The following is a 56,993-nucleotide window of genomic DNA, read 5'->3' as shown; positions in this document are numbered from 1 at the left end:
CTTGGAGCGGCGGTTGTAGCGCGGCTTGTGCTCGGCGATGAGCCGCAGCTCGCGGACCTCGGCCTCCAGCCCGGTGGCGCACTCGATCGTGCGGACGTTCTCGGCGAGCCCGACCATCTCGCGGACCCGCCACCGCGTCTCGGACCCGGTGAAGTAGCTGCGCACCCGCGAGCGCAGGTCGCCGCTCTTGCCGACGTAGAGGACCTCGCCGGCGTGGTCCTCGAACAGGTAGACGCCCGGGGCTGACGGGACGTTGTCGGCGAGGTGGCGCTTGCGACGCTGCTCCGGCGTGGGGGCCTTCGCGAAGCCGCGCATCTCCTCCAGCGAGGTGACGCCGAACGAGCCGATCCGCTCGATGAGGCCGTGCAGCACCTCCACGGTGGCGCGGGCGTCGGCGAGGGCGCGGTGCGTCGGCTCGTTGGACGTCCGGAAGAAGCGGGCCAGCGTGCCGAGCTTGCAGTTGGGCACCTCGTCGCGCGACAGCACGCGCCGCGCCAGGTCGACCGTGTCGACGACGGGGAACGCGGGCCAGGCGTAGCCGTGCGCGGCGCAGGCGGCCTTGAGGAACCCGATGTCGAACGAGGCGTTGTGCGCGACGAGCACGCAGCCGCGCGCGAACTCCAGGAAGGCCGGCAGCACCGACTCGATCGGCGGGGCGGCCGTCACCATCGCCGTGGTGATGCCGGTCAGCGCGGTGATGAACGGCGGGACGGGCCCGCCCGGGTCGACCAGCGTGCCGAGCTCGCCGAGCTCCTCCCCGCCGCGCACCTTGACCGCGCCGATCTCGGTGATGGCCGAGTCGGCGGCCGAGCCGCCGGTGGTCTCCAGGTCGACCACGACAAAGGTGACCTCGTGCAGCGGGGTGCCGAGGTCGTCCAGGGTGCCCTGTACACCGGCCCCCTGAACGCCGTGCGCAGCCGTCATGAGCGCGACCGTAGAGGACCCCACCGACAGAACCTCGTGCCGCTAGGGTTGAGGTGCGCCGGCGCGTCACGCGTCCGCCCTGGTTAGGGCATTGGGTGCTCGGGAAACAGACAGGCCACCGGCGGCAGCCCGGAAGGAGCGGGATCATCGACAGCGGCCCCGAAGCGACGTCCGGCGGCGAGGTGCCCGCCGAGCCGGCGCGCCGCCCCGGCGGGGAGGCCCCCGAGCCGCCCGGAGACGAGCGGCTGCGCCGGCCGCTGCCCGAGGCCGTGCGGCAGGGCGTGATGGAGGTCGCCGCCGACCTGATCGGGACGCTCCCGCCGGAGGAGGTCCCCGCGCCGCTGCGCCGGTTCGCGCGGTTCGAGCGCCGCAAGCGCGCCAAGCTGGCGGGCCAGCACATCGCCGCGATGCTGGAGAAGGACGCGGGGTTCCGGCGGCGGGTCGCCGCGCCGCTGCGCGAGGCACAGGCCGATCTCGCCGAGGCGGTCGAGACCGGCGACGTGCCCCCGGCCGCCGACCCGGTGCGGGTCGCGGTGCTGGGCTACCTCCTGCGTCCGGCGGGCTGGACCAAGCTCGTGGAGGCCGCGCGCGAGGAGCTGGAGCGGTCCGCCACGGCGTCGGAGGAGGAGGCCGCCGAGCGCCGCGTCGCCGCGCTGAAGCAGGAGCTGGCCGCGGCCCGCGCCGCCCGCGGCGCCGAGCTGGACAAGCTCCGCGGGGAGCTGCGCGAGGTCAAGGCCGAGGTGGCGGAGCTGCGCCGCAAGCTGCACGAGGCGCGCACGCGGTTCCGGTCGGCGGAGGAGCGCGCGGACGCGGTCGCGGCGGAGGCCGGCCGCGAGCTGGCCGCCGCGCGCGAGTCGACCGCCGCGTCCGAGAAGGAGCTGCGCAGGCTGCGCGCCCGGACCGCGCAGGCGGAGGCCGCGGCCGAGGCGGCCAAGCGGGCGGCGCGCGAGGGGCGCAACGTCGACGACATGCGGCTGCGGATGCTCCTCGACGCGCTCGTGGACGCGGCGCAGGGCGTCCGCCGGGAGCTGGCCCTGCCCTCCACGATCGGCCGCCCCGCGGACGCGGTGGGCGGGCTGGAGCCGGACCGCCCGGCGCACCGCGCGCTGCCGGGCCGGGCGCTGTCCGACAACGACCCCCAGCTGCTGGACCGGCTGCTGACGCTGCCGCAGGTGCACCTGGTGGTGGACGGCTACAACGTCACCAAGACCGGGTACGGGGAGCTGCCGCTGTCGGACCAGCGCAGCCGGCTGCTGTCCGGGCTCGGCGGCCTCGCCGCGCAGACCCGGGCCGAGGTGACGTGCGTCTTCGACGGCGCGGAGCTGGACGCGCCGGTGGCGATCGCGGCGCCGCGCGGCGTCCGGGTGCTGTTCAGCCGCCCGGGGCAGACGGCGGACGAGCTGATCGGGGAGCTGGTGCGGGCGGAGCCGCCCGGCCGCTCGGTGGTCGTGGTGTCGTCCGACCGGGAGGTGGCCGACGCGGCGCGGCGCGCGGAGGCGCGGCCGTGCCCGTCCTCGCTGCTGCTGCGCAGGCTGGGCCGGTCATAAGGTCCCCATAAGCCTCTCATAAGGGAAACCTCGCACTAAGTGATCATGACGTCACGAAAAGTGGACAGTCTTCGCAGATGTCAATCAAAGAGTGACGAATCGGTTGTGACGGCTGTTGCCCGTCGCTAATGTCGTCCGCTGACGTCGTCGACGAGAGGGGCGAGACCGACCGTGGCCAATGATCTCATCGGGGTACCAGCGCGCGGGCGTGACCGGAGGGGCGGCCCGGCGATCCGCGGCGCCTCCCGCCGCCTGGCGGCCGTCGCCTGCCTCACCGTGACGGCCTCCCTGACCTTCGCCCCGGTGGTGGCGCACGCGGAACCGAAGCCGACCCGGGCGCAGGTCCAGAAGAAGCTCGACAAGCTCGCCGAGCAGATGGACCACAAGGTCGAGGAGTTCAACCAGCTCAACGAGAAGCTGAAGATCGCCAAGAAGAAGTACGAGAGCGCGAGCAAGGCGAGCAGGCAGGAGCAGGCCGCCTTCGAGGAGCAGCGCTCGGCGATCGCCAAGATGGCCGCCGCCGCGTACAAGAACGGCGACTCCGCGGACGTGACCGGCTTCGTCGGCAGCAACGACCCGCAGGCCATTCTCGACCAGGCGGCCGTCTTCTCGCACCTGTCGCAGGAGCGCAGCTCCCAGCTCACCCAGTTCCTCGCCACCGCCCAGCGGCTGCGCCGCGAGGAGTCGCAGGCCAAGACGGCCTATGACGACGTGAAGGCGAAGACCAAGGAGCTGCGGGAGCAGAAGAAGAAGCTCGACCGGGAGGTCGCGAAGCAGAAGGCGCTGCTGCGGCGGCTCGGCGGCGGAAGCTCCTCGGGCGGCGGTGGCGGCATCGGCGGCACCTACACCGGTCCCGCCAGCGGCTCGGCCCGCACGGCGCTCAACTTCGCCTACGCCCAGCTCGGCAAGCCCTACTCCTACGGGGCCGAGGGGCCGAACTCCTACGACTGCTCCGGCCTGACCATGAAGGCGTGGGGGGCCGCGGGCGTCAGCATCACCCGCACGACCAACTCCCAGTACGCGGCCACCAAGCGGGTCGCCAAGAGCAACCTCCAGCCGGGCGACCTGGTGTTCTTCAGCAGCCTCGGCCACGTCGGGCTGTACGTGGGCGGCGGCAAGATGATCCACGCTCCGCGCACCGGCAAGAACGTCGAGGTCGTGAGCATCACCTCGGGCTACTACCTGAGCAACTACTACGGCGCCGGGCGCCCCTGACCCGCGCCCTCCGGGCCCGCCACGGCGGCGATCCGGAGCCTCCACCGACAACGGACCGGGCTTGACCTGGTCCGTTGTTGATTTTGGGGGGGTTTGCCTTCTGTTGGGGCTTTGGTACCTTGTCACCACTCACGGCGCCCTCCAGGCGCCGTGGCCCCGGGGCGCTCACCAGGCGCTCCCGTCCCACGCGGCGCATCCAGCCGCCGCGTGACGGCGGCGCGAGCCACGCGTCGCTCCCCCCGAGGACGGCGCGCTCCACGCGTCGTCCGGCGGCACCCGAGAGTGCCGCGGCGGTCTCCACGCGAGACCCGGCCGTTCCCGTTCCCCCGTGCGCACGCCCGCAGCGTGCATGGCGCTGAGAGCGCTGCCACGGCGGGTGTCCACGGGCGGCCCCGGACGGCCCCCGGCGACGGGCCGCCGTCCGACGCACAACACAGGCGCCGCGCGTTCGCACGCGGGAGACAGGTCCCGCGCCGGGCCCCATCACGCCCCCAGGATCGCAGCGGCAGCGCCGAGTCCGCCCAGTGCGGAACCGGGGACCCACGCCGGCAGGGTCCGGGAACCGTCCCGGACGACGTCCGGCACCCGGGGTGAATCGGCGAGTCTCCTCCGGCCCCGTTCCGGTGGAGCCCGCCGTAGGGCCACTTCCACGCCCGAACCCGTCAGCTAACCCGGTAGGCGTCTGGAAGAAGCGAAGGAGTGAGTTCCGCAGCGTTACCTGGGCGTGGCCGCCCGTCGTGCGGCCACGCCCCATTTCCCCCTGCTCTCCGCGGGCACCCGCGCCCACGCGCGCGGACCGCGCCCGCAGCCCCCCATCCGAACCGGCGCGCCCGCCCCCGGGCGCGTCACCGCCGAATCCGCTGACCGCCGTGCCCCCATGCGCGGCCGGTGCGGAACCGGGGACCCATCACGTCCTCATCGGGGTGAATCGGCCTGCCCGCGGGCCGTAGGGCGGCTTCCACGCCCGAACCCGTCAGCTAACCCGGTAGGCGGCATGGAAGTCGAGGAGAACCCCCGCGTGCCAGGTGCACACCGCAAGAAGACCCCGGGCAGGCATCGCAAGGCGAGCCCCCTGCCCCTCACCTGGCGGACGACCGGCGGCCTCATCGTCGGCGCCGCCGTGCTCGGCACCGCCGCCGCCACCGCGCAGGCGTCGGTCCTGCCGTTCGGATCCGCCCCCGCCGCGTCCACCGCGGCGCACGCCCCCGGCAAGAAGCCCTCCGGCGGCTCGTCGAAGGACTCGTCCAAGGACGGGGCCCGGAAGGCCGCGAGGAACGACCCGGGGAAGGGCGCGCCGCGGAAGCCGGCCGCGAAGGCGCCCGGGAAGTCCTCCGGCAGGTCGCGGCCGACCGCCGCCGAAGCCATCGAGCTCGCACGCTCCCAGGTGGGCGTCGAGGAGGACGGCGGCGGCGAGACCAAGTTCCAGAAGTGGTACATGCGCACGGCGCGCGCGAAGGAGACGCTCGCGCGCGACGGCGGCTCCCTCTCCGCCTACGGCGACGCGAACTGGTGCGACATGTTCGTCTCCTGGGTGGGCGAGCAGATCGGCTTCCGCGACCAGATCGGCAGCGACGCCTGGACGGTCGCGCACGCCCGCTGGTTCCGGCAGCAGGGCCGCTGGGGCACCGAACCCCGTCCCGGCGCGATCGTCTTCTACGCCTGGGACGGCGGCAAGGACGTCACCGACATCCGGCACGTCGGCATGGTGATCAAGAAGATCGACGACCGGACCATCGAGGCGGTCGAGGGCAACACCGGCAACGCCGTACAGGTCAAGAAGCGGTCGGCCGACGACGTCGTCGGCTACGGCTACCCCGCCTACCGGTCCTGATGGCACGGCCCTGACCACCGGCTGCATAGGATCGCCCGCGTGGAGGAGCGTGCCGTGCGGACCAGGCCCGTGACGCGCCGCAGGGCCCTCGCCCTGGGCGCGAGCGGGGCCGCCGTGATGCTCGCCGGGGGCGCCGGGCTGCTCGTCCCGCCCACCGGCGAGACGAGGCGCGCCGATCCGTCCGGTGCCGGGGCCTCCGGCGCGGCCGCCGCGATCGACCCGGACGCGGCCGCCGCCGTCCTCGCCAACCGCGCCCGGGCCGTGCGCGACGGCGACCGCATGGCCTTCCTCGCCACCGTCGGCGACGCGCCCGCCGAGTTCCAGGCCGCCCAGTCGCGGATGTACGACAACCTCCGGGCGCTTCCGCTGGCGGGATGGCGGGAGCGCGTCGTCGGCACGCAGGCCGTGGACGAGGAGCACGCCGTCGTCCGCGTCGAGGTGCGCTACCGGCTGCGCGGCTTCGACCGCGGCGAGGTGGCCCGCACCCGCTACCTCGCGCTGGCCCCGCGCGGGGGGACGTGGACGATCGCCGGCGACGGGACGTCCCGCGGGCTGACCGACGACGCCGACATCTGGGACGCGGGCCCGCTGGCCGTCGCCCGGGGCCGGGCCGCCCTCGTCATCGGAGACGCCGCCGGCCTGCGCGGCATCGCGGCCCGGCTGGACGCCGCCGTGCCGGACGTCACCGGCGTGGTCGGCATGGGCTGGGCACGGCGGGTGGTCGCGCTCGTCCCCGCCGACCCGGGCCTGGCCTCCGCGCTCGCCGGCCCCGGGCAGAGCCTCGGCCAGATCGCGGCCCTCGCCACCGTCGCCCCGGCGCCCTCGTCCGGGGGCCGCGGCGAGGACCGCATCGTCGTCTCCCCCGCCACCTTCGGCAGGCTCAACGACCTCGGCCGCACGGTCGTCCTGACGCACGAGCTGACCCACGTCGCCACCGGCGGCGCCCGCGACCGCAGCACGCCGCTGTGGCTCATCGAGGGCTTCGCGGACTACGTCGGCTACCGGCAGGTCAAGATCGGCGTCCGCGCGGCGGCCGGCGAGTTGCGCCGCGAGGTCGCCGCCGGGCGGGTGCCCGCCGCCCTGCCCGGGGCCGCCGCCTTCTCCAGCGGGTCCCCGCGCCTCTCCCAGGCCTACCAGGAGGCCTGGCTCGCCTGCCGGATGGTCGCCGGCCGGTACGGTGAGGCGACGCTCGTGCGGCTCTACCGGGCCGCCGGGCGCGCCCCGGAGGCCGCCGCGCTGCGGGACGTGCTCGGCCTCACCCGGGAGCGCTTCACCGGCATGTGGCGCGACTACGTGAAGAAGGAGCTCACGTGAGCGATACGGAGACCGGCGAGGGCGCCGCGCGCGAGAGCCGGGCCGCCGGCACCGGCGTACCGGACGGCTCCCGCCGGCCCCGGATCGCCGCGGCCGTCGCCGGCGGCGTCCTGTTCGCGGCGGTCGCCGCCGTCCTCGCGCTGACGACGCCCTGGAACCCGCTGCCGGGAGAGGTCCCCGGCGGGCACGTCGGGGCCGACCCGGCGCTGGACTTCACCTCCGCCGAGATCGCCCGCTCGAAGGCGTTCGACTCGGCCGTCAACCCGCCCGCCTACGCCGGGCTGGTCACCGGCCTCGCGGTGATCCTCGTCCTCGGCCTCACCCCGCTGGGCGCCCGGTTCATCGGATGGGCCACCTCCCGCACCGGCCGGCGGCCGATGCGCATCATCATCGCCGCCGCCGCGGTCGCCACCCTGCTGCGCGTCGCCGGGCTGCCCTTCGACGTCTGGCGGGAGTCGGTGCTGCGCCGCTACGGGCTGTCCACGCAGAGCTGGCTCGCGTGGCTGGCGGACCAGCTGAAGTCCCTCGGCCTCACCTGGATCATCTACACGGTCGCCCTGCTGCTGCTGTACGCGCTGATCCGCCGCTTCCCGCGCTACTGGTGGACGGGCGCCGCCGCGGGCGGGTTCCTCCTCGTGGTCCTGGTGTCGTTCATCTACCCGGTCGCCGTCGAGCCGGTGTTCAACAAGTTCCACTCGCTGCCGCAGGGGCAACTGCGCACCGAGCTGCTGGCCATGGCCGAGCGGGACGGCGTGCCCGTGAAGGACGTCCTCGTCGCGGACGCCTCCCGCCGGACCACGTCCCTGAACGCCTACGTGTCCGGGTTCGGCTCCACCCGGCGCATCGTCCTGTACGACACGCTGCTGAAGTCGCCGCCCGCGCGGATCGAGTCGATCGTCGGGCACGAGCTGGGCCACGCCAAGCGCGACGACGTCCTGCACGGCACGCTGGTGGGCGCGCTGGGCATCGCCGGGGCGCTGTGCGTCCTGTACCTCCTGATGACCTCTCCGCGCCTCCTGCGGCGCGCCGGACTCGATCCCGGCGGCGAGGCCGGGGCCGCCGGTCCGGGAGACGCGTCCGGCTCCCCCGGCGGGGCGGCGGACCCGAGGTCCATCGCACTGCTCCTCGCCCTCGTGACGGTGGGGACGCACCTCGCCGCCCCCGTCCAGAACCTCGTGAGCCGCCACATCGAGGCGCGGGCCGACGTGCACGCCCTGGACCTCACCCGCGATCCGTCGACGTTCGTGTCGATGCAGCACGAGCTGTCCGTGCGCAACATCTCCGATCTGAGCCCGGACGGCCTGGAGTACCTGCTCTGGCTCACGCACCCCTCCGGCCCCGACCGGATCGCCATGGCGCGGGACTGGTCGCGCATCCACCGCGTCCAGGTCCCGCCGCCCCTGCGTTAGGGAGACACGGCGTTGACGGGACGCCGCGTCAGTCGCCCTCGGCCCGCTGCTTCTCCGGAGCCTGGGCGCCCGCACCCTGCTGCTGCGCGGACAGCGTCGCCGCGTCCTTGTGCGGAGCCGTCGTCACCGACCGCTTCAGCGCGCTGCCCTTCACCCAGTCCTTCCACTTGAGCTGCCAGTAGCCCCAGCCGTTCTCCGGCTCCAGCTGGCGGCTGCTGCCCGTCACCTTCACCGGGTCGCCCCGCTGGGCCAGCCGGTAGAACCACTTCGCGTGGGACGGGCTGATGTTGATGCAGCCGTGGCTCACGTTGGTGTGCCCCTGGGAGCCCACCGACCACGGCGCGCTGTGGACGTACTCGCCGCTGTCGGAGATCCGCACGGCCTTGTAGACGGTGAGGCTGTAGTACCCGGGGCAGCCCGGCCCGCAGCCCTCCCAGTCCGACGACATGATCGTGGGGTCCTCCTTGTCCATGGTGAGGTGGATCCCGTTGGTGGTGGTGTATTTGCGGACGCCGCCGCGTCCCATGCTGGTCGGAATGGTGCGGGCCTTCTTGCCGTTGACCATCACCACCATCTTGTGGCTGTCCTCGCCCGCCGTGGAAATGTGCGAGTCGCCGATCTTGAAGTCGAGGGCGTGGTTCTTTCCGCCGTAGACGTCCCCGCCGGTGCGGACGCCGCTGATGTGCGCCCGGAACGACACCTTCGTGTGCGCCGGCCAGTACGTCTTGGGCCGGAACACGACCTCCTGGTCGCCGAACCAGTGCCAGGCGCCCTCGACGGTCTTGTCGGCCGTGACCTCCAGGCCCCGCTCCACCGCGGCCCGGTCCTTCACCTTCCGGTCGAAATGCATGATGATCGGCATCCCGACGCCGACGGTCTCCTTGTTGTACGGCGCCTCCAGCGTGACGCGGTTCGTCTTCTTCACCCTGGCCGTGGAGAAGGCGCTGCGGACGGTGCGCGTCCGCCCGTCCCTGCCGAGCGCGGTCGCGTCGACGGTGTACGCCGTCCCCGGTTCGAGCGTCCAGCGGGACCGCCACCGCGTCCGCTCCGCGTTCAGGTCGCCCTCGACCGGGCGGCCCTTCGCCGTCACCGTCACGTTCCGGATCGTGCCGCGCTCAGCCTCGACGGCGATGGGACTGTCGGGACGCAGCTTGCCGCCGCCCCCGCCCGGTGACACCGCCAGCCGCACGGCCTCCCCGGCGACCGGCTCACCGCCTCCCGAACACGACGCGGCCCCCGCCGCCAAGCCGGCGCCGATGAGCACGGCGGCGGTGCGCCGTCCCCGGCCGCCCGGTCCTGAGCCACCCACCCGCATGTGGACCCCCCGGTCGTTTCCTGGGCGATCGGTCCGCCTCCCCAGCCCGGTCGCTGGAAACGGCGCCCAGTATTCGAAAGGGCCGGTACCCGCAAAAAAGCGGACACCGGCCCCCGATGGGGTTCTTTTACTGATCAGTGGGCGAAATGACCCCGGTAGTACTCGAAGACCAGACCGATGCACGACAGAATGGCGGCGGCGGCGCCGAGAACGACCAGCCACCAGCCGAACACGATGCCGAGCGCCACGGCCGCGGCCGACAGCCCGATGAAGAGCGGCCACCAGCTGTGCGGGCTGAAGAAGCCCAGCTCGCCCGCCGCGTCCGCGATCTCGCCCTCCGGGTCGTCCTCGTACAGCGGCCCGGCGTTGGCGCGCTCGAGGCGCCGGACGGTGAAGTGGATGTAGAACCCGATGAGCCCGGCCAGGCCGACCGACAGCCCGAGCGCCGTCGTCCCCGTCCAGTCCTCGGACCAGAGCCAGTACACGACGTCGGTGGCGAGGAAGAAGACCGCGCAACCGTAGAACATGAACGCCTGGACGCGCATCGGCTACTCCCCCTTCGCCCCGGCCAGCTCGCCCTTGGCACCCACGTGCGGGTGGTGCAGGTCGAACGCCGGCCGCTCGGAACGGATCTTCGGGATCGAGTTGAAGTTGTGCCGCGGCGGCGGGCAGGACGTCGCCCACTCCAGCGACGAGCCGTAGCCCCACGGGTCGTCGACCTCGACGCGCTTGCCCCGCTTCCACGTGATGTACACGTTGTAGAAGAACGGCAGCATCGAGGCGCCGAGCAGGAACGAGAAGAAGGTGGAGACCTCGTTCATCCCCTGGAACTCGCTGGCGTAGTCGGCGTACCGGCGCGGCATGCCCGCGGCGCCCAGCCAGTGCTGGATCAGGAACGTGCCGTGGAAGCCGATGAACAGCATCCAGAAGTGGATCTTGCCGAGGGTGTCGTTCAGCATCTTGCCGGTCCACTTCGGCCACCAGAAGTAGAACCCGGCGAACATCGCGAACACCACGGTGCCGAACACGACGTAGTGGAAGTGCGCCACCACGAAGTAGGAGTCCGACAGCTGGAAGTCCATCGGCGGCGACGCGAGGATGACGCCGGTGAGGCCGCCGAACAGGAACGTCACCAGGAAGCCCAGCGACCACAGCATCGGCGACTCGAACGTCAGCTGCCCTCGCCAGATCGTCCCCACCCAGTTGAAGAACTTCACCCCCGTGGGCACGGCGATGAGGAACGTCATGAAGGAGAAGAACGGCAGCAGCACCTGGCCGGTGACGAACATGTGGTGCGCCCACACGGTGATGGACAGGCCCGCGATGCTGATCGTCGCGAACACCAGGCCGATGTAGCCGAAGACGGGCTTGCGGCTGAACACCGGGAGGATCTCCGTCACGATACCGAAGAAGGGCAGCGCGATGATGTAGACCTCCGGATGCCCGAAGAACCAGAACAGGTGCTGCCAGAGCAGCGCGCCCCCGTGCGCGGCGTCGAAGATGTGCGCGCCGAGCTTGCGGTCGGCCTCCAGGGCCAGCAGCGCCGCGGCGAGCACCGGGAAGGCCAGCAGCACGAGGATGGACGTCAGCAGGACGTTCCACGTGAAGATCGGCATCCGGAACATCGTCATGCCCGGCGCCCGCATGCACAGGATCGTCGTGATGAAGTTGACCGCGCCCATGATCGTGCCGAAGCCCGACATGGCGAGGCCCATCACCCACATGTCGCCGCCGACGCCCGGCGAGCGCACCGCGTCCGACAGCGGGGCGTAGGCGAACCAGCCGAAGCTCGCCGCGCCGCCCGGGGTCAGGAAGCCCGCGATGACGATCAGGCTGCCGAACAGGAACAGCCAGTACGCCAGCATGTTCATGCGCGGGAACGCCACGTCCGGCGCGCCGATCTGCAGCGGCATCACGACGTTGGCGAAGCCGGCGAACAGCGGCGTCGCGAACATCAGCAGCATGATCGTGCCGTGCATGGTGAACAGCTGGTTGAACTGCTCGTTGCTGACGACCTGCAGGCCGGGCTCGAACAGCTCAGCGCGCATGATCAGCGCGAGCACGCCGCCGAACAGGAACATCACGAACGAGGTGATCAGGTACAGGTAGCCGATCACCTTGTGGTCGGTGGACGACATCCACGAGGCGAGGATGCGCCCCTTGCTCGTCCGCGGCGCGGCGAGCGGCGTGCTCGGAGCGTGACTCGTCGCGGTCACCTGGCACCTCCCGCGGCCAAAGCCTGCTTCGAATCGGCGATGTACTTGTCGAACTCCTGGGGCGTCACGACCTTCAGCTGGAACAGCATCCGGCTGTGGTCGACGCCGCACAGCTCGGCGCAGCGGCCCTCATAGGTGCCGAGCTTGTTCGCCGTGAACTCGAACTCGTTGTCGTAGCCCGGCATGACGTCCTTCTTGTAGATCAGCGCCGGGACCCAGAACGAGTGGATGACGTCGTTGGAGTGCAGCCGCACGCGCACCGTCTCGCCCGAGGGGATCGTCATCACCGGCTTGGCGGGGGCGGGCCCGTTCGGGGCGACGGGCTGGCCGACGACGGAGGCCACCGTCCGCTCCTTGCCCGTGGCGTCCTTCTCCTTGTAGTCGAACTGCCAGCTCCACTGGAACGCCGTCACGTCCACGACCACCTGCGGGTTCTTGGTGGTCTTCTCGACGAAGTTCTCGTCGCGGGCGGTGAAGTAGAACAGGACCGCGATGATGACGAACGGGACCGCCGTGTAGAGGATCTCGATCGGCATGTTGTAGCGGACCTGCGGCGGCAGGTCGTCGGAGCGCTTGCGGTGGAACAGCACCGCCCAGATGATGAGGCCCCAGACGACGGCCCCGACCGCGAACGCCGCGATCCAGGAGCCCTGCCAGAGCTTCAGCATGCGCTCGCCCTGGACGCTGATCGGCTCGGGCATGCCCAGGCGGCTGCCGCTGCACGCGGTGGCGGACAGCGCCAGCAGCGCCAGCACGCCGGCGCTTCTCAATGCGCGGCGACTGCGCACAGGCGTACGCCGCTCCCTAGAGCGGGTCGGACTCACGGAATGCCTTCCCCACGGATGAAAGCCCGGTCGGCCGGGCGGTGAGATCAGTGTTTACACGTGTGGTGGACACCCTAGCGTGAGGGTCGCGCGAACCCCTGATCGGGTGCCCGGTTAGTGTTTCCGCGTGGCCCGACCGAGCACGCCGGGCGGTTACTTCGACGCCGCCTCCACCGAGCCGCCGCACCCGGCGGCCCGGTCCGCGCTGCTGGAGGCGCTGGACGCGGCGTGGGCCGACCCCGCGCGGCTGTACGGCACGGCGCGCGCCACCCGGATGCTGCTCGACCGGGCCCGTGCGCGGGTGGCGGGCGTCCTGGGCTCCCGTCCCGACGAGGTGTCGTTCACCTCCTCGGGCACCCAGGCGGTGCACCTGGCGGTCCTCGGGGGGCTCCAGGCGCGCCGGCGCACCGGACGGCACCTGGTCGTGAGCGCCGTGGAGCACTCCAGCGTGCTCCACGCCGCCGAGCTGCACGAGCGCGACGGCGGTGAGACCACCGTGGTCGGCGTCGACCGGACGGGCCGCGTCGACCCGGCGGAGTTCGCCGCGGCGCTGCGCCCGGACACCGCGCTCGCGTGCCTGCAGTCGGCCAACCACGAGGTCGGCACCCTCCAGCCGGTCGCCGAGGCCGTGCAGGCCTGCCGCGCCGCCGGCGTGCCGCTGTTCGTGGACGCGGCGCAGTCCCTCGGCCGGGCGGACGTGCCGGGCGGCTGGTCGCTCCTCGCCGGAAGCGCCCACAAGTGGGGCGGCCCCGCGGGCGTCGGCGTGCTCGCCGTCCGCAAGGGCACCCGGTGGCGCTCGCCGCTGCCGGCCGACGAGCGGGAGGCGCGCCGCGTCCCCGGGTTCGAGAACGTCCCGGCCGTCGTGGCGGCGGCGGCCGCGCTGGAGGCGTACCGCGCGGACATGGCGGCGGAGGCGCCGCGTGTCTCCGCGCTGGTGGACCGCATCCGGACGGAGGTCCCGCGGGACGTCCCCGACGTCGAGGTGGTCGGCGACCCGGTGCGCCGGCTCCCGCACCTGGTGACGTTCTCGTGCCTGTACGTGGAGGGCGAGGCCCTGCTGACCGAACTGGACCGGCTGGGTTTCGCGGTTTCCTCCGGCAGCTCGTGCACGGCGGATACGCTGCGTCCAAGTCACGTGCTGGAGGCGATGGGAGTGATTACCCATGGGAACGTGCGGGTATCGCTGCCGCTGGGCGTCCGTTCGGAGGACGTCGGCCGGTTCCTCGCCGTGCTGCCCGACACCGTCGCCCGCCTGCGCCGGACGACGATGAACACCTTCGAGACAGGGAGGCGGTCGCGCCCATGAGGTTCCGAGGCCGCGCCAAGGCAGGGCCGCCGCCCGGCGACGCCGCGCCGCCCCCCGCCGCGCCGGAGGGCCCGCCGCCGGTGCTGGTCATCGACGCGCTCGGCCGCAAGTGCCCCATCCCGATCATCATGCTGGCGGAGCGGATCCGCGAGGTGCCCGTCGGGCAGGTCGTGGCCGTCCTCGCCGACGACGCCGCCGCCCGCACCGACGTCCCCGCCTGGTGCCGCATGAAGTCGCAGGACTTCGTCCGGGAGGAGACCCTGCACCAGGGCGGCTGGGGCTTCCACATCCGCCGCACGTACTGAGCGGGCACGCCGGAGGGCCGCGCCGTCGCACGGCGCGGCCCTCCGGCGTTGCGGTCCCTTACGGGACCGGGCAGGACAGGTGGGGCTCGATGTCGGCGGCGGCGGAGGAGCCGTAGACCGCGCCGAAGCGGTCGAGGAACGCCTGGCGGCCGAGGGTGTACTCCTGCGGGCCGGCGGCCTCCAGGGCGTGCGCGGCGATGGCGTTGCCGACCTGGGCGGCGCGCTCCAGCGGCAGCTCCCAGGCGGTCGCCGACAGGAAGCCGGCGCGGAACGCGTCGCCGACGCCGGTCGGGTCGGCGATGTCCTCGACGGGGACGCAGGGGACGTGCACGCCCTCCTCGCCCTTCCGGTCGATCACCACGCCCTTGGCGCCGAGGGTGGTGACGCGGACGCCGACGCGGGACAGGATCTCCTCGCCCGTCCAGCCGGTCTTCTCCTCGGCGAGGGCCTTCTCGTACTCGTTGCTGAACAGGTAGGCGGCGCCGTCGATGAGGCGGCGGACGTCGGCGCCGTCCATGCGGGCGAGCTGCTGGGACGGGTCGGCGGCGAACGGGATGCCGCGGTTGCGGCACTCGTCGGTGTGCCGGAGCATCGCCTCGGGGTCGTTGGGGCTGATCACGACGAGGTCGAGGCCGCCGACGCGGTCGGCGACCGGCTGCAGCTCGATGGAGCGGGCCTCGCTCATGGCGCCGGCGTAGAACGTGGCGATCTGGTTCTGGTCCTGGTCGGTGGTGCACAGGAACCGCGCGGTGTGGTGGATTTCGGAGACGTGCACGGACGCGGTGTCGACCGCGTGCCGCTCGAGCCAGGAGCGGTAGTCGGCGAAGTCGTCGCCCACGGAGCCGACGAGGACGGACTCCTTGCCGAGGCTGCCCATGCCGAAGCAGATGTTGGCGGCGATGCCGCCGCGGCGGATGTCCAGCTCGTCCACCAGGAAGGACAGCGACACCTGGTGCAGCTGGTCGGGCAGGAGCTGGTCGGTGAACCTTCCGGGGAAGGTCATCAGGTGGTCGGTCGCAATGGAACCGGTCACGGCGATGCGCACGGCGTCGCTCTCCTCGTCGTGGTCGTCCGGCTGTTCACCGGCTGTTTCGAACCCGGGAAAGACTACTTGCCCATCGCACCACAGATCGCAACCTCAGCGCAGGCCCGAACGGAAGGGGCGGCGGAGCAGATGCTCCGCCGCCCCTTCTCACGGGCCGGTCTCCGCGGGAGGCCGGGCACCGCGGACGATCAGTTGAAGGAGTCGCCGCAGGCGCAGGAGCCCGAGGCGTTGGGGTTGTCGATCGTGAAGCCCTGCTTCTCGATGCTGTCCACGAAGTCGATGGTGGCGCCGGTGAGGTAGGGCGCGCTCATCCGGTCCACCCGCACCGCGAGGCCGCCGAAGTCCTGGATCTGGTCCCCGTCCATCTCCCGCTCGTCGAAGAAGAGCTGGTAGATCAGGCCGGAGCAACCGCCCGGCTGCACGGCGACACGCAGCGCAAGGTCATCGCGGCCCTCCTGCTCAAGGAGGCCCTTGGCCTTCTCGGCGGCGGCGTCGGTGAGGATGACGCCCTGCTGCGTGGTCTCCTGCGTGGTCTCGCCTGAAACCGTCATGTGTTCAGCTCCCGGGTCTCGCTGCGCCGCGGTGCGGCGGACTGTCGCTTGTCCTGGAGGACGTCGTACGCCTCTTCCCGTAGGACAACGTACCTCGCCACAGGCCCATTCCGCTTATCGGCCATGTTTAACGCCCTGGGACGGTGCGGTCTACGTCACATCACCATCGGGCCCGGGATGTGCCATCATTAGTCGTCAAAGCGACGATAAGTCCCGTCGCGAAGGGAGACACCGCCGTGACCACTCCAGTGCGCGACCTTCCGCTGCTGCTGCTCGGCAGCGGCGCCGACCCCGCGAGCGAACGCGGCGTGGACTGTCCCGGAGAGCTGCCGCCCGCCTCCGACCCCGCCCTGGTCGAGCGGGCCCGCGCGGCCAAGGCGGCGCTCGGCGACCGGGTGTTCGTGCTCGGCCACCACTACCAGCGGGACGAGGTCATCCAGTTCGCCGACGTCACCGGCGACTCGTTCAAGCTGGCCCAGCAGGCGGCGGCGCGCCCCGAGGCGCCCTACGTCGTGTTCTGCGGCGTCCACTTCATGGCGGAGTCGGCCGACATCCTGACGGCCGGCCACCAGCGGGTGATCCTGCCCGACCTCGGCGCCGGCTGCTCCATGGCCGACATGGCGACCTTCGACCAGGTCGAGGAGTGCTGGGACGTCCTGGAGGACGCCGGCGTCGCCGACGACGTCGTCCCCGTCACCTACATGAACTCCTCCGCCGACATCAAGGGCTTCGTCGGGCGGCACGGCGGGGTGGTCTGCACCTCGTCCAACGCCAAGCGGGCCCTGGACTGGGCCTACGGCAAGGGGAAGAAGGTCCTCTTCCTCCCCGACCAGCACCTGGGGCGCAACACCGCCGTCCTGGAGATGGGCTTCTCGCTGGACGACTGCGTCGTCTACAGCCCGCACCGCCGCGAGGGCGGCCTGACCGCGCAGCGGCTCAGAGACGCCAGGATGATCCTCTGGCGCGGCCACTGCTCGGTGCACGGCCGGTTCACCAAGGAGTCGGTGGACGACGTCCGGGCGCGCGTTCCCGGCGTGAACGTCCTCGTGCACCCCGAGTGCCGGCACGAGGTCGTCACGGCCGCAGACCAGATCGGCTCGACCGAGTACATCATCAAGACCATCGAGGCCGCGGAGCCCGGATCGGCCTGGGCCGTCGGGACGGAGCTGAACCTCGTCCGGCGGCTCGCGAACGCCCACCCGGACAAGAACGTCATGTTCCTCGACAAGACCGTCTGCTACTGCTCCACGATGAACCGCATCGACCTGCCGCACCTGGTGCTCTCGCTGGAGTCGCTGGCCGCCGGCCGGGTGGAGAACGTCATCGAGGTGGACGAGGAGACCGCGCACTACGCCCGCGTCGCCCTCGACCAGATGCTCGCCCTTCCGTAGAGCACGCCGCTCAGAGGCCGGGCGCGTCCCAGATGGGGAACCATCGGGCCGTGTCCGGCTCCATGGGCAGCTCGTCCGCGAGCGCGTCCCTGACGTGCCTCTCGACCAGGTTGTTGCGGCGGTTCTCGCCCGGAACGTCCGGGGGCCGGGGCGCGAACGGGTAGAACGTCCCCCGGACCGGCGAATGGACGATGAACAGCCGCTGCGGGCCGTCCCCCCGGCGGAAGCAGACGACCGTGCACAGCAGGTAGGGCCCGTAGCCGGCCGCGTCCAGGGTCGCGTTGACCGTGTGCAGATCGCCGACGAGGCGCTCGAACCGGTCCGGCGGTCCGCTGACGCGGGCCCAGCCCCAGCCGTACGGCCCGGCGCTCATCCCCGCCTCGTGCCCCTCGCCGCGGCCGAGCAGCCGGTGGGCCTCCCGCTGCGCGCGGGCGAACGCGCCGAACGCGCCGCCCTCCACCATGCGGTGGCAGACGCCGCCCGACCCGTCCGGGACGAACCCCGTCCCCGCCGCGAGCGCGGGCGCCGCGGCGGGCAGCGCGAACAGCCGGTCGAGCTCCGGCGCGGCGGGCGCGGGACGGCCGAGCAGCCCGTCCTTGATCCCCACGTCAGCCCCCGCGCGCCAGCCGCCACGAGACGGCCTCCAGCCCCTCGCGGCGCCGCCGCAGCGTCGGGTGCGAGGACAGCATGCCCTCCACGCCGCCGTCCGCGGCCGCCCGGCGCGCCGGGACGACGCAGAGGGCGCTGACGGGGCGCAGCCGCCGCAGGTCGTCCCGGGACGCGTCGCGCACCGCGTCGCTGATCTTGACCAGGGCGGAGGAGAGGTCGCCGGGACGGCCGGTCAGCAGCGCCCCGGTGGTGTCGGCGCACAGCTCGCGGTGCCGCGACAGGGCCAGCCACGTCAGCGTCCCGGCGGCGTACAGCACCGCCGCCGCCACCCCGACGGGGAGCAGGACGATGCCGCACAGCAGGGCCGCGGCGCGCCGTGCCCCGGCCCGGCCCCGGCCGCCGATCAGGCCCGTCCACCAGCCGAGGAGCAGCTCCGCGCACATGCCCGGGAACGACGCGACCGCGCCGACGAGGACGTCCCGGTTGGCGACGTGCGCGGTCTCGTGGGCGAGGACGGCGGCGATCTCGGCCGGTTCGAGCCGGGCGCGCAACCCGTCGGTGACGCACACGACCGCCGAGCCGGGGCCGGAGCCGGCCGCGAAGGCGTTCGGCGCGTCCAGGCCGGAGACGGCGAGCCGCGGCTTCGGCAGCCCGGACGACATGCAGAGCCGGTCCAGGACCGCGTGCAGGTCGGGCTCCTCGTCGGCGGTGACCTGCCGGGCGTCCATCGCGCGCAGCGCCAGCCGGTCCCCCGCGCGCGCCGAGACGACCGCGAAGGCCGCGGCGGCGGCCACCGCGGCCGCGCCCCAGACCGGTCCGGCCAGGAACGCGGGCAGCGCGGCGGCCGCGTAGACGAGCGCGACCAGGATCACCGTGGCGAACATCCGCCAGGTCAGGCCCGGCTCTGGTGCGTCGCGGGAGGGCGCCATGGGATCAAGTTAAAACGGTCCGGAGGGCCTTTCCGCGTCGTGTGGCACAAAGCGGCCGTGCAGCTCGGCCGCGGGGGGTCACAGGCCCGGGGCACCCCAGACCGGGAACCAGCGGCCGAGGTCCTCCTCGAACGGCAGGTCGGCGCCGATCGCGCCGCGCACCTGGAGTTCGAGGGCGTTGTCCCGCCTGGGGGGTGGCGGGGCGTAGCCATGGGGGTGAGACACAGCTCCGGGCAGCGGCGCGAACGGGTAGAACGTGCCGCGCTTGTACAGGTAGACGAGCGCGAGCCGGCGCCCGTCCGGCCCCTGGAAGCCGGCCAGGGAGCACAGCAGGTGCGGCCCGAACCCGCCCGACTCCAGCGTCGCGTTCACCGCGTGCAGGTCGGTGACGAGCTCCGGCAGCTCCTCCGGCGGATGCTTGGCGAGCAGCCACGTGTAGCCGTAGGTGTCGGTGCTGATCTCGACCTTGGGTCCGGCATCGGCGTCCAGGAGTTCCTGGACGTCGGCCTGCAGCCGCGCGAACGCCCCGCCCTCGGCCGCGCGGAAGCACACCGACCCGAGCCCCGTCGGGGTGAAGCCGGTCGCCGCCTCCAGCGTGACCGCCGCCGTCGACAGCCCGAAGATCTGGTCGAGGTCGGGCTTGGCCGGCTTGGACCGGCCGAGGAGGGTGTCGAGGAAACCCACGGTCAGACCCCCCTGCTGAGCTGTGCGGAGATCTTCGAGAGCTGCGCGAGCCGCTTGTCGAGCGGCGGGTGGGTGGAGAACAGCGACGAGACGCTGAAGCCCCTGCCCAGCGCCGGGGTGAAGAAGAACGCGTTGAAGGGCTGCGCGGACCGCAGGTCGTTGGTCGGGATCCGCGCGATCTCGCCGGTGACCTTCGTCAGCGCGCTGGCGAGCGCGGACGGGCGGCCGGTCAGCAGCGCGGCGGCCCGGTCGGCGGACAGCTCGCGGTACCGCGACAGCGCCCGGGTGAGCAGGAAGCTGACCGCGTAGGCGAGCGCGCTGGCCGCGACGACGGCGAGCAGGATCAGCCCGGTGTTCTGGTCGTTGCTGCGGCGCCCGAACCCGCCCCACAGGCCCCACTGCAGCCCGAACCGGGTGACCAGCCCGGCGAGGATGCCGAGGAACGAGGCGATCGTCATGACCGCGACGTCCCGGTGCGCGACGTGCGCCATCTCGTGCGCGAGGACGCCCTCCAGCTCGACCGGGTCGAGCCGGCGCAGCAGGCCGGTCGTCACGCAGACCACGGCCTTCTTCTGGTTGCGACCGGTGGCGAACGCGTTCGGCACGTCGGTGTCGGCGATCGCGACGCGCGGCTTCGGGGCGTCCGACATCGCGCAGATGCGGTCGACGACGCCGTGCAGCTCGGGCGCCTCCTCCGGCGTGACGACGCGGCCGTGCATCGCGAACAGCGTCATCCGGTCGGAGAAGAAGTACTGGGCGATCAGGAAGATCACCGCGACGGCCAGCGCGACGCCCGCCCACTCGGGCACGAAGACGAAGAAGGCCCCCACGAAGACGACGTACACCAGCCCCAGCAGGAACATCGTCACGAGCATCCGCGATGTCAGCCCCCGGTCGGAGGCGTACCGCGTTCTGGCCATGCCACCACCCCCCGGTACATGTTCTATTCAGTTGTAGGAACGCACGAGACCCGGGTTTTGTGCCTGAATGTCCATAACCGACCCGGGGCCTCGTGCGCGTCAGTCGGGAATGAGCCCTTCGTCCCCCAGCATCGAGCGCACCTCGTCGATGTGCGCGTCGGCAGGGGGCAGGATCAGATCGGACGGCTCCAGGCTGTCCGGCGGGAGCGGCCGGCCGACCTTGCGGACGTTGTCGAGCAGGGCGTGCAGGGCGGCGCGGAACGCCGTCTCGTCGCCGGACTCGATCGCCTTCTCCAGCTCGTCGTCGAGGATGTTCAGTGCGGACAGATCGTCCTCGGCCACGTCGAGCTGGCCCTCGCCCATCAGGCGGACGATCACTGGGCACCCCCGGGGTTCTGCGGCCACGGGGCCTGCTGGGGGGTGTCCTGCTGCTGCTGTTGCGGCTGCGCCGTCGGCGTGCCCTGGTTCAGCTCCTTGGGCGCGGGGCCCTGGCCGAGCTCGGCCTTGAGGCGCTCCAGCTCCATGTCGACGCCGGGCCCGGAGCCCATCCGGTCGAGCTCGGCCTGGATGTCGTCCTTCGGACCGGAGAAGTCCTCCAGGGCGCCGGAGGCCAGCAGCTCGTCGATCGCCCCGGCGCGGGCCTTCATGGTGTCGGTCTTCTCCTCGGCGCGCTGGATCGCCAGGCCGACGTCGCCCATCTCCTCGGAGATGCCGGAGAACGCCTCGTTGATCTTGGTCTGCGCCTCGGCGGCGGTGTACGTCGCCTTGATCGTCTCCTTGCGGGTGCGGAAGGAGTCGACCTTGGCCTGCAGGCGCTGGGAGGCGAGCGTGAGCTTCTCCTCCTCGCCCTGCAGCTGCTGGTACTGCCCGCGCAGGTCGTTGAGCTGACCCTCCAGCCCGGCGCGGCGGGTCAGCGCCTCGCGGGCCAGGTCCTCGCGGCCGACCTGCAGCGCCTTCTTGCCCTGGTCGGTCAGCTTGCTCTGCTGCTGTTCCAGCTGGTTGATCTGCAGTTCGAGACGCTTGCGCGAGGTGGCGACGTCGGCGACCCCCCGACGGACCTTCTGCAGCATCTCCAGCTGGCGCTGGTAGGAGTAATCGAGGGTCTCCCGAGGATCTTCCATGCGGTCCAAAGCCTTGTTCGCCTTGGACTTGAAGATCATCGACATTCGCTTCATCACGCTCATCGCGCGGCGCCGGTCCCTTCGTGCTGTCGCCTCAGTCGTGAACTGGGCTCAATGACCACTGCTGGGGTTCTTATCACCCTACGCGTTAACGCGCGAGGCAGCCACGATGTTCGCAGCCGGTAGGCTGATCCCTGTGTTCAAGCGTCGTACCCCGGAGGCCCCGGCGGATCCTCCTCAGGTAGTAAAGCCGGGAGGCAAGGGCCGTCCCACCCCCAAGCGGAGGGACGCCGAGAAGCTCCGCCGGCAGCCCATCACGGCTCCGGCCAGCCGCAAGGAGGCCTACAAGAAGGTCAGGGAGCGGCAGGCGGCCGAGCGCGCCAAGGCGCGCGAGGGCATGGCCAAGGGCGACGAGAGGCATCTGCTCAAGCGCGACCGCGGCCCGGTCCGCCGGCTCGCCCGCAACTACGTCGACTCCCGCCGCACGGTCGGCTCGTACCTGATGTACGCGATGTTCGCGATGGTGCTGCTGAGCATGCTGCCGATCCCGGCCGCGCGGCTGCTGGTGCTGTTCGCGCCGCCGCTGCTGCTCGTCGTGGTGTTCGCCGAGGGCTTCCTGCTCAGCCGCGGCATCAAGCGCCTCGCCGCCGAGCGCTACCCGAGCGAGGACACCAAGGGCATCGGCATGTACGCGGCGATGCGCGCCATGCAGATCCGCCGGCTGCGCATCCCGAACCCCCAGGTGCGGATCGGCGAGAAGGAGAACGTCTGACGGCGGCGTCCGCCCTCCCGGCACAGATCACCGCCCGGCTAGGGTCGGTGCCATGGAGTTCCGAAACCTGGGCCGGAGCGGTCTGAAGATCAGCGAGATCGCGTACGGCAACTGGCTCACCCACGGCTCCCAGGTCGAGGAGGACGCGGCGCGCGCGTGCGTGCGGGCGGCCCTCGACGAGGGGATCACCACCTTCGACACCGCGGACGTCTACGCCGGGACGCGCGCCGAGGAGGTCCTCGGACGCGCGCTCGAGGGGCAGCGCCGCGAGGGGCTGGAGATCTTCACCAAGGTCTACTGGCCCACCGGGCCCGGCGCGAACGACCGGGGCCTGTCGCGCAAGCACATCTTCGAGTCGATCAACGGTTCCCTGCGCCGTCTGCGGACGGACTACGTGGACCTCTACCAGGCCCACCGGTTCGACTACGAGACCCCTCTCGAAGAGACCATGCGCGCGTTCGACGACCTCGTCCGGCAGGGCAAGGTCCTCTACGTCGGCGTCTCGGAGTGGCGGGCCGAGGAGATCGAGCGCGCCCTCAAGATCGCCGACGAGATGGGGTTCGACCGGATCGTCTCCAGCCAGCCGCAGTACTCGATGCTGTGGCGGGTCATCGAGGAGGAGGTCGTGCCGCTGTGCGAGCGCGAGGGCATCGGCCAGATCGTCTGGTCGCCGATCGCTCAGGGGGTGCTGACCGGCAAGTACCTGCCGGGGCGGCCGCTGCCCGAGGGGTCGCGCGCCACCGACGACAAGGGCGGCGCCGACATGATCAAGCGCTACCTGAACGACGACCTGCTGACCCGCGTGCAGAACCTCAAGCCGATCGCGGACGACCTCGGGCTGTCGATGGCGCAGCTGGCGATCGCGTGGACGCTGCAGAACCCGAACGTGTCGGCGGCGATCGTGGGCGCGTCCCGCCCGGAGCAGGTCACCGACAACGTGAAGGCCGCCGGGGTGAAGCTGGAGGCCGACGTGCTGAAGCGGATCGACGACGTGCTGGGCGACGTCGTCATCCGCGACCCGGCCAAGACGGCCAGCCCGCGCCGCCGGCCCTGAGCCGCGTGCACGAGGGCCGCGGAGCGTCGCGCTCCGCGGCCCTTTCGCCTCAGCGGGTCAGGTCACTCCGGGTCGTGCAGGCTCATCCCGTACACGATCGTCTCGCCGTCCAGGAGGGTCACCTTGTCGACCTCCTCGGCGCGCAGTCCCCGCCAGTTCTCCCCCAGCCAGCTCTCCGCGTCCGCCTGGGTGGAGAAGGTCTCCTCCGACATGCCGGCCGCGCTCCCGTCGGCCTTCTCCAAACGCCAGCTCCACGCCATCGCTCGACCTCCCTCGTCGCGGTGAGACTAGCGGGCTTCCCCGCCCGGCCCCGTCAGGACGCGGCCTCGATGGCGCGGCGCAGCTCCTCGGGGCTCCCGGTGTCGGACGAGTCGAGCGTCCGCCCGTTGATCCGCACGCTCGGCGTGCCCCGGACTCCCGAGGATATGTAGCGCCGGCTGACCGTCTTCACGCTGTCGGCGTGGGTCTGCTGCTTCACGCAGGACGTGAAGTCGTCGCCGGTCAGCCCCAGCGGCCTCGCGTAGGAGAGCAGCTCGTCGGTCGTGTAGCCGGTGGTGTTCTCGCTCGCCGGCTGGTGGGCGTAGAGGGCGTCCTGGTACGAGAGCCAGTGCGCGCCGTCGCCGACGCAGCGCAGCGCGGCGGCGGCCCGCAGCGAGTTGTCGTGCGCGGGCTGGACGCTCTCGCCGAAGACCAGCATCGGGTGGAACACGACCTTGGCGCGGCCCGCGACCGCCATCTCCTTCAGCATCGGGTCGTGCTTGCGGTCGAACGCGCCGCAGGGCGGGCAGGCGAAGTCCTCGTAGATGTCGACGACGGGCGAGGTGACGCCCGGCCGGGCCATCTCCAGGCTCCCGTCCGCGAGGGGCCGGGCCTCCGCGCCGCCGGCGATCTTGCCGACCCGCAGCGGCACGTCGCCGCCGCCCCCTGCGTCGTCGCCGCCGCTCTGGGCGACCAGCACGACGACCGCCGCCAGGACCAGCACCAGGACCAGGCCCCCGCCGACCAGCGCGATCACGAGCCCGCCGCCGCCCTTGCGCGGGGGCGGGGGCGGGCCGGGCTGCCAGCCGGGACCGCCCGGCGTTCCGGGTAAGGGCCCGCCCGGCGGGACGGGCGGCGGTCCATAGGGCGGCTGCGGCCCGCCTGGGCCCGGCGGGCCCGGCGGGCCCGGCCAGTGCGGGTTCGGGGGGTTGCCCACCGGCGCTCCTCCTGATGGTGACGCTGTCATCCGTAGGGGTGAGAGTAGCCGTAGAGTTCCGACCGAGATGAACGTCGAGGTCAAGGGAATCGCCTCCGGCCAGGGGTGGCCGGCGCCGGAGTGCCGGTGCGCGTCGTGCGGCCGGCTGCGCGCCGCCGGCGTCCGGCTCGATCCGTTCGAGGCCGTGGTGGACGGGGTGGCGCTGGAGGATCTGCCGCGGACCGACGTGCCCGGCGGGTACGAGGTGCGCGCGCCGGGCGGAGGGCGCGCACTGGTGGCGTCGGGACCGGGCGGCAGGCCGGAGCCGCCGACCGGCGCCGAGTACGAGGCCGTCCTGCTCGACCTGGCGGGCTCCCCCGAACATCTGGGTCTGCTGCGCCGCACCGGGGCCGTGACGCCTGGGACGGAGGTCCTCGCGGTCCACGCCGACCACCGCCTGCCGTCGCCGTCCGAGCTGGAACGGCGCATGGCCTTCTGGAGACGGCCGCAGGAGGGCCCGTTCCGGACGCTGCTCCTCGGCGGGTCGCGGTCGGGCAAGTCGGCCGAGGCGGAGCTGCGGCTGGCGGCGTGCCCCGACGTCCTCTACGTCGCCACGGGCCCGGTGCGGGACGACGACCCGGAATGGACGGCCAGGGTCGCCGCACACCGGCGGCGCCGTCCCGATTGGTGGGGCACCGCTGAGACGACCGACCTCGCGGGCGTGCTCGGGTACGCGACCGGACCTGTCCTGGTGGACGGCATCGGCACGTGGCTGGCCGCCGCCATGGACGAGACCGGCGCCTGGGACGACCCTTCCCGGGTGCGGCCGCGCCTGGACGCCCTCGTCGAGGCCTGGCGCGGCACGCGGGCGCGGGTCGTCGCGGTGAGCGAGGAGGTCGGCCTGTCGCTGGTGCCCGCGACGGCGTCCGGACGGGCGTTCGGCGACGCGCTCGGCCGGCTCAACCAGCGCCTCGCGGCCGAGTCCGAGGAGGCGGCGCTGGTGGTGGCGGGACGCGTCGTGGACCTCCCGTGATCGCGGGGCTGCGGCTGGCGGTCACGCTGCTCACCGTCGTGCCGCTCGGAACCGGCCGGGCCGACCGGGACACCGCGCGGCCGGCCATGCTGCTCGCCCCCGCCGTGGGGCTGATCACCGGCGGCGCCGCCGCCCTGGTGCTGCTCGCCGGCGACCTGCTCGGCCTCTCCCGGCTCCTGGCGGCGGCGCTCGCGGTGGCCGCGACCGCGGCGGCCACCCGCGCCCTGCACCTGGACGGCCTCGCCGACCTCGCGGACGGGCTCGGCAGCGGCCGGCCCGCCGCCGAGGCACTGGCGATCATGAAGCGGTCCGACATCGGCCCGTTCGGCGTCGTCACGCTGCTGCTGACCCTGCTGGTCCAGGTCGCCGCCCTGGCCTCGGCGCCCCAGCCGGCCGTCGCGGTGCTCGTCGCGTCCGTCGCCGGCCGCCTGACCCTCCCCTGGGCCTGCCGGAAGGGCGTCCCGTCCGCGCGGCCCGGCGGCCTCGGCGCGCTGGTCGCGGGTTCGGTCCCGGCGGGCGCGGCGCTGGCCGCCACCGGGACCGTCCTGGTGGCCGCCGCGGGCGCCGGGGCGGCCGCCGGCGGTATCGGCGGCGCGCTGCACGGCGTCGCGGCGGTGGCCGCCGGCCTGGCAGCCGCCGCCCCGGTGCTGCACCGCGCCGTCCGGCGCCTGGGCGGCGTCACCGGCGACGTCTTCGGCGCGCTGGTCGAGGTCGCCACGACGGCCGCCCTGGTGGCTCTCGCCGCGCTCAGCTGAGGGCGTGCCGGGCGTAGGCGCGACCTCGGCGTCCGGGTCGCTCAGCGCCCTGGCGAGGGCGTCCGGGGACGCGGCGGCGAGCCCGCGCGCGGCGCCCGTCCGGACCTGCCAGGCCGGCTCGTGCAGGGCGGCGGCCCTGACCAGGTCGTCGCCGTCCCGGATGAGGCCGCCGAGCGCCGCGGAACGCGGCCCGCGAGCCCAGCCCGAGCGCGCGCAGGACGTCCAGGACGGCGGCCCGCACCAGCGCGTCCCCGCTGCCGAGGGCGAGTGTGAGGCCGTTCCGGACCTCCGCCGTGGCGGGCAGGATCTCGACCAGCTCCCGGAGCGCGGTCGCGGCGGCCCGCCGCACCGACCCGTGCGGGTCGGCGAGGGCCGTCGCGAGGGCTCCGGCGACGCCGTCGGGCGCGACCTCGGTGAGGTCGCGACGGCCGCCCGCCGCACCTTCGGGTCCGGATCGGCGAGGTACGGGGTGATCGCGGCGACGGCGGGCCCGGTCTCGGCGAGCCGCTGGAGTTCGAGCAGCCGCGGCGACCGCCCGATCGCCACGGCCGCGGAGATCATCTCGGCGGAGATCACGCAGATCCACGCCACGGTCGGCGCGCAGCCGCCGCGCCTCCGCCGGCGTCGCCGTGGCGGTGTCTCTCCTGGTCACCGCCGTTAACCTACTAAATCAATCGGAATAGATGAATAGGGCCCCCGATACGTCACCCCGCAGGCCGGGCGCCCCCGCTCCCACCTGCGCGGGGACGCCCGGCGGGCCGAGTTCCGCCACCCCGGCCGGCGGGCGGCCGGGCCGGTCCGGCCGCCCGCGGCGCCCGGCGAGCCCTGCCGGAACGACCCGCCGGGCAGGGCAATGCTTGATCCAAAAGGGCGAAACCGGTCACCGGGAGGACTACTATCGGGCTACGTGACGAGCATCAGCCTTGACAGCGCAGACCTGGCCGGCGTCGACGTCGACGCGATCGTGATCGGCGTCAGCCCGGGAGGGTCCGGTGCCGCACCGGCCGCCGGAACGGACGCGCTCGACCGCGCGCTGGACGGCCGGCTCGCGGACGCGCTGACCGCGCTCGGCGCCACCGGCAAGGCCGGGGAGGTCACCAAGCTGCCGTCGCTGGGCGCCGTCGCCGCCAAGGTGATCGTCGCCGCCGGGCTGGGCGAGGACCCGACCGCCGAAGACCTCCGCCGCGCCGCCGGCGCCGCCGTCCGCTCCCTCGCGGGCAGCGCCCGGGTCGCCGTCGCGCTGCCGGCCGAGAGCGCCGAGGCCGTCGGGGCCGCCGCGCTGGGCGCGCTGCTCGGCGCCTACTCCTTCGACTCGTTCCGCACCGGCGACGGCCACAAGAGCCCCGTCGAGGAGATCGTCCTCATCGGCCCCGCGTCCGAGGAGGCCGCCGTCGAGCGGGCGCGCACCCTCGCCGCGTCGGTCGCGCTCGTCCGCGACCTGGTCAACACCCCGCCGTCCCACCTCTCCCCCGAGGACCTCGCCGGCGAGGCCGAGCGGGTCGCCGCCGACACCGGGCTGGCCATCGAGGTGCTGGACGAGAAGGCCCTCGTCGAGGGCGGCTACGGCGGCATCGCGGGCGTCGGGCAGGGCTCGGTCAACCCGCCGCGGCTCGTCCGCCTCGCCTACACCCACCCCGAGGCGTCCAAGACCATCGCCCTGGTCGGCAAGGGCATCACCTTCGACTCCGGCGGCCTGTCCCTCAAGCCGACCGACGCGATGGACTGGATGAAGTCCGACATGGGCGGCGCCGCCGCCGTGCTCGGCGCGCTCGCCGCCATCGCCGAGCTCGGCCCCAAGGTGAACGTCGTCGGCTACCTGGCCATCGCCGAGAACATGCCGAGCGGCACCGCGCAGCGCCCGTCCGACGTCCTGCGCATCTACGGCGGCAAGACCGTCGAGGTGCTCAACACCGACGCCGAGGGCCGGCTCGTCCTGGCCGACGCCCTCGTCCGGGCCGGCGAGGACTCCCCCGACCTGATCGTGGACGTCGCCACGCTGACCGGCGCGCAGCTCGTCGCGCTCGGCACCCGGACCACCGGCGTCATGGCCAACGACGACGCCGTCCGCGAGAAGGTCGTCGCGGCGGCCGAGCGCGCGGGCGAGCCGTCCTGGGGCATGCCCCTGCCGGCCGAGCTGCGCAAGGGCCTCGACTCGGCGGTCGCCGACATCGCCAACATCAGCGGTGAGCGGTGGGGCGGCATGCTCGTCGCCGGGATGTTCCTGAAGGAGTTCGTGCCGGACGGCGTCAAGTGGGCCCACCTGGACATCGCGGGCCCCTCGTTCAACAAGGGCGAGGCCTACGGGTACACGCCGAAGGGCGGCACGGGCGCCGCGGCGCGCACGCTGGTCCAGATCGCCGAGGACGTCGCCGCGGGCGTCCTGTAGAGGGCGGCGGGAATTCTGCGGGGGACCCGCCCGCTGTGACCGGGCGGAGAACAGAATAGATTTCTCGTGGCGGCGCGGCGCCCGGTGACCGGCGCGCCCGCCCACCCACGGGCGCCGTGATCCACGCGGCGCCGCAAACCGGGGAAAGGGAGCCTCCAGTGGCCAACAACGGCCCCTTCGATATCGTCGTCCTGGGTGCCGGCAGCGGCGGGTACGCGTGCGCGCTGCGCGCCGCCGAGCTCGGCAGGTCCGTCGCGCTCATCGAGCGGGACGACTCCCTCGGCGGGACGTGCCTCAACCGCGGCTGCATCCCCACCAAGGCGCTGCTGCACGCGGCGGAGGTGGCGGACCAGTCCCGCGAGGCGGCGAAGTTCGGCGTCAAGACCACCTTCGAGGGGATCGACGTCGCAGGCGTGAACGCCTACAAGGACAAGGTCGTCTCGACGACCGTCAAGGGCCTCACCGGGCTCATCAGGTCGCGCGGCATCGAGGTCGTGCACGGCACCGGCCGGCTGACCGGGCCGACCACGGTCGAGGTCGCCACCGCCGACGGGACGCGCACCATCGAGGCCGGGCACATCGTGCTCGGCACCGGCTCGGCGCCCAAATCGCTGCCGGGCCTGGAGATCGACGGCGAGCGCGTCATCTCCAGCGACCACGCGCTGCGGCTGGAGCACGTCCCCGCGTCGGTCGTGATCCTCGGCGGCGGCGTCATCGGCGTCGAGTTCGCCAGCGTGTGGCGCTCGTTCGGGGCCGACGTCACGATCGTCGAGGCGCTGCCGCACCTGCTGCCGCTGGAGGAGGAGAGCAGCTCCAAGCGGCTGGAGCGCGCCTTCCGCAAGCGCGGCATCAAGTACGAGCTCGGCACCCGCTTCGAGAGCGCCAAGACGACGCAGGGCGGCATCTCCGTCACGCTCGAAGGCGGCAAGACGATCGACGCCGAGCTGCTGCTCGTCGCGGTGGGGCGCGGCCCCGTCTCCGACGGCATCGGCCTCGCCGAGGCCGGGGTCGAGACCGAGCGCGGGTTCGTCAAGGTCGACGAGTACTGCCGGACGAGCGTCCCCACCATCTCGGCGGTCGGCGACCTGATCCCGACGCCGCAGCTGGCGCACGTCGGGTTCGCCGAGGGCATCCTCGTCGCCGAGCGGCTGAGCGGGCTCACCCCGCCGCCGATCGACTACGACGGCGTCCCGCGCATCACCTACTCCGACCCCGAGGTGGCCTCGGTCGGCATCACGTCCGCCGTGGCCCGCGAGCGCGGGTACGAGATCAAGGAGGTCACCTACGACCTCGCGGGCAACCCCAAGAGCAAGATCCTGGGGACGCAGGGCGAGGTCAAGGTGATCGCGGCCGTGGACGGCCCCGTCCTCGGCCTGCACATGGTCGGCGCACGCGTCGGCGAGCTCATCGCGGAGGGGCAGCTCATCTACAACTGGGAGGCCCTGCCCGGCGAGGTCGCCCAGCTGATCCACCCGCACCCGACCCAGTCCGAGGCGGTCGGCGAGGCACATCTCGCCCTCGCCGGCAAACCACTGCACGTGCACGGCTGAACGCCGCACAAGTAATACGAAGGAGTCGCTGAGACATGCCGGTCTCCGTCACCATGCCCCAGCTCGGCGAGAGCGTCACCGAGGGCACCGTCACCCGCTGGCTCAAGAAGGAGGGCGAGCGCGTCGAGACCGACGAGCCGCTCCTCGAGGTGTCCACCGACAAGGTCGACACCGAGATCCCCTCGCCCGCCTCGGGCATCCTGACCAGCATCACGGTCGCCGAGGACGAAACCGTCGAGGTCGGCGCCGAACTGGCCGTCATCGGCGACGAGGGCGACGCGCCGTCCGGCGGCGGCGGCCCGGCCGCCGCGGAGCAGGAGCCCGCGCAGGAGGCGCCCGCCCCGCAGGCCGAGCAGGCCGCCCCCGCGCAGGAGGCGCCCCAGCAGCAGGCACCGCCGCCCGCCGCCTGGCCGCCGCCGGCGCAGCAGCAGCCCGCCGCCCCACCGTCCCCGGCGCCCGCCCCGGCGCCCGCCCCGGCTCCGCAGCCGGCGCAGCCCGCGCAGCCGCCCGCCCCCGCCCCGGCGTCCCAGCAGGCCCAGCCGCAGGCGGAGCCGGGCGACGGCCCGTACGTGACCCCGCTGGTGCGCAAGCTGGCGTCCGAGCACAACGTGGACCTCGCCACGGTCAAGGGCACCGGCGTCGGCGGCCGCATCCGCAAGCAGGACGTCCTGGAGGCGGCCCGCGCCGCGCAGCAGGCCGCCCAGCAGGCCGCCGCCCCAGCGGCGCCCGCCGCCCCGGCCCCGGCCCCGGCACAGGCCCCCGCGGCGCGGCCCGCGGCCCCGGCGCCCGCCGCCGCCCCCGCCGAGCAGCTCGCGCTGCGCGGCCGGACCGAGAAGATGTCGCGGATGCGGCAGACGATCGCCCGCCGCATGGTCGAGTCGCTCCAGGTGTCGGCGCAGCTCACCACCGTGGTCGAGGTGGACATCACCAAGATCGCGCGACTGCGGGAGCAGGCCAAGGCCGACTTCCAGGCGCGCGAGGGCGTCAAGCTGTCGTTCCTGCCGTTCTTCGCGATGGCGACCGTCGAGGCCCTCAAGGCGCACCCGAAGCTGAACGCGGTCATCAACGCCGAGACCAACGAGGTCACCTACCACGACGTGGAGAACCTCTCGATCGCGGTGGACGTGCCCGAGCGCGGCCTGATGGTCCCGGTCGTGCACAACGCGGGCCAGCTGAACCTGGGCGGCCTCGCGCAGCGGATCGCCGACCTCGCCGAGCGCACCCGCACCAACAAGGTGAGCCCGGACGAGCTGGCCGGCGGCACGTTCACGCTGACCAACACCGGCAGCCGCGGCGCGCTGTTCGACACCCCGATCCTCAACCAGCCGCAGGTCGGCATGCTCGGCACCGGCGCCGTCGTCAAGCGCCCGGCCGTCATCGACGACCCGGAGCTGGGCGAGGTCATCGCGGTCCGGTCGATGGTCTACCTGGCGCTGACCTACGACCACCGCCTGATCGACGGCGCGGACGCCGCCCGCTTCCTCGCCACGGTCAAGCACCGCCTGGAGGAGGGCAACTTCGAGGCCGAGCTGGGCCTCTGACACCTCCCGCGACTCCGCGGATACCCCGCCGCCCGGTCCGGGCGGCGGGGCGTCCGCATGTCCGGGGAAACGCGGGACCCGGCTGAGATTCTCACCGCCCGGTGGCGTGATCGCCCTAGGCTGGGAGCATGAGGGTCACAATCACGGGCTCGTCGGGTCTCATCGGCTCGGCGTTGGTGCAGTCACTTCGAGCGGACGGCCATGAGGTCGTCCGGCTGATACGGCGGGAGCCGTCCAGATCCGACGAGGCGCAGTGGTCGCCCGCGGACGGGTGCGTCGACAAGGCGTCCCTGGAAGGCGCGGACGCCGTCGTGCACCTCGCGGGCGCCGGCATCGGCGACCGCCCGTGGACCAGGGCGTACATGCGCAGGATCCGCGAGAGCCGGCTCGCCGGCACCCGGACGCTCGCGGAGGCGATCGCGACCGCGGACCCGCGGCCCCGCGTGCTCGTCTGCGGGTCGGCGATCGGGTACTACGGCGACACCGGCGGCCAGGAGGTGGACGAGAAGGCGGCGCGGGGGCAGGGGTTCCTCGCCGAGCTCGTCCGCGACTGGGAGGCCGCCGCCGCTCCCGCACGGGAGGCCGGGGTCCGGGTCCTCCATCCGCGGACGGGCGTCGTGCTGGCCCGCGAGGGCGGGATGCTCGGCCGCACCCTCCCGCTGTTCCGGCTGGGGCTCGGCGGCACGCTCGGCGACGGCCGGCAGTGGACGAGCTGGATCTCCCTCGCCGACGAGGTCGCCGCGCTGCGGTTCCTCATCGACCACGAGATCGCCGGGCCGGTCAACCTCACCGCGCCGAACCCCGTCACGAACGAGGAGTACACGCGGACGCTCGGCCGCCTCCTGCACCGGCCGGCGCGGCTGCCGGTCCCCCGGTTCGCGCTGCGGGCGGCGCTGCGCGGGTTCGCCGACGAGGGGCCGCTGATCAGCCAGCGGGTCCTGCCGCGGCGGCTGGAGGAGAGCGGGTTCCGGTTCGCGCACGAGGACGTCGAGGCGGCCATCGCCGCGGCCCTGTGACCACCAGTGGCCTTGTGACCGCCAAGAATCGTCAAAGTCCGACCCGGTTCCGCTCCGTGCCCATACGGTGACACAGAGGCGACCCGGCCTACGAGGAGGGGTGGAATGAGCACCGACGGACAGCCGCACATCCTCGCGATCGGCGGGGGCTCGTTCGTTCCGGACGGCCGGGACGGGTTCCTGCCGAGCCCCCTGCTGCGCTACGCGTTCGACCTGACCGGGCAGGACCGGCCCCGGGTGTGCGTCATCGCGACGGCCATGGGCGACGGCCTCCAGGCCATCGCGCGCTCCTACGCGGCGTTCTCCTCCATGGACGCCGAGGTCAGCCACCTGGCCCTGTTCCCGATGCCGAACATCGCCGACATGCGTGCGCACCTGCTCGCCCAGGACCTCGTCTACGTGGGCGGCGGGAGCGTCGCGAACCTCCTGGCGCTGTGGCGGCTGCACGGGCTCGACGAGATCCTGCGGGAGGCGTGGCAGGAGGGCGTCGTCCTGTCCGGGCAAAGCGCGGGGGCACTGTGCTGGCACGTCGGCGGCAATACCGACTCCTTCGGCCCGCAGCTCCGCCCGATGACCGACGGGCTCGGCTTCCTGCCGTACTCGTGCGGGGTGCACTACGACAGCGAGCCGCAGCGGCGGCCGCTGCTGCAGCAGCTCGTCGGCGAGGGGACCCTGCCCGGCGGCTACGCGGCCGACGAGAAGGTCGCGCTGCACTACGTCGGCGCCGAGTTCGTCCAGGCCGTCTCGTACCGGCGGGAGGCGGGCGCCTACCGCATCGAGCCCGACGGGCCCGGGACGGCGAAGGAGTACCGGCTGGAGCCCCGGCTGCTCGCCGCCCTCTGACGCGCGGGCCGGCACGTCCACGGCATAAGCTGACAGGCGTGAGCGATGTGGACGTACGCGAGCTGGTGGTGGTGCACGCGGGGTTCGGCACGGCGGCCGTCCCCTACGACGAGGGCTGGGAGCTGCAGAAGCGCACCCACGCCCTGCGGGTCGAGGACGCGATCCCCGACACCGTCCTGCTGATGGAGCACCGGCCCGTGTACACCGCGGGCAAGCGGACCGCGGCGCTCGACCGGCCCCTCGGCGATCCGGGCGCCCCGGTCGTGGACGTGGACCGCGGCGGCAAGATCACCTGGCACGGCCCGGGGCAGCTCACCGGCTACCCGATCGTCCGGCTCCCCGACCCGGCGGACGTCGTCGGATACGTGCGGCTGCTGGAGCAGATGATGATGGACGTCTGCACGGAGCTCGGCCTGGAGACCGTGACGGTGGAGGGCCGCAGCGGGCTCTGGGTGCCCGGCGCCCCCGACCGCAAGATCGGCTCGATCGGGATCCGGGTGGCGCGCGGCGTCGCGATGCACGGCTTCATGCTCAACTGCGACAACGACATGGGCTGGTTCGACAAGATCGTCGCCTGCGGGATCCGGGACGTGGGGTCGACGAACCTCAGCCTGGAGCTCGGCCGCCGGGTCACGGTCGCCGAGACCGTCCCGCTGGTCGAGCGGCATCTCGCGGCGGCGCTGGGCGCGGCGGAACCGCTCCACCGCACCACGGCGCAGCTGGCGCTCTGACATCGCCGCCGCCGGCGCTCGGGTCCGGGCGCCGGACGGTCAGGCCATCACCTTGTAGACGGCCTGCCCTTCGGTGGCGGCCGCCTGGAAGAACTCGGTCAGGCCTTTGTAGGCGGGCTTGAGGACCTTGTCGCGGGCGGCGCCGTCGAGCCGTCCCGCGTCCTGGACCCCGGCCCGGCCCATCGCCGCCGGGTCGTAGCGGTCCGCGACCTTCGCGAACGGCGTCGCGGCCAGGTGGTCGGCGGTCGGCTTGACCCGGTCCGGCGCCAGGTAGATGACGTCCATGCCCAGCTCGTCGGCGCCGTCCTCGGTGAGCAGCCGCCCGCCGCACACCACGTCCGCCTCGGGCTGCCGGCCCTCCCACGGGTCGCCGGTGACGAGGTAGTGCATCGCCTGCCACGCCCAGCCGAGGTCGAACAGCTCCGCGGAGCCGCGCCGGCGCCAGTTCGCGTCACCGAAGACGTGGCGGGCGATCCGGCCGGGATCGGGCTCCCCCTCCAGCACGGGCGGCACCCTGAGGTACGACATTGCCAGACCCACGGTGGTCCTCCTGCTGACGCTGTTGCGTGACGACAGGGAGTCACCCTAGAGAGGTCCACAGTTGGACATGGCCGAAACACGCGAATCGGCTGCACGATCGAGGTACTGTCATACGTTCGAGATCGGTCCGATACGGCTTCGAAGCCCCCGGAGGCCGCGCCCGGCGGCGGGTGGCCGGTGTGCCGGCACCGGAGATCGGGACGTAGTCTGGGACGCGTGACGACGGTGACTCCAGAGGGGCGCAGGCTCCTGCGCGTCGAAGCGCGCAACAGCCAGACCCCGATCGAGCGCAAGCCCGAGTGGATCAAGACACGGCTGAAGATGGGCCCGCAGTACCGCGAGCTCACGGGCCTGGTGAAATCCGAGGGCCTGCACACGGTGTGCCAAGAGGCCGGCTGCCCCAACATCTACGAATGCTGGGAGGACCGCGAGGCCACGTTCCTGATCGGCGGCGACCAGTGCACCCGCCGCTGCGACTTCTGCCAGATCGACACCGGCCGGCCCGCCGCCCTCGACCGGGACGAGCCCCGCCGCGTCGCCGAGTCCGTCGCCACGATGGGCCTGAAGTACGCGACCGTCACCGGCGTCGCCCGCGACGACCTGGAGGACGGCGGCGCCTGGCTGTACGCCGAGACCGTCCGGCAGATCCACGCGGCGATCCCGGGCTGCGGCGTCGAGCTGCTGATCCCCGACTTCAACGCCGTCCCCGAGCAGCTCGCCGAGGTCTTCTCGTCCCGGCCGGAGGTGCTGGCGCACAACGTGGAGACCGTCCCGCGGATCTTCAAGCGGATCCGTCCCGCGTTCCGGTACGAGCGGTCCCTGGAGGTCCTCACCCGGGCCCGCGAGGACGGCCTGGTCACCAAGTCGAACCTCATCCTCGGCATGGGCGAGACGCGCGAGGAGGTCTCGCAGGCGCTGCGCGACCTGCACGAGGCGGGCTGCGAGCTGGTCACGATCACCCAGTACCTGCGGCCGAGCCCCCGCCACCACCCGGTGGAGCGGTGGGTGAAGCCGGAGGAGTTCGTGGAGCTGTCCGCGGAGGCCGAGGAGATCGGCTTCGCCGGCGTCATGTCCGGCCCGCTCGTGCGCTCCAGCTACCGCGCCGGCCGCCTCTACCAGCAGGCGATCTCCGCGCGCGAGGGGTGAACCCGCGACCACCCCGGCCGGACTATCCTTGGATTCATGTCGAAAAAGCCCACGGACGGGGCCCAGGAGAGTCCGGGTCGCCTCAAGCAGATCCGCATGGTCGCCCAGGTGCTGCGCCAGGCCGACCCGAAGGCACTGCCGATCGTGTTCGCGTCCGCGATCGGCACCCTGGTCGTCGTCATCCTCATCGGGCTGATCATCGGCCAGCTGTGGTTCTTCATCCCGCTGGGGGTCCTCGCCGCGGCCGCCGTCGGCATGATCGTCTTCGGGCAGCTCGCGCAGCGCGCCCAGTACAAGGTGATCGCCGGGCAGCCGGGCGCGGCCGCCGCGATCCTGAAGAACATGCGCGGCAACTGGACGGTCACCGAGGCCGTCAGCGGCAACCGCAACCTCGACATGGTGCACCGCGCGGTCGGGCGCGCCGGCGTGGTGCTCGTCTCGGAAGGGCCCCGCAGCCGCGTCGGCCCGCTGCTCGGCGCCGAGAAGAAGCGCATCTCCCGCGCCGCCCAGCAGGTGCCGATCTATGACGTCCAGGTCGGGGACGACGAGGGCCAGATCCCGGTCGGCAAGCTCCAGCGCCACCTGATGAAGCTGCCCCGCAACCTCACCAAGGGGCAGGTCGCGGAGCTGAACGACCGCCTCCAGGCCCTGCCCCGCTCGATGCAGATGCCGAAGGGCCCGATGCCGCGCGGCGCGAAGATGCCGAAGGGCCCGAAGCCGAAGATGCGCTGACGGACATGGGAGGAGCGCCCCCTCGGGGGCGCTTTCCCGTTTCCGGCCTAGATGTTGACGACGACCGTGTTGCCGGCGCGGTCGTGCATCCCCCGGTAGTCGCGGTCCCAGATCAGGGCGGGGACGACCAGGAGCAGCAGGAGGGTCCGGACGAGGGCCCAGCCGAGCCCGACGGGCCGCCCGTCCAGGCGGGCGACGCGGATGCCGCACAGCCGCTTGCCGATCGTCGTGCCGAGGAACGCGGTGAGCACCCAGGCCTGGACGCCGAAGACGAGCAGCGTCACCATGCTGCGCTCGGCGGGCTCCCAGCCGAGCGAGCGCGCGAGCAGGCTCGCCACCAGCATCGACAGGCCCCAGTCGATGAACAGCGCCACGAGCCGCCGGCCGTAGGACGCGACGGCGCCGCTGCCGCCGGCGGGCAGCCCGATCCGCTTCCCGGGCTCGCCGAGGTCGGCGCCGGCGGAGCGCGCCCCGCCGAGCCAGGTCTGCGTCCACCGCGGCCCGGCCGCCTCCTGCCGCCCCTTGCCACCGCTCATGGCCCCTACGCTATCCGGTCCCCCGCGGCCCCCCGACGCGGCTCCCCCGGCAGGCCCGGAGTGACGCGTAACACAGCGGAAACATACGAGACATGGCCGGGAAACGGCGCCGCCATAGCGTGCAGTGAGCCAAGAACCGCCCTGAGGAGGCTGGATGTTCAGCAGCGCCGAAGAGGTCCTGAGCTACATCAGGAACGAAGGTGTGCGTTTCGTCGACTGCCGGTTCGTGGACCTGCCGGGCAAGATGCAGCATTTCACGTTCCCCGTCGAGAGCTTCGGCGAGAGCGTCTTCACCGAGGGGCTCATGTTCGACGGCTCGTCGGTCCGCGGGTTCCAGGAGATCCACGAGTCGGACATGCTCCTGCTCCCGGACCCGAGCACCGCGGTCGTCGACCCGTTCCGCCAGCACAAGACGCTGATCCTCAACTTCTTCGTGCACGACCCGCTGACGGGCGAGCCCTACAGCCGCGACCCGCGCAACGTCGCCAAGAAGGCCCAGGACTACCTGCGCGGCACCGGCATCGCCGACACGTGCTACTTCGGCCCCGAGGCCGAGTTCTACATCTTCGACGACGTCCGCTTCGAGACCAGGCAGAACGCGGGCTACTACTACCTCGACTCGGTCGAGGGCGCCTGGAACACCGGGCGCGAGGAGGCCGGCGGCAACCTCGGCGCGAAGCCCCCCTACAAGGGCGGCTACTTCCCCGTCCCGCCGATGGACCACTACACCGACCTGCGCTCGGAGATGGTGTCCCAGCTCATCGCGTCGGGCATCCAGGTGGAGATGCAGCACCACGAGGTCGGCACCGCCGGCCAGGCCGAGATCGACTTCCGCTTCGACACGCTCCTGAAGACGGCCGACAACCTGCTGCTCTACAAGTACATCGTCAAGAACGTCGCGCGCGCCGAGGGCAAGACCGTCACGTTCATGCCGAAGCCGATCTTCGGTGACAACGGCTCGGGCATGCACTGCCACCAATCCCTCTGGAAGGACGGCTCGCCCCTCTTCTACGACGAGGTCGGCTACGCGGGCCTGTCCGACAACGCCCGCTACTACATCGGCGGCCTGCTCAAGCACGCGCCGTCCCTGCTGGCCTTCACCAACCCGACGGTGAACAGCTACCACCGCCTCGTCCCCGGCTTCGAGGCGCCGGTCAACCTGGTCTACTCGCAGCGCAACCGGTCGGCGTGCATCCGCGTCCCGATCACGGGCTCGAACCCGAAGGCCAAGCGCATCGAGTTCCGCGTCCCGGACCCGTCCTGCAACCCGTACCTGGCCTTCTCCGCCATGCTGATGGCCGGGCTGGACGGCATCAAGAACAAGATCGAGCCCGCCGAGCCGGTCGACAAGGACCTCTACGAGCTGCCGCCGGAGGAGGCCCGCGCCATCCCCCAGGTCCCCGGCAGCCTCCCCGAGGTCCTCGCCGCCCTGGAGGCCGACCACGACTACCTGCTGGAAGGCGGCGTCTTCACCCCGGACCTCATCGAGACCTACATGGCGATGAAGAACGAGTTCGAGATCGACCCGATCCGCCTCCGCCCCCACCCGCACGAGTTCGAGCTGTACTACGACATCTAAGATCACCCCAGGTCAGCGCGGACTTCCGCGCTCCCGGGCCATCTGGGCCGCCGGCCGTGCCCTTCCGAGCAGGAAGGCACGGCCGGCGGCCGTCTGTCGATGACCTTGCCGGCGCGGTGTCTGCTTCATGGGGGGCGTCGCAGCTCGCCGACCGCACGCGTCGCACCAGCGGGAGTCAGGCCGAACGGGTTCGGTGGCTCGCGGGCGGCTCCGCGACCGGGACGACGTGCGCGGCAGGACCGCCGGGCCGGGCCGGGTGACGGCTCCCTGCCGGGTGTCGGTGAGGGCTGGCATCATGTCCGCGGAGGGCGGGATGACCAAGCACGCCAAGCGCGTCCTGCGGGACATCGAGGTGCTGCGGCGTGCCGCGCGCGAGCTGAGGTCCGAGTACCGGCTGGTGTGCGCCGACGTCGAGACGGTGGCGACGGGGCGGCGGGCGGTGGCGGCCCAGGAGTGGCTCGGGTCCGTTCCTGTCGCCCGGCTGAAGCAGGTCGCGAACGGGCCGATCCGGCTCGGCGCGGTGCGCGGGGCGGAGTTCGTCACCGTCGCGGACGTGCTCGGCTCGACGCCGGGCGCGCTCGCGCTGCTGCGCGGGCTCGGGCCCGATACCGCCCAGTGGCTCCACGCGGCGGCGGTCGAGCTGTTCGCGACGGCGACGTGCTCCGCGAGCCTGCGGATCACGATCGGCCCGCGGGACGAGCGCACCGAATCGCTCGTGGTCGCGCTGCATCGGCTGCTGAACGGGAACCCGGAGCTGCGGCGCGCCGTGGAGTTCGCCGAATGGGTGGAGACGTTCTGCATCAGGAACGTTCACGACGCGAGGCGGGCGGTGGGGTGGCGCAGGGTGCTGCTGCCGCCGGACGCGCGGTACCTGGCGAGGAAGGCGACCGCCGAGCTCTCGGGCCTCCTGGAGAGTTCGAGCGCCGCGCTGCTGAGGTCGCCGGGCCTGATCGGGGGCCGTGTCCCGGTGGACGATGCCTGGCAGGACTTCCAGCGGAACGCCGACGCCTACCATGCCGAGCTCGCGGAGGTGGCGGGGCTGGTGTCCGCCGGGGAGGCCGCCGAGGGGTTCCTGCCGGAGGGGCTGGCGGCGGACGTCTGGGACGAGCCCCTCGACGACACCTACCTGAAGGTGTCGCTGCGGGAGTACCAGGCGTTCGGGGCGCGGTTCGCGCTCCTGCGGCGGCGCGTGATCCTGGGGGACGAGGCGGGGCTCGGCAAGACGGTCCAGGCGATCGCCGCCATCGCGCACCGGCGGGGTGAGGGCGCGACGCATTTCCTGGTGGCCTGCCCGGGGAGCGTGCTGCTCAACTGGGTCCGCGACATCGAGACCTTCAGCTCGGTCGAGGCACATCTGATCCACGGCCCGGACCGGGACGCGGCGCTGGAGAGATGGTCCGGCAGGGGCGGCGTCGCCGTGGCGCCGCTGGACTGGCTGCCCTACATGGAGGTCCGCCCCGCCCTCGGGATGTTCGTGGTGGACGAGGCCCATCAGACGAAGAACTCCTGGACGCATCGGGCGCGGGCGGTCGCCCGCCTGTGCAAGGAGACGGAGCACGTCATGCTCCTCACCGGGATGCCGATGGAGGACCGGGTCGAGGATTTCCGCAGCCTGGTCGGGCATCTGCCGCCCGAGGCGGCGGAGGGGATCCGCCCGCAGGAGGCGGCCCTGGGGAAGCGGGCGTTCCGGGTGGCGGTCGCGCCCGTCCACCTCAGACGCGACCAGCGGGACGTGCTGACGGAACTGCCGGACGTCGTGCGCGTGGACGAGCTGGTGGCGCCGGGCCGGAGGACGGCCAGGCTCCGGCGGCTGAAGGAGCTGGTCAGGGAGGCCGAGGCCAACGGGCGGAAGGTCGTCGTCCTCTCCCGCTTCCCGGAGGTGCTCGCCTCCGCCCGGGAGGTGCTCGGGACCGGGGGGAGGCAGGTGATCGCGGAGGCGTTCGCCGCCGAGGACGGGCACGCCGTGCTGGTGGCCGGGTCGGGAGCGGACGGGCCGAGCCCGCGGGGCGTGTCCCTGATGGTCTTCTGCGAGCCGCAGGAGGATCCGGACGCGGAGGCTCGCGCCGTCGGGCGCGTGCTCGGGGCCGGCCCGGCAGGGATGCTGCGGGTGCACCGGCTGGTCGCGCCCGGGACCGTGGACGAGTGGAGCGGCGAGGGATCGGGATGACGGACGACGCCAAGGAAATCCTGCGGGGCGGGCACGCGCTGCTGAGCGCCGCGCGCGACCTGATCGCCGACCATCGGCGCGCCCTCGCGGACGTGCACCGGGCGCTCGCGCCGCTGCGGGCGGAGGCGGCGCGGAAGCAGCTCGGGTCCATCCCGCTGGCGCGGCTGAAGGACGTCACGGAGGGGCGGCTGCGGCTCGGGCCCCTGGAGGACGCGGGGTACGCGACCGTCGCGGACGTCCTGGACGCCACTCCGTACCGCCTCCAGCTCCTGCCCGGGATCGGGCCGCAGACCGCGCGGCAGCTCCACGCGGCGGCGGAGAGCCTGCGGGAGGCGGCGGAGCGGTCGGCGTCGGTGCGGGTCGACGTCGACCGGCGGGACGAGACCATGACGCCCATCGTCACCGCGCTGCACCGGCTGGTGAACGCGGGCCCGGAGCTGCCGCGCGCGCGGGCCGCCGCCGACGGCGTGGACGAGCGGTTCGGGCCGCTGGTGCGCGACGCGCGGCCGGCCGGATCGTGGTGGCGGCGGATCTTCGCGCGGGCCGCCCGGCGGGAGCGGGCGCGGGAGGCGGTCGGCGAGCTGGCGGAGGCCCTGCGGACCGAGGAGGGCCGCGGGACCCGGCTGCTGGTGGCGCAGGCGTCGGTGGACCTGCTGCGGCCCGCGGTGTCGCCGGACGAGGCGTGGATCGACTTCGAGCTGCGCGCGTCCGACTACCAGACCCTGCTGGCCGAGGTGGCGGCGCAGGACCCCGAGCGGGACGCCGCCCAGGGCTTCCTGCCGGGCGATCTCGCCGCCCGGGTCAAGGCGCAGGCTCTCGACGACGCCCACCGGCGGGTGTCGCTGCGCGGGTACCAGGCGTTCGGGGCGCGGTTCGCGCTCGTCCAGCGGCGGGTGATCCTGGGCGACGAGATGGGGCTCGGCAAGACGATCCAGGCGATCGCCGCGATGGCCCATCTGCGCGCGGAGGGCGCCACCCACTTCCTGGTGGCGTGCCCCGCGAGCGTGCTGATCAACTGGGTGCGGGAGATCGAGACGCGCAGCACGATGGCCGCGCACCCGCTGCACGGGTCCGGGCGCGCCGCCGCGCTGCGCAAGTGGGCCGGGGACGGCGGGATCGCCGTGACGACGCTCGCCACGCTGCACAGTCTGGACGTCCCGGACGACGTGCCGGTCGGCATGTTCGTGGTCGACGAGGCGCACTACGCCAAGAACCACCAGACCCGCCGGGCCCGCGCCGTCGGCGCGTGGTGCCGCCGGACCGAGCATGTTCTGTTCCTGACCGGGACGCCGATGGAGAACCGGGTCGAGGAGTTCCGCAGCCTGGTCGCGCACCTGCGTCCCGAGCTCGCCAAGGAGGTCCGGACGAGCGACGCGGCGATGGGGGCGCGGGCGTTCCGCTCGGCCGTGGCCCCGGTGTACCTGCGGCGCAACCAGCGGGACGTGCTGGTCGAGCTGCCCGAGGTCGTGCACGTGGACGAGCTGGAGGAGTTCAGCCGGGCCGACGCGCGGGCCTACCGGGACGCGGTGGCGGAGGGCAACTTCATGGCGATGCGCCGGGCGGCGTACGCCGTCCCGAAGAGGTCGGCCAAGCTCGCGCGCCTGGTGGAGCTGGTCGAGGAGGCGGACGCCAACGACCTGAAGGTGGTGGTGTTCTCCTACTTCCGGGACGTGCTCGCCGCCGTCCAGAACGCGCTCGGCCCGGCGGCGCGCGGCCCGATCTCCGGCGGGACGACGCCCGAGCGGCGGCAGGAGATCGTGGACGCGTTCACCGCCGAGCCCGGCCACGCCGTCCTGCTCGCCCAGATCCAGGCGGGCGGGGTCGGGCTCAACCTCCAGGCGGCCTCCGTCGTGATCCTGTGCGAGCCGCAGGTGAAGCCGACCATGGAGACGCAGGCGGTCGCCCGCGCGCACCGGATGGGGCAGGTCCGCACGGTGCAGGTGCACCGGCTGCTGACGCCCGGCGGCGTGGACGCGCGGATGCTGGAGATCCTGCAGGCCAAGACGATGCTGTTCGACGAGTACGCGCGCCGCAGCGACCTCGCGGAGCAGACGCCGGACGCGGTGGACATCTCCGAGCAGGCCCTGGCGCGGCAGATCGTCGCGGAGGAGCAGGAGCGGCTCGGGATGTAGGGAAGAACGTCCGGGGCTTCCGTGTTCAGGTGGGCGGAGACCGGACGATCAAAGGGGATGTCATGGCCGAGGTCAGGGTGGAGCGCACCGAGGACGGCTTCCGGGCCGTCAACGGGCGGGGCGCGAGCGTCGCCATCGGCGACGGGGACACCGAGGGCGTCTTCACGCCGGTCGAGCTGCTGCTGGCGGCGCTCGGCGGCTGCGAGCTGGTCACCGTCGAGCCGCTGACCGCCAAGCGCGGGCACCGGATGGCGCGGCTCGCCGCGACCGTCCAGGCCGACAAGATCGCGACGAGCACGCTCGGCACGATCACCGTGACCTATGACGTCGAGCTCCCCGAGGGGGACGCCGAGGCCGCGGACGTCCTGAAGGCCGTGGCCGGGCGGGTCCACGAGAAGTACTGCACGGTCGGCAGCGCGCTGCGGGAGCCGATGAAGGTCGAGCAGGTCGTCTAGCCGCAGGTCATGCCGGCGGGGGGCGCGCTTCCGCGCAGGAGGTAGGCGTTCACGGCCCGGCGGACGCAGCGGTCGCCGGTGGCGTAGGCGCCGTGCCCCTCCCCGCGGAGGGTGAGGAGCGTGGCGCCACCGCCGAGCCTCCTCGTCAGCTCGGGCGCCCACGCGTACGGGGTGGCGGGGTCGCCGGTGGTGCCGACGACGAGGATCGGGCCGGCGGACGGCGCGGACACCTCGCGCGCGTCGTCGTCGCCCTCCACCGGCCAGCCCGTGCACTGGGTCAGCCCCCAGGCCATGGACGGCCCGAAGATCGGCGAGACGGCGCGGAACGTCGGCAGCAGCTCCCGCACGTCGTCCGCGGTGTAGCGGTCCGCGCCGTCCGCGCAGGTGATGGCGGTGTTGGCGGCGGAGAAGTTGCTGTAGGCGCCGTTCGCGCGCCGCCCGTTCTGCAGGTCGGCGAGCAACAGCAGCAGGGAGCCGTCGCGGCGCTTCACGGCGTCGGCCAGGCCCTGCGCGAGGTAAGGCCAGGCCTTCCGGGAGTACAGGCCTGCGGCGACCGCGGTCGTGCCGAGGCTCTGGGTGAGCCTGCGGCCGGACGACGTGGGGAGCGGCCTGCGGTCGAGGCCGGCCAGGATCCGGCCGATCGACGCGACGGCGGACGGCCCGTCCTTCCCCAGCGGGCACAGGCTCCGCCCGAGGCGGGCGCACGCCGCCCCGAACTCGCCGAGGGCCCGCTGGAACCCGGCGGCCTGCCCGAGCGCGAGCTCGGCGGGGTCCTTCCCGGTGTCGACGGCGCCGTCCAGCACGGCCCGCCCCACCCGGGCGGGGTACCGGTGCGCGTAGCCGCCCCCGAGCCAGGTGCCGTAGGAGACGCCGAAGTAGTTCAGCCTCCGCTCGCCGAGCGCGGCGCGGATCAGGTCGAGGTCGCGGACGGCGTCCAGCGTGCCGACGTGCGGGAGCAGCGCCCCCGATCGCGCCTCGCAGGCCCGCGCGTACGCGGCGCGGCGCGCCATGTACGCCTTCTGCTCGGCGGCGGTGTCGGGGCTGTCGTCCTCCGCGAGGAGCCTGTCCAGCCCGCGGCCGCCCACGCAGGTCACGGGGGTGCTGCGGCCGACGCCGCGGGGGTCGAACCCGATCAGGTCGTAGCGGGCGCGCAGGGCCGCGTATTCGCCCGCGGTCTGGGCGAGCGTGTCGACGCCGTCGCCGCCGGGCCCGCCGAAGTTGAACACCAGCGAGCCGATGCGGTGGCGCCGGTCGGTCGCGGGCACCTTGAGCAGGGCGATGCCGATCCGCGGGCCCGCCGGGTCGGCATGGCTCAACGGCACATGGAGCGTCGCGCAGCGGAACCCGGCCCGCGGGGTCTTGCTCCCCGGCGGCGCGGGCGGCAGCCCGGTGCAGCTCTTCCACCGGAGCGGCGGGACGGCCGGGGGCGGGGCGCCGGGGGCCGCGCGGTGCTCGGCGGCCACCGTCCGGGGGACGGGCGTCCCTCCCGCGAGGGACAGGGAGATCAGTCCGAAAACGGCCAGTGACCCGACCAAGACCGGCATTACGCCCGGTATACCCGAATACCTGGCCATTCGTCCCCCCGTCGACTCGCGGGGGGCGCCCTGGACCTACCCAGGGCCTCCTATGCTGACTCCTGATCAAGTCCATAGGCTCCGCGCTGCGGGGTAGGTGACCGGGGTCCACCCACCGTCCCCGACCCCCTCCCCCGAAAGTCCGGATACCGCATCAGGGTCGTACTACTCAAGTCTGAGATGAAGACCATTCGCCGCGGTGATCTCATTCAGGGGGCCCTGAGGCAAAGATAGGTACCATGGCTCAACCCGCCCCCCCAACGGCCCGCAGAGGCGAGGCCGGCGCCGCGAGACTACGGCGCCGCGTCCTCACCGCGCCCCCGGTCTGGCGTGAGCTGCTCCTGGTCGTCCTCTTCTACACCGGCTATACGCTCACCCGCATCGTCCTGGTTCAGGACGGCACCGGGCCCGCGTTCGCGCACGCCGACCAGATCCTGCGCGTGGAGCGCTACCTGGGGCTGGACGTTGAGCTGCACCTCAACCAGACGCTGCTGTCGGTGCCGTGGCTGGCGCGCACCGCCAACGTCTTCTACGCCACGATGCACTTCATCGTGACCCTCGGCATCGTCGTCTGGCTGTACCGCTACCGGCCCCAGCACTACCGGTGGCTGCGCGCCTCCATCATGATCGCCACGGCCGTGGCGCTGATCGGCTTCTGGCTGTACCCGCTGGCACCGCCGCGGTTCCTGCACAGCGAGGGCTTCGTCGACCCGGTGACCGCGCTGCACTCGCTCGGCCTGTACGCCAGCGACGCGTCCGGCAGCCTGACCAACCAGTACGCGGCCATGCCGTCCATGCACGCCGGATGGTCGCTGTGGTGCGGGGTGATCCTGGTCAGGCTGGCGACCCAGAAGTGGGCCAAGGCCCTCGGCGTGCTCTACCCGGCGACGACCGTGTACGTGATCCTGTCCACCGCCAACCACTACGTGCTGGACGCGGTGGCCGGGATGGCGCTGATCAGCGGGGCGCTCTGGGTCTCCTACGTCCTCTACATGCGGTGCCCCGCCTCGCTGCTCATCGCGCGGGCCCACGTCCGGCACCGCCTCGCGCAGCGTCCGGAACGCGGCACGAGCGGCTCGGGCGCCGGGTCCGCCGCCGCGGGCGGCGCCGGCCGCTCGTGATCCGCCTACGACTCCGGTAGTAGCCGGGTCATCCTCCAGGCTCAGTCCGCCCCGTAGAACACGCGGTCGACCACCGAGCGGGCCCGGCGGGCGTGGCGGCGGTAGTCCTCCAGAAGGTCACCCGTCCCGGGATAGCCGAGGACGCGGGTGACGGCGCTGCGCTCCCGGTGGTGGTCGGTGGGCAGCAGGTCGGACGCGCGGCCCCGCACCAGCATGATCGACCCCCGGATGCGGGTCGCCAGGCACCACGCGTTCTCCAGCACGGCGGCGTCGCCGGCGTCCAGGAGCCTGGCCCCGACGGCGGCGTCCAGCGCGTCCAGGGTCCGGGTGGTGCGCAGCCCCGGGACGTCGTGCGCGTGCCGGAGCTGGAGGAGCTGCGCGACCCACTCCACGTCCGCGAGACCGCCGGGGCCGAGCTTGATGTGCAGCCGCCGCTCGACGCCGCGCGGGAGCCGCTCGGACTCCATCCGCGCCTTCAGCCGCCGGATCTGCCGGACGGCGTCGTCGTCGATGCCGTCCTCCGGCCACCGGACGGGGTCGATCAGCGCGCGGAACCGGTCCCGCAGTCCCTCGTCGCCGATCAGCGGGTCGGCGCGCAGCAGCGCCTGCGCCTCCCAGGGCTCCGACCAGCGGGCGTAGTAGGCGGCATAGGACGCGAGGGTGCGCACCAGCGGCCCCTGCCGCCCCTCCGGCCGCAGGTTCGGGTCGATCTCCAGCGGCGGGTCGGGGGCGGGCAGCGCGAGAAGGCGGCGCAGCTCCTCGGCGACGGCGTGCGCGGCCCGTCCGGCGGCCCGCTCGTCCGCGCCGGGCAGCGGGTCGTGCACGAACATCACGTCGGCGTCGCTGCCGTAGCCGAGCTCGTGCCCGCCGAACCGGCCCATCGCGACGACGGCCATCCGGGTCGGCAGCGGCTCGCGCGACTCCAGCTCGATCTTCTTGATCGCGGCCCGCAGCGCCGCCTCCACGGTGACGGCGGCGATGCCGGTGAGGGCCTCGCCCACCGTCCGGACGTCGACCAGGCCGAGCAGGTCGGCGACCGCCACGCGGAACAGCTCGCGGCGGCGCAGGCCCCGCACCACCGCGGCCGCCTCCTCGGCGGGGGCGGCCGCGGCCGCCCGCTCACCCGGGGGCGCCGCGGTGAAGTCCCCGTGCCGGCGGACGGCGGCGAGGGCCTCCGAGCGCAGCGCCTCGGCCGGGCGCGGCGCCAGGTCGGCGTCGCTACCGAGCATCGCGACCGCCTCCGGCGCCCGCAGCAGCAGGTCGGTGGCGTAGCGGCTGGAGCCGAGCACCCACGCCATCCGCTCTGCGACGGCGACCTCGTCCCGCAGCAGCCGCAGGTACCAGGGCGTGGTGCCGAGCGCGTCGCTGACCTGCCGGAACCCGAGCAGGCCCGCGTCGGGGTCCGGCGCGTCGGCGAACCACCCGAGCATGACCGGCAGCAGCGTCCGCTGGATCGCGGCACGCCGCGACACCCCCGAGGTCAGCGCCTCGATGTGCCGGAGCGCGCCCGCCGGGTCGCCGTAGCCGAGGGCCTCCAGCCGGGTCCGGGCGGCCTCCGGGGTGAGCCGCGCCTCCTCCCCCGGCAGCCGGGCGACGGCCCGCAGCAGCGGCCGGTAGAACAGCTTCTCGTGGATGCGGCGGACCTCGCGGGCGTGCCGCCGCCACAGCGCGGTGAACTCCCCCACCGGGTCGGTGCGCAGGCCGAGGGCGCGGCCGAGGCGGCGCAGGTCGGCCTCGTCGCCCGGGACGAGGTGGGTGCGGCGCAGCCGGTGCAGCTGGACCAGGTGCTCCACCCGCCGCAGGAACCGGTAGGCCGACGCCAGCACCGCCGCGTCGTCGCGGCCGACGTAGCCGCCCTGGGACAGCTCGGCCAGGGCGTCCAGCGTGGTCGGGCTGCGGAGCGTCTCGTCGGCGCGGCCGTGCACGAGCTGGAGCAGCTGCACCGAGAACTCCACGTCGCGCAGCCCGCCGGGGCCGAGCTTGAGCTGGCGCTCGGAGTCGGCGGTGCGCTGGTTCAGGTCGGCCTCGACGCGGCGCCGCATGTGCTGGACGTCCTCGACGAAGTCCTCGCCCTCGGCGGCCTTCCACACGATCGGGGTGATCGTGTCGAGGTAGCGGGCGCCGAGCCCCGCGTCGCCGGCGACCGGGCGGGCCTTCAGCAGCGCCTGGAACTCCCAGGTCTTGGCCCAGCGCTCGTAGTAGGCGCGGTGGCTGGCGAGCGTCCGCACGAGCGGGCCGGACTTGCCCTCGGGCCGCAGCGCCGCGTCCACCTCCCAGAGCGCGCCCTCCTCCGTGGAGGCCGAGCAGGCCCGCATCATCGCCGACGCCAGCCGGGTCGCGGCGCGCAGGGCGGCGTCCTCCGGCTCGTCCCCCCGCGCTTCCGCCACGAAGATCACGTCGACGTCGCTGACGTAGTTCAGCTCGCGGCCCCCGCACTTGCCCATGCCGATCACGGCGAGCCGGCACGTCCGGTGCTCGGGGACCTCGGCGCGGGCGATCGCGAGGCCCGCCTCCAGCGCGGCGGAGGCGAGGTCGGCCAGCTCCGCGGCGACGTCGGCGACGTCCGCGATGCCGATCAGGTCGCGTCCGGCGAGCGCGAGGAGGCGCCGGCGGTAGGCGACGCGGAGCGCGAGCAGGGGGTCCGGGGCGGAGGCCACCGGCTCATCGGCCGACGGGTCTGCGCCCACCGCGGCCAGCAGCTCGTCGCGGGGCGGGGCCGCCGGGCCGGCCCGGCCGTCGCGCAGAACGTTCCAGTGCTCCGGGTGCCGGGCCAGGTGGTCGGCCAGGGCGGCGCTCACCCCGAGGACGGCGGTGAGCCGCTCCCGCGTCCCCGGCTCGCGGGCGAGCGCGTCCCGCAGGTCGCGGCCCACGCCCCGCTCGTCCGCGCGCGCCAGCAGCCGCAGCAGGCCGTCGAGAGCGAGGTCCGGGTCGGCGGTGCCGCCCAAGGCATCGAGCAGTTCGTCCGACAGCCCGGAGCCGGTGTCGCGCCGCGCCTCCTCCAGGAGCCGCTCGGCCCGCGCGGCGTCGGTGAACCCGAGCCTCGCCAGGCGGCCGGCGAGGGAAGGACGGCGGTCGGAGGTCCAGGACTCGGTCACAGGGTCAACCGTAATCCGGAGGAGTCGCTCAGAGGACCGCCAGCAGGCGCTTGCGCTCGAACTCGGTCACCTGGCGCCGGTAGTCCTCCCACTCCTGGCGCTTGTTGCGCAGAAAGAAGTCGAACACGTGCTCGCCGAGGACGTCCGCCACCAGCTCGCTACGCTCCATCGCGTGGATCGCCTCGTCCAGGTTCTGCGGCAGCGGCTCGATGCCGAGGGCGCGCCGCTCGGCCACGGTGAGCGCCCAGACGTCGTCCTCGGCGCCGGGCGGCAGCTCGTAGCCCTCCTCGATCCCCTTCAGCCCGGCGCCGAGGATCGCCGCGAACGCCAGGTAGGGGTTCGCGGCCGTGTCCAGCGACCGGAACTCGATGCGGGTCGAGTGGCCCTTGTGCGGCTTGTACATGGGGACGCGGACGAGCGCCGACCGGTTGTTGTGCCCCCAGCAGATGTAGGACGGGGCCTCTCCCCCGGCGCCGGCGGCCGAGCCGACGTTGCCCCACAGCCGTTTGTAGGAGTTGACCCACTGGTTGCACACCGCGGTGATCTCGGCGGAGTGCCGCAGCAGCCCGGCGATGAACGCCCGCCCGACCTTCGACAGCTTGTACTCCGCGCCCGGCTCGTAGAAGGCGTTGCGGTCGCCCTCGAACAGGGACATGTGGGTGTGCATGCCGGAGCCGGGGTGCTCGGTGAACGGCTTCGGCATGAACGAGGCGAACACGCCCTGCTCCAGCGCGACCTCCTTCATCACCAGCCGGAAGGTCATGATGTTGTCGGCGGTGGTGAGCGCGTCGGCGTACCGCAGGTCGATCTCCTGCTGGCCCGGGGCGCCCTCGTGGTGGCTGAACTCCACCGAGATGCCCATCGCCTCCAGCATCGTGATCGCGTTGCGCCGGAAGTCGTGCGCCGCGCTGTGCGGGGTGTGGTCGAAGTACCCGCCCGCGTCGGCGGGCTCGGGCTCGCGGCCGTCCTCCGGCTTGTCGCTGAGCAGGAAGAACTCGATCTCGGGGTGGGTGTAGAAGGTGAAGCCGAGGTCGGCGGCGCGGGCCAGGGCCCGCTTGAGGACGTAGCGGGGGTCGGCGAAGCTCGGCGTGCCGTCCGGCATCAGGATGTCGCAGAACATGCGGCCCACGCCGGGGGACTCCGAGCGCCAGGGCAGCACCTGGAACGTGGACGGGTCCGGCTTGGCGATCATGTCGGCCTCGTACACGCGGGCGAAGCCCTCGATCGCCGACCCGTCGAACCCGATGCCCTCGCCGAAGGCGCCCTCCAGCTCGGCGGGGGCCACGGCCACCGACTTCAGGAACCCGAGCACGTCGGTGAACCACAGCCGGATGAAGCGGATGTCGCGCTCCTCCAGTGTCCGGAGCACGAACTCCTGCTGACGGTCCAATGCCCTCTCCCTCGGTGCTGCCCTCGTCTCGGACGCGGGCCGGGTATGCCGGCCGCGGACGCCGGTCCGGCTACCTTCGCAGTATGCCCGGCCGCTGTTACCGCGACGTTACGCGTCCGGGGCCGGTGCTCGGAACATACCCGACTAGTCGCCCTCACCGACCCGCGCGGCGGCGGGATCGAGGACGCGGGACAGGAACGTCCTGGTCCGCTCGTGGGAGGGAGCGGCGATGACGCGGGAGGGCGGGCCCTCTTCCACGACCACGCCGCCGTCCATGAACACCACCCGGTCGGCGACCTCCCGCGCGAAGCTCATCTCGTGGGTGACCACGAGCATGGTCATCCCCGCCTCGGCGAGGCCGCGCATGACGCCGAGGACGTCGCCGACCAGCTCCGGGTCCAGCGCGGACGTCGGCTCGTCGAACAGCATCACCTCCGGCCCCATCGCGAGCGCGCGGGCGATCGCCACGCGCTGCTGCTGGCCGCCGGACAGCTGCGCCGGGTAGGAGCCGATCTTGTCGGCCAGCCCGACCCGCTCCAGGTTCTCCCGCGCGACCCGCTCCGCCTCCTCCCGGCCCCGCTTCAGCACCTTCCGCTGGGCGATCATCACGTTGCCGAGCGCGGTCAGGTGCGGGAACAGGTTGAACGACTGGAAGACCATGCCGATCCGGCGGCGGACGGCGTCGATGTCCACGTCGGGGTCGGTGACGTCGGCGCCGACGACCCGGATCGTCCCCGCCGACGGCTCCTCCAGCAGGTTGACGCAGCGCAGCAGCGTCGACTTGCCGGACCCGGACGGGCCGATCACGCACACGACCTCGCCCGGCGCGACGTGGAAGTCGATGCCGCGCAGCACCTCGTTCGTCCCGAACGACTTGCGCAGCCCGCTGATCTCCACGGCGTTCCCGCCGGACGTGTCCTTGCCGAGGCCCGTCATCGCTGCCCCCTGCGCTGCCGCGCCTCCAGCCGCCGGGCCAGCAGGCTCAGCGGGATCGTGATGATCAGATAGCAGATCCCCGCCACGATGATCGGGGTGGTGTTGCCCTGCTCGCCCGCGAGGTCGCGGCCGAACTTGGTGAGCTCCCGCTGCTCGAGGGTGATGCCGAGGAACAGCACGAGCGAGGAGTCCTTGCAGAGCAGCACCAGCTCGTTCGTCAGCGGCGGGATGATGATCCGGAACGCCTGCGGGATGACGATCGACCGCATCGCGCGGGCGTGCGACATGCCGAGCGAGCGCGCCGCCTCCAACTGCCCCCGGGGGACCGCCTCGATCCCGGCCCGGATCGTCTCGGCCATGTAGGCGGTGGCGGCGAGCCCGAGCGCCAGCCCCGCCTGCCCGGCCGCCCCGCCCGGGATGTTGGTGCCGGGGAAGGCCAGCGGCACGCCGACGCCCACGAAGATGAAGATCAGCAGCAGCGGGAGGCCGCGGAAGATCTCGATGTAGGCGGTGGCGAACCACCGGTACGGGGGGACGGACGACAGCCGCATCAGCGCGATGATCAGCCCGCCGCCGAGCCCGATGCCGAACCCGACCGCGGTGTACACGGCGGTGTTGCGCAGGCCGATCGTGATGATGTCCGGGAAGAGGCTCTTGGCGACCTCCCAGTTGGCGAAGTTCACCCGCAGCGTCTGCCAGTCGGCCAGCACGGCGACCAGCACGACGACGGCGGCGAAGAGCCCGTACTGGCCGCCGAGGGAGAGCCGCCGGCGGGTCCGGCGGGACATCCCGCCCGGCGCCCCCGGCCCCGGCGGCCCCGCCTTGACGGGCTCGGCGGTCACGAGCCGCCGCCGGCGGCGGCCGGCATTGGACCGATCCACTTCTCGTAGATCGCCTTGTAGGTGCCGTCGGACTTCGCCTGCGCGATCGCCTGGTTGGTGAGCTTGACCAGCTCGGGGTTGTGGTTCTTGCGCATCCACATGCCGTACTGCTCGCCGGTGTTCAGGTTGGCGACGATCTCGAACTTCGCGTTCGCCGGGTCCTTCAGCCAGCCGCGGACGACCGGGTCGTCCTGGACGATCACGTCCACCTGGCCCGTGCGCAGCCCGTCCAGCTCGGCGGTGGAGTTGTCGAACGAGCGCGGGTCGAAGCCCTTGCCCTTGACGAAGTCCTCACCGGTGGTGCCGGCCTGCGAGCCGAGCTTGAGCTTCCTGGACTTGACGTCGTCCAGCGACGCGACGCCGCTGCCCTTCTTCGCCAGCAGCGCCTGGGTGGCGTCGAAGTAGGGGTCCGAGACGTCCATGAAGCGCTTGCGCTCGTCGGTGATCGTCATCCCGCCCATCTGGATGTCGCACTTGCCGGCGTTCAGCGCCGACCCCGTCTTCATCGTCTCGAAGGGGGTGTCGACGACCTTCTGGGTCACGCCGAGCTTCTTGGCGACGAGGTCGATGATGTCGACGTCGAAGCCCACCACCTTCCCCGTCTTCTTGTCCTCGGACTGGAAGGGCGGGTACGGCAGGTGCGTGCACGAGGTGAGCGCGCCCTTCTCGATGAGCTTCACGCCCTGCACGGTGGCGCCGTCGTCGCCGCCGCACGCCGACGCGGCCAGCGCGAGGGCCGCCAGCCCCGCACCCAGGGCCCGTCGCGGGGTTCGTCCGGACACGTTTCCTCCTGATTGAGCCGCTTGTCGATCAACGAACTATCCCACGTCCGCCCCCGCGGGGGCAGGGGCCCGCGGCGGGCCCGCCGGTGACCGTCCCCCGATATCCGTTTCCCGAAAATTGACGTGGCGATCGAGTTCCGCGCACGAAGTGATCATTAACGTGAGGAGGGTCGTGGACATCTCACCTCTTCTCTCGATGAGCGACCGGGTGACCGCGCTGGCCAGTCCGTCGGCCATGCACCCGGAGTCGTGGCAGCTGTGCGCGCAGGTGGAGGCCTGGGCGCGCGGCCGGGGCCTCGTGCTCGGCGACCCGGACACCTCGCCGCTCGGCCGGGCCCGCTGCGAGCGGCTCGCCGCCCGGGTGTTCCCGAACGCCGACCTCGCGGGCGTGGACCTGTTCGCCCGCTGGCTGACCTGGACGCTCGCGCTGGACGACACGCTGGACCACCCGCCGCTCGCCGACAGCGGCAGCGCCGTGCACGCGCTCTACGACGACCTGCTGCGCGCGATGCGCCGCGGCCACGCCCGGCCCGGCGCCCGGCCGCTGGAGGCCGCGCTCGTGGAGCTGTGGCACACCACGTCCAGGGACATGAGCCGCGACTGGCGCCGGCGCTTCATGCTGCACCTGGAGGCGCACCGGGACGGTTGCGCGGAGGAGGCGGTCAACCGGCGGATCCGGCACGTCCCCGGCGAGGCCGAGTACCCGCAGCTGCGCCGCCGGGCGTGCGGGCCGTTCCTGTACGACCTGATCGAGCCCGTCCTCGGCGTCGAGCTGCCGTCGCGGCTGCTGCGCACGCCCCGGTGGAAGACCCTCGCCGACAGCGTCGCCGACGCCGTGGCCTGGTCCAACGACCTCGCCTCGCACGACCTGGAGTCGGCGCGCGGCGACGTCCACGGCCTGCCCGCCGTCCTCGCGCGGGCGCACGGCCTGTCTCCCGAGCAGGCGGCGGCCGCGGTCGCCGACCGCGTCGCCGACCGGCTGGAGGAGGCGTGGACGGCGGCCCGCAGGCTGCCGGAGATGCTGGACCGGCTGGAGATGACGGTCGCGCAGCGCGCCGCCGCCGCGCAGGTCGTCAAGGTGCTGCTGGACACGCCGCGCGCGCACGTGGACTGGCTCGCCGAGTCGGGCCGCTACGTCCCGGGCGACGCGCCCGCGCCGCCGCGCCTGGACGCCCTCGCGTCGCTGCGCTGAGCCCCGGCGAGCGCGTCCCCGGCCGGCGTGCGGACGTAGAGGACGCGGCGGCCGAGGCGGTGCCCGGAGACGAGGCCGCAGGCGCGCAGCACCCCGAGGTGCTGGCTGACCGCCCCGGCGGTGACGCCCGCCCGCCGGGCGAGATCGGTGGTCGAGGCGGGCGTGGCCAGCGCGGTGAGCAGCTCGGCGCGGCGGCGCCCGATCAGCGCGGCGAGCGCGCCCGCCCGGCCGCCGTCCGGCGGCCCGGTCTCCCAGAGCGTCGCCACGCCGCGCGGCGGGTAGCTGAGCATCGGCTGGTAGGGCGGCACCATCACCGACACGTTCGGCCACACGAAGGCGCTCGGGACGAGCAGGATCCCGCGTCCGGCCAGCTCGCCGCGGAAACGCCAGCGGCGGTCGACGGTGAGGGTCCCGGCACGCCAGGAGACCGCCTCGTGCAGGTCGCCGAAGACCCCGGCGGCGCCCTCGGCGGCGAGCGCGCCGGCGCGGCGCAGGACCTCCCCCTCCAGCAGGTCGCGGACGCGCGGCCAGTACGGCTCGACGGCGACCTCCCAGTACCGTTCGAGCAGGCCGGCGAGCCGCTCCAGGGTGCCCTCCGGGTCGGCGGCCATGGCGAGGCGGGCCGCGCCCGCGGGGCTGCCGGGCTCGGTCCAGCTCAGCTCCGCGGCGACGACCTCCGGCGGTGTGGCGCGGACGGTCTCCAGCTCGGCGCCGATGTCGGGAAGCGGCGACCGCGGCGGCGGGGTGAGGAAGTCCGGGATGTACCCGGTGGGCTGGACGACCTCGCGCAGCGGCCCCATGCCGAGCCCGCGCAGCCGCGGCCGGACGGTGCGCACCCACGGGAGGTGCAGCGCGTGGCCCGACGGGTCGGCGAGGACCCGCAGGCTGCGCACCATCTCCCACAGCGGCGAGAACGCGAACCGGACCCGGGCGACGTCGTCCGGCGCGAGGACGAACTCGATCATTCAGCCCAGGCTAAATGATTATCTCCGCGTGCCGGGAGCCCCCACCATCGTGCAAGTGACCACTCTGGAAGACACTCCTGTCGACCCTGCCCCGGGACGGTTCGCGGCGTTCCTGCGTCCCAAGGTCGGCGGCCTCCCCCGGACGTTCTGGGTCCTGTGGGCGGGCACGCTGCTCAACCGGCTCGGGACGATGGTCGAACCCTTCCTCGGCCTCTACCTGACGACGATGCGCGGGCTGTCGCTGACCCAGGCGGGCATGGTGATGGCCGTCCTCGGCGCCGGGTCCCTCTGCGGCCAGCTCGCGGGCGGCGCGCTCGCCGACCGGATCGGCCGCCGCGTCACGCTGACGCTGGCGACCGTCGGCACCGGCGCGGCCATGCTCGCGCTCGGCTACGCCGAGGGCCTCGCCGCGATCGTCGCGGCGGCGCTGCTGCTCGGCCTGCTGCTGGACATGTACCGGCCCGCGTCGCAGGCGATGGTGGCGGACGTCATCTCCCCGGGAGACCGTCCCCGGGCGTTCGGGCTGCTGTTCTGGGCGGTCAACCTGGGCTGGGCGGTCGCCATGGTGCTCGGCGGGACGCTCGCGCGGCAGGGGTTCCTGTGGTTGTTCTGGATCGACGCCCTGACCTGCGCCGCCTTCGGGCTGCTGGTGTGGCGCGCCGTCCCCGAGACCCGGGCGCGGGGCGCCCGCGCGGAGCGGGCCGGCGGGTTCGGACGCGTGCTGCGCGACCGGGTGATGGTGGCGTACGTGCTGGTCACGCTCGTCTACACCTTCGTGCTCATGCAGGGCATGACGACGATGCCGCTCGCCATGAAGGAGGCGGGGCTCGGCCCGCAGGACTACGGCCTCGCGATCGCCGCGAACGGGGTCCTGATCATCATCGTCCAGCCGCTGGTGAACGCGTGGCTGGCGCGGCGCGACCACAGCCTGGTGATGGTCGCGGGGTTCGTGCTGGTCGCGCTCGGCTACGGCCTGACGGCGTTCGCCGCGTCCCTGGCCGCCTACACCGCGACGATCCTGGTGTGGACGCTCGGGGAGATCACGGCCGCGTCCGTCCTGCAGGCCGTCGTCGCGGACCTGGCCCCCGCCGGCCTGCGCGGCCGGTACAGCGGCCTGTACGGGATGGCGTGGTCGGGCGGGTTCCTGCTGGCGCCGCTCGGCGGCACCCAGCTGCTCGGCGCCGGCGGCGTCCCCGCGCTCTGGCTGACCTGCGCGGGGCTGGCGCTCGGCGCCGCCGCGGCGCAGCTCGCGCTCGCCCCCGCGCTCAGGCGGCGGCGGGCCGTGGCGCTCGCCACACCCTTCTCGTCAGAGTGACGAAACCGGGTCCGGCGTTCTACCCTGGGACGGTGGCACAGCTCAGGATCGCGCTCGCGCAGGTGAACTCGACCGTCGGCGACCTCGACGGGAACGCCGAGAAGGTGGTGGCATGGGCCGGGCGGGCCGCCGACGCCGGCGCGC

The 56,993-nt window shown here is 73.2% G+C and carries 54 protein-coding genes and 2 riboswitches (2 of these 56 cut by a window edge); of the genes, 29 read left to right on the top strand and 25 right to left on the bottom strand.

The genetic code is table 11. The features are described from left to right. Positions 1-924, bottom strand: the 5' portion of a protein-coding gene (locus tag ABGB11_RS06635) for a DEDD exonuclease domain-containing protein (RefSeq protein ID WP_347629870.1). 897 nt of this gene lie to the left of the window's left edge; the window shows 924 of its 1,821 coding nt (coding positions 1-924); the start codon lies at positions 922-924; its stop codon lies beyond the left edge, outside the window. Positions 925-1,019: 95 nt separating this feature from the next. Here ABGB11_RS06635 and ABGB11_RS06630 point away from each other — a divergent pair, with 95 nt between their 5' ends. From ABGB11_RS06630 to ABGB11_RS06610, 5 genes are all read left to right on the top strand, one after another. Then, positions 1,020-2,471, top strand: coding sequence for an NYN domain-containing protein (locus ABGB11_RS06630; RefSeq protein ID WP_347629868.1), 1,452 nt, complete (start codon positions 1,020-1,022; stop codon positions 2,469-2,471). 171 nt (positions 2,472-2,642) lie between these two features. Continuing rightward, positions 2,643-3,686, top strand: a complete 1,044-nt coding sequence (locus ABGB11_RS06625; protein ID WP_347629866.1) for an NlpC/P60 family protein — start codon at positions 2,643-2,645, stop codon at positions 3,684-3,686. Between the two features lie 499 nt (positions 3,687-4,185). Next, positions 4,186-4,382, top strand: a riboswitch (cyclic di-AMP (ydaO/yuaA leader). A gap of 159 nt (positions 4,383-4,541) precedes the next feature. Further along, a riboswitch (cyclic di-AMP (ydaO/yuaA leader) is annotated at positions 4,542-4,694 on the top strand. Positions 4,695-4,704: 10 nt separating this feature from the next. Continuing rightward, the gene (locus ABGB11_RS06620; protein WP_347629864.1) at positions 4,705-5,517 is read left to right on the top strand and encodes a CHAP domain-containing protein; all 813 of its coding nucleotides are present in this window, start codon (positions 4,705-4,707) and stop codon (positions 5,515-5,517) included. Between the two features lie 39 nt (positions 5,518-5,556). Beyond that, positions 5,557-6,831 (top strand): hypothetical protein, encoded by a 1,275-nt coding sequence (locus ABGB11_RS06615; protein ID WP_347629862.1) that lies wholly within the window; start codon positions 5,557-5,559, stop codon positions 6,829-6,831. Continuing rightward, entirely contained in the window at positions 6,828-8,240 is a 1,413-nt protein-coding gene (locus ABGB11_RS06610) for a M48 family metallopeptidase (RefSeq protein WP_347629860.1), read from the top strand. The genes ABGB11_RS06615 and ABGB11_RS06610 overlap by 4 nt, the downstream gene beginning before the upstream one ends. 28 nt (positions 8,241-8,268) lie before the next feature. On the opposite strand, the gene ABGB11_RS06605 is transcribed toward ABGB11_RS06610, so the two are convergent. From ABGB11_RS06605 to coxB, 4 genes are all read right to left on the bottom strand, one after another. After that, complete coding sequence (locus ABGB11_RS06605) at positions 8,269-9,555, bottom strand: Ig-like domain-containing protein (RefSeq protein ID WP_347629858.1); 1,287 nt, start codon at positions 9,553-9,555, stop codon at positions 8,269-8,271. 134 nt (positions 9,556-9,689) lie between these two features. Continuing rightward, complete coding sequence (locus tag ABGB11_RS06600) at positions 9,690-10,100, bottom strand: cytochrome c oxidase subunit 4 (protein ID WP_347629856.1); 411 nt, start codon at positions 10,098-10,100, stop codon at positions 9,690-9,692. A gap of 3 nt (positions 10,101-10,103) precedes the next feature. Beyond that, on the bottom strand, positions 10,104-11,693 hold the full coding sequence (gene ctaD / locus ABGB11_RS06595) for a cytochrome c oxidase subunit I (RefSeq protein ID WP_347630535.1): 1,590 nt from the start codon (positions 11,691-11,693) through the stop codon (positions 10,104-10,106). A gap of 74 nt (positions 11,694-11,767) precedes the next feature. Further along, the gene (gene coxB / locus ABGB11_RS06590; protein WP_347629854.1) at positions 11,768-12,526 is read right to left on the bottom strand and encodes a cytochrome c oxidase subunit II; all 759 of its coding nucleotides are present in this window, start codon (positions 12,524-12,526) and stop codon (positions 11,768-11,770) included. Positions 12,527-12,722: 196 nt separating this feature from the next. On the opposite strand from coxB, the gene ABGB11_RS06585 reads away from it, so the two are divergent. Beyond that, entirely contained in the window at positions 12,723-13,901 is a 1,179-nt protein-coding gene (locus tag ABGB11_RS06585; protein ID WP_347629853.1) for a cysteine desulfurase family protein, read from the top strand. 80 nt (positions 13,902-13,981) lie between these two features. Then, on the top strand, positions 13,982-14,206 hold the full coding sequence (locus tag ABGB11_RS06580) for a sulfurtransferase TusA family protein (protein WP_255283213.1): 225 nt from the start codon (positions 13,982-13,984) through the stop codon (positions 14,204-14,206). A 58-nt stretch (positions 14,207-14,264) separates the two neighbouring features. Here the strand turns inward: ABGB11_RS06580 and ABGB11_RS06575 are convergent, their stop codons facing one another. Together ABGB11_RS06575 and ABGB11_RS06570 are read right to left on the bottom strand one after the other, a co-directional pair. Beyond that, positions 14,265-15,251: a carbohydrate kinase family protein gene (locus ABGB11_RS06575; protein ID WP_347629851.1), complete on the bottom strand. Its 987-nt coding sequence runs from the start codon at positions 15,249-15,251 to the stop codon at positions 14,265-14,267. A gap of 188 nt (positions 15,252-15,439) precedes the next feature. After that, positions 15,440-15,802 carry an iron-sulfur cluster assembly accessory protein gene (locus tag ABGB11_RS06570; protein ID WP_347629849.1) on the bottom strand — a complete coding sequence of 121 codons (363 nt, stop codon included), beginning with the start codon at positions 15,800-15,802 and terminating at the stop codon, positions 15,440-15,442. A gap of 236 nt (positions 15,803-16,038) precedes the next feature. Between ABGB11_RS06570 and nadA the strand changes: the two genes are divergently transcribed. After that, a complete protein-coding gene (gene nadA / locus ABGB11_RS06565) occupies positions 16,039-17,193 on the top strand; it encodes a quinolinate synthase NadA (protein WP_347629847.1) in 1,155 nt (384 codons plus the stop codon). A 10-nt stretch (positions 17,194-17,203) separates the two neighbouring features. Here nadA and ABGB11_RS06560 read toward each other — a convergent pair whose 3' ends face one another. The 6 genes from ABGB11_RS06560 to ABGB11_RS06535 form a co-directional block, all read right to left on the bottom strand. Continuing rightward, on the bottom strand, positions 17,204-17,800 hold the full coding sequence (locus ABGB11_RS06560; RefSeq protein WP_347629845.1) for a hypothetical protein: 597 nt from the start codon (positions 17,798-17,800) through the stop codon (positions 17,204-17,206). Between the two features lies 1 nt (position 17,801). Then, complete coding sequence (locus ABGB11_RS06555; RefSeq protein ID WP_347629843.1) at positions 17,802-18,731, bottom strand: M48 family metalloprotease; 930 nt, start codon at positions 18,729-18,731, stop codon at positions 17,802-17,804. Between the two features lie 78 nt (positions 18,732-18,809). Then, positions 18,810-19,415: a hypothetical protein gene (locus ABGB11_RS06550; protein WP_347629841.1), complete on the bottom strand. Its 606-nt coding sequence runs from the start codon at positions 19,413-19,415 to the stop codon at positions 18,810-18,812. Positions 19,416-19,417: 2 nt separating this feature from the next. Beyond that, positions 19,418-20,335, bottom strand: a complete 918-nt coding sequence (gene htpX / locus ABGB11_RS06545) for a zinc metalloprotease HtpX (protein ID WP_347629839.1) — start codon at positions 20,333-20,335, stop codon at positions 19,418-19,420. A gap of 99 nt (positions 20,336-20,434) precedes the next feature. After that, positions 20,435-20,713, bottom strand: a complete 279-nt coding sequence (locus ABGB11_RS06540; protein ID WP_347629837.1) for a hypothetical protein — start codon at positions 20,711-20,713, stop codon at positions 20,435-20,437. Continuing rightward, a complete protein-coding gene (locus tag ABGB11_RS06535; protein WP_347629835.1) occupies positions 20,710-21,519 on the bottom strand; it encodes a PspA/IM30 family protein in 810 nt (269 codons plus the stop codon). Before ABGB11_RS06535 ends, ABGB11_RS06540 begins: the two co-directional genes overlap by 4 nt. 133 nt (positions 21,520-21,652) lie before the next feature. Between ABGB11_RS06535 and ABGB11_RS06530 the strand changes: the two genes are divergently transcribed. Both ABGB11_RS06530 and ABGB11_RS06525 read left to right on the top strand, forming a co-directional pair. Next, on the top strand, positions 21,653-22,228 hold the full coding sequence (locus tag ABGB11_RS06530) for a DUF3043 domain-containing protein (RefSeq protein ID WP_347629833.1): 576 nt from the start codon (positions 21,653-21,655) through the stop codon (positions 22,226-22,228). A gap of 52 nt (positions 22,229-22,280) precedes the next feature. Beyond that, on the top strand, positions 22,281-23,282 hold the full coding sequence (locus ABGB11_RS06525; RefSeq protein ID WP_347629831.1) for an aldo/keto reductase family protein: 1,002 nt from the start codon (positions 22,281-22,283) through the stop codon (positions 23,280-23,282). A 62-nt stretch (positions 23,283-23,344) separates the two neighbouring features. On the opposite strand, the gene ABGB11_RS06520 is transcribed toward ABGB11_RS06525, so the two are convergent. Then, complete coding sequence (locus ABGB11_RS06520; RefSeq protein WP_021599187.1) at positions 23,345-23,542, bottom strand: hypothetical protein; 198 nt, start codon at positions 23,540-23,542, stop codon at positions 23,345-23,347. A 53-nt stretch (positions 23,543-23,595) separates the two neighbouring features. Further along, a complete protein-coding gene (locus tag ABGB11_RS06515; protein ID WP_347629829.1) occupies positions 23,596-24,477 on the bottom strand; it encodes a thioredoxin domain-containing protein in 882 nt (293 codons plus the stop codon). A 67-nt stretch (positions 24,478-24,544) separates the two neighbouring features. Between ABGB11_RS06515 and ABGB11_RS06510 the strand changes: the two genes are divergently transcribed. Next, the gene (locus ABGB11_RS06510) at positions 24,545-25,489 is read left to right on the top strand and encodes a bifunctional adenosylcobinamide kinase/adenosylcobinamide-phosphate guanylyltransferase (RefSeq protein ID WP_347629827.1); all 945 of its coding nucleotides are present in this window, start codon (positions 24,545-24,547) and stop codon (positions 25,487-25,489) included. Further along, positions 25,486-26,244 carry an adenosylcobinamide-GDP ribazoletransferase gene (locus tag ABGB11_RS06505; RefSeq protein ID WP_347629825.1) on the top strand — a complete coding sequence of 253 codons (759 nt, stop codon included), beginning with the start codon at positions 25,486-25,488 and terminating at the stop codon, positions 26,242-26,244. The genes ABGB11_RS06510 and ABGB11_RS06505 overlap by 4 nt, the downstream gene beginning before the upstream one ends. Here ABGB11_RS06505 and ABGB11_RS06500 read toward each other — a convergent pair. Beyond that, positions 26,237-26,593 (bottom strand): hypothetical protein, encoded by a 357-nt coding sequence (locus ABGB11_RS06500; RefSeq protein ID WP_347629823.1) that lies wholly within the window; start codon positions 26,591-26,593, stop codon positions 26,237-26,239. The genes ABGB11_RS06505 and ABGB11_RS06500 overlap by 8 nt on opposite strands. Before the next feature lie 6 nt (positions 26,594-26,599). On the opposite strand from ABGB11_RS06500, the gene ABGB11_RS06495 reads away from it, so the two are divergent. The 7 genes from ABGB11_RS06495 (at position 26,600) to lipB (ending at position 34,311) form a co-directional block, all read left to right on the top strand. Beyond that, positions 26,600-26,905 carry a hypothetical protein gene (locus ABGB11_RS06495; RefSeq protein ID WP_347629821.1) on the top strand — a complete coding sequence of 102 codons (306 nt, stop codon included), beginning with the start codon at positions 26,600-26,602 and terminating at the stop codon, positions 26,903-26,905. 192 nt (positions 26,906-27,097) lie between these two features. Continuing rightward, positions 27,098-28,630, top strand: coding sequence for a leucyl aminopeptidase (locus ABGB11_RS06490; RefSeq protein WP_347629819.1), 1,533 nt, complete (start codon positions 27,098-27,100; stop codon positions 28,628-28,630). 158 nt (positions 28,631-28,788) lie between these two features. Then, positions 28,789-30,180: a dihydrolipoyl dehydrogenase gene (gene lpdA, locus ABGB11_RS06485; protein WP_347629817.1), complete on the top strand. Its 1,392-nt coding sequence runs from the start codon at positions 28,789-28,791 to the stop codon at positions 30,178-30,180. A 35-nt stretch (positions 30,181-30,215) separates the two neighbouring features. Then, complete coding sequence (sucB, locus tag ABGB11_RS06480) at positions 30,216-31,721, top strand: 2-oxoglutarate dehydrogenase, E2 component, dihydrolipoamide succinyltransferase (RefSeq protein WP_347629815.1); 1,506 nt, start codon at positions 30,216-30,218, stop codon at positions 31,719-31,721. Between the two features lie 128 nt (positions 31,722-31,849). Continuing rightward, positions 31,850-32,737, top strand: coding sequence for a TIGR01777 family oxidoreductase (locus tag ABGB11_RS06475; RefSeq protein ID WP_347629813.1), 888 nt, complete (start codon positions 31,850-31,852; stop codon positions 32,735-32,737). 105 nt (positions 32,738-32,842) lie between these two features. Beyond that, positions 32,843-33,580, top strand: coding sequence for a peptidase E (locus ABGB11_RS06470; RefSeq protein WP_347629811.1), 738 nt, complete (start codon positions 32,843-32,845; stop codon positions 33,578-33,580). 38 nt (positions 33,581-33,618) lie between these two features. Continuing rightward, a complete protein-coding gene (gene lipB / locus ABGB11_RS06465) occupies positions 33,619-34,311 on the top strand; it encodes a lipoyl(octanoyl) transferase LipB (RefSeq protein ID WP_347629809.1) in 693 nt (230 codons plus the stop codon). Between the two features lie 39 nt (positions 34,312-34,350). Here lipB and ABGB11_RS06460 read toward each other — a convergent pair whose 3' ends face one another. Then, positions 34,351-34,851 carry a YfbM family protein gene (locus ABGB11_RS06460; RefSeq protein WP_347629807.1) on the bottom strand — a complete coding sequence of 167 codons (501 nt, stop codon included), beginning with the start codon at positions 34,849-34,851 and terminating at the stop codon, positions 34,351-34,353. A gap of 216 nt (positions 34,852-35,067) precedes the next feature. Here ABGB11_RS06460 and lipA point away from each other — a divergent pair, with 216 nt between their 5' ends. Together lipA and ABGB11_RS06450 are read left to right on the top strand one after the other, a co-directional pair. After that, the gene (gene lipA, locus ABGB11_RS06455; RefSeq protein ID WP_347629805.1) at positions 35,068-35,997 is read left to right on the top strand and encodes a lipoyl synthase; all 930 of its coding nucleotides are present in this window, start codon (positions 35,068-35,070) and stop codon (positions 35,995-35,997) included. 36 nt (positions 35,998-36,033) lie between these two features. Then, positions 36,034-36,729, top strand: a complete 696-nt coding sequence (locus ABGB11_RS06450) for a DUF4191 domain-containing protein (protein ID WP_347629803.1) — start codon at positions 36,034-36,036, stop codon at positions 36,727-36,729. Between the two features lie 47 nt (positions 36,730-36,776). Here ABGB11_RS06450 and ABGB11_RS06445 read toward each other — a convergent pair whose 3' ends face one another. After that, positions 36,777-37,265, bottom strand: a complete 489-nt coding sequence (locus ABGB11_RS06445; RefSeq protein ID WP_347629801.1) for an RDD family protein — start codon at positions 37,263-37,265, stop codon at positions 36,777-36,779. Between the two features lie 154 nt (positions 37,266-37,419). Between ABGB11_RS06445 and glnA the strand changes: the two genes are divergently transcribed. From glnA to ABGB11_RS06425, 4 genes are all read left to right on the top strand, one after another. Beyond that, positions 37,420-38,844, top strand: coding sequence for a type I glutamate--ammonia ligase (glnA, locus tag ABGB11_RS06440; protein ID WP_347629799.1), 1,425 nt, complete (start codon positions 37,420-37,422; stop codon positions 38,842-38,844). Positions 38,845-39,139: 295 nt separating this feature from the next. Then, on the top strand, positions 39,140-41,011 hold the full coding sequence (locus tag ABGB11_RS06435) for an SNF2-related protein (RefSeq protein WP_347629797.1): 1,872 nt from the start codon (positions 39,140-39,142) through the stop codon (positions 41,009-41,011). Beyond that, the gene (locus ABGB11_RS06430; RefSeq protein WP_347629795.1) at positions 41,008-43,143 is read left to right on the top strand and encodes an SNF2-related protein; all 2,136 of its coding nucleotides are present in this window, start codon (positions 41,008-41,010) and stop codon (positions 43,141-43,143) included. The genes ABGB11_RS06435 and ABGB11_RS06430 overlap by 4 nt, the downstream gene beginning before the upstream one ends. A 62-nt stretch (positions 43,144-43,205) precedes the next feature. Beyond that, a complete protein-coding gene (locus tag ABGB11_RS06425) occupies positions 43,206-43,598 on the top strand; it encodes an OsmC family protein (protein ID WP_347629793.1) in 393 nt (130 codons plus the stop codon). Here ABGB11_RS06425 and ABGB11_RS06420 read toward each other — a convergent pair. After that, positions 43,595-45,142 (bottom strand): alpha/beta hydrolase, encoded by a 1,548-nt coding sequence (locus ABGB11_RS06420; protein ID WP_347629791.1) that lies wholly within the window; start codon positions 45,140-45,142, stop codon positions 43,595-43,597. The two genes, ABGB11_RS06425 and ABGB11_RS06420, sit on opposite strands and share 4 nt — an antisense overlap. A gap of 269 nt (positions 45,143-45,411) precedes the next feature. On the opposite strand from ABGB11_RS06420, the gene ABGB11_RS06415 reads away from it, so the two are divergent. Further along, positions 45,412-46,293, top strand: a complete 882-nt coding sequence (locus tag ABGB11_RS06415) for a phosphatase PAP2 family protein (RefSeq protein WP_347629789.1) — start codon at positions 45,412-45,414, stop codon at positions 46,291-46,293. 41 nt (positions 46,294-46,334) lie between these two features. Here the strand turns inward: ABGB11_RS06415 and ABGB11_RS06410 are convergent, their stop codons facing one another. The 5 genes from ABGB11_RS06410 to ABGB11_RS06390 form a co-directional block, all read right to left on the bottom strand. Then, positions 46,335-49,388 carry a bifunctional [glutamine synthetase] adenylyltransferase/[glutamine synthetase]-adenylyl-L-tyrosine phosphorylase gene (locus ABGB11_RS06410; RefSeq protein WP_347629787.1) on the bottom strand — a complete coding sequence of 1,018 codons (3,054 nt, stop codon included), beginning with the start codon at positions 49,386-49,388 and terminating at the stop codon, positions 46,335-46,337. 28 nt (positions 49,389-49,416) lie between these two features. After that, positions 49,417-50,778 (bottom strand): glutamine synthetase family protein, encoded by a 1,362-nt coding sequence (locus ABGB11_RS06405; protein ID WP_347629785.1) that lies wholly within the window; start codon positions 50,776-50,778, stop codon positions 49,417-49,419. Between the two features lie 144 nt (positions 50,779-50,922). Next, positions 50,923-51,714, bottom strand: coding sequence for an amino acid ABC transporter ATP-binding protein (locus ABGB11_RS06400; protein WP_347629783.1), 792 nt, complete (start codon positions 51,712-51,714; stop codon positions 50,923-50,925). Beyond that, positions 51,711-52,595: an amino acid ABC transporter permease gene (locus ABGB11_RS06395; RefSeq protein WP_347629781.1), complete on the bottom strand. Its 885-nt coding sequence runs from the start codon at positions 52,593-52,595 to the stop codon at positions 51,711-51,713. The genes ABGB11_RS06400 and ABGB11_RS06395 overlap by 4 nt, the downstream gene beginning before the upstream one ends. After that, positions 52,553-53,377: a transporter substrate-binding domain-containing protein gene (locus ABGB11_RS06390; protein ID WP_347629779.1), complete on the bottom strand. Its 825-nt coding sequence runs from the start codon at positions 53,375-53,377 to the stop codon at positions 52,553-52,555. Before ABGB11_RS06390 ends, ABGB11_RS06395 begins: the two co-directional genes overlap by 43 nt. Before the next feature lie 172 nt (positions 53,378-53,549). On the opposite strand from ABGB11_RS06390, the gene ABGB11_RS06385 reads away from it, so the two are divergent. Beyond that, positions 53,550-54,569 carry a terpene synthase family protein gene (locus tag ABGB11_RS06385; RefSeq protein WP_347629777.1) on the top strand — a complete coding sequence of 340 codons (1,020 nt, stop codon included), beginning with the start codon at positions 53,550-53,552 and terminating at the stop codon, positions 54,567-54,569. Here the strand turns inward: ABGB11_RS06385 and ABGB11_RS06380 are convergent. Beyond that, a complete protein-coding gene (locus ABGB11_RS06380; RefSeq protein WP_347629775.1) occupies positions 54,509-55,534 on the bottom strand; it encodes a DUF5937 family protein in 1,026 nt (341 codons plus the stop codon). The genes ABGB11_RS06385 and ABGB11_RS06380 overlap by 61 nt on opposite strands. A gap of 55 nt (positions 55,535-55,589) precedes the next feature. On the opposite strand from ABGB11_RS06380, the gene ABGB11_RS06375 reads away from it, so the two are divergent. After that, on the top strand, positions 55,590-56,849 hold the full coding sequence (locus ABGB11_RS06375) for an MFS transporter (RefSeq protein ID WP_347629773.1): 1,260 nt from the start codon (positions 55,590-55,592) through the stop codon (positions 56,847-56,849). 32 nt (positions 56,850-56,881) lie between these two features. Beyond that, positions 56,882-56,993, top strand: partial view of an NAD+ synthase gene (locus ABGB11_RS06370; protein ID WP_347629771.1) — the 5' portion only. 1,685 nt of this gene lie beyond the right edge of the window; the window shows 112 of its 1,797 coding nt (coding positions 1-112); it begins with the start codon at positions 56,882-56,884; the stop codon falls past the right edge of the window.

Source organism: Actinomadura sp. B10D3 (genome assembly GCF_039871695.1).
Taxonomy (GTDB): domain Bacteria; phylum Actinomycetota; class Actinomycetes; order Streptosporangiales; family Streptosporangiaceae; genus Spirillospora; species Spirillospora madurae.
Note: the sequence above shows the minus strand (reverse complement) of the source record. Positions and strands in the feature narration are given on the sequence as shown.

Coding starts and splice junctions, on each gene's coding strand:
- ABGB11_RS06605 (WP_347629858.1), bottom strand. CDS start 9,555: ATGCGGGTGGGTGGCTCAGGACCGGGCGGCCGGGGACGGCGCACCGCC.
- ABGB11_RS06600 (WP_347629856.1), bottom strand. CDS start 10,100: ATGCGCGTCCAGGCGTTCATGTTCTACGGTTGCGCGGTCTTCTTCCTC.
- ctaD (WP_347630535.1), bottom strand. CDS start 11,693: ATGTCGTCCACCGACCACAAGGTGATCGGCTACCTGTACCTGATCACC.
- ABGB11_RS06570 (WP_347629849.1), bottom strand. CDS start 15,802: ATGACGGTTTCAGGCGAGACCACGCAGGAGACCACGCAGCAGGGCGTC.
- ABGB11_RS06555 (WP_347629843.1), bottom strand. CDS start 18,731: ATGGCGCCCTCCCGCGACGCACCAGAGCCGGGCCTGACCTGGCGGATG.
- htpX (WP_347629839.1), bottom strand. CDS start 20,335: ATGGCCAGAACGCGGTACGCCTCCGACCGGGGGCTGACATCGCGGATG.
- ABGB11_RS06535 (WP_347629835.1), bottom strand. CDS start 21,519: ATGAGCGTGATGAAGCGAATGTCGATGATCTTCAAGTCCAAGGCGAAC.
- ABGB11_RS06525 (WP_347629831.1), top strand. CDS start 22,281: ATGGAGTTCCGAAACCTGGGCCGGAGCGGTCTGAAGATCAGCGAGATC.
- ABGB11_RS06520 (WP_021599187.1), bottom strand. CDS start 23,542: ATGGCGTGGAGCTGGCGTTTGGAGAAGGCCGACGGGAGCGCGGCCGGC.
- ABGB11_RS06510 (WP_347629827.1), top strand. CDS start 24,545: ATGAACGTCGAGGTCAAGGGAATCGCCTCCGGCCAGGGGTGGCCGGCG.
- ABGB11_RS06490 (WP_347629819.1), top strand. CDS start 27,098: ATGCTTGATCCAAAAGGGCGAAACCGGTCACCGGGAGGACTACTATCG.
- sucB (WP_347629815.1), top strand. CDS start 30,216: ATGCCGGTCTCCGTCACCATGCCCCAGCTCGGCGAGAGCGTCACCGAG.
- ABGB11_RS06475 (WP_347629813.1), top strand. CDS start 31,850: ATGAGGGTCACAATCACGGGCTCGTCGGGTCTCATCGGCTCGGCGTTG.
- ABGB11_RS06470 (WP_347629811.1), top strand. CDS start 32,843: ATGAGCACCGACGGACAGCCGCACATCCTCGCGATCGGCGGGGGCTCG.
- ABGB11_RS06450 (WP_347629803.1), top strand. CDS start 36,034: ATGTCGAAAAAGCCCACGGACGGGGCCCAGGAGAGTCCGGGTCGCCTC.
- ABGB11_RS06445 (WP_347629801.1), bottom strand. CDS start 37,265: ATGAGCGGTGGCAAGGGGCGGCAGGAGGCGGCCGGGCCGCGGTGGACG.
- glnA (WP_347629799.1), top strand. CDS start 37,420: ATGTTCAGCAGCGCCGAAGAGGTCCTGAGCTACATCAGGAACGAAGGT.
- ABGB11_RS06435 (WP_347629797.1), top strand. CDS start 39,140: ATGTCCGCGGAGGGCGGGATGACCAAGCACGCCAAGCGCGTCCTGCGG.
- ABGB11_RS06430 (WP_347629795.1), top strand. CDS start 41,008: ATGACGGACGACGCCAAGGAAATCCTGCGGGGCGGGCACGCGCTGCTG.
- ABGB11_RS06425 (WP_347629793.1), top strand. CDS start 43,206: ATGGCCGAGGTCAGGGTGGAGCGCACCGAGGACGGCTTCCGGGCCGTC.
- ABGB11_RS06420 (WP_347629791.1), bottom strand. CDS start 45,142: ATGCCGGTCTTGGTCGGGTCACTGGCCGTTTTCGGACTGATCTCCCTG.
- ABGB11_RS06415 (WP_347629789.1), top strand. CDS start 45,412: ATGGCTCAACCCGCCCCCCCAACGGCCCGCAGAGGCGAGGCCGGCGCC.
- ABGB11_RS06400 (WP_347629783.1), bottom strand. CDS start 51,714: ATGACGGGCCTCGGCAAGGACACGTCCGGCGGGAACGCCGTGGAGATC.
- ABGB11_RS06380 (WP_347629775.1), bottom strand. CDS start 55,534: ATGATCGAGTTCGTCCTCGCGCCGGACGACGTCGCCCGGGTCCGGTTC.